The sequence below is a fragment of the Pontibacter chitinilyticus genome (assembly GCF_039748935.1).
GTDB lineage: Bacteria > Bacteroidota > Bacteroidia > Cytophagales > Hymenobacteraceae > Pontibacter > Pontibacter chitinilyticus.
The window spans coordinates 1-57671 of the sequence record NZ_JBDIZJ010000006.1 but is presented as its reverse complement, the minus strand read 5'-3'; the positions used below and the strand labels follow the sequence as shown (position 1 = coordinate 57671).

At 48.7% G+C, this 57671-nt stretch carries 46 protein-coding genes (1 of these 46 running past the window's edge); 27 read left to right on the top strand and 19 right to left on the bottom strand.

Annotated elements, in window-relative coordinates; translation table 11 throughout:
• From menD to ABDW72_RS11080, 6 genes are all read left to right on the top strand, one after another.
• On the top strand, positions 1-355 hold the 3' portion of the coding sequence (gene menD / locus ABDW72_RS11105; RefSeq protein WP_347158633.1) for a 2-succinyl-5-enolpyruvyl-6-hydroxy-3-cyclohexene-1-carboxylic-acid synthase. 1337 nt of this gene lie to the left of the window's left edge; the window shows 355 of its 1692 coding nt (coding positions 1338-1692); its start codon lies beyond the left edge, outside the window; its stop codon occupies positions 353-355.
• 199 nt (positions 356-554) lie between these two features.
• A complete protein-coding gene (locus ABDW72_RS11100) occupies positions 555-1016 on the top strand; it encodes a DoxX family protein (RefSeq protein ID WP_347158632.1) in 462 nt (153 codons plus the stop codon).
• A 206-nt stretch (positions 1017-1222) separates the two neighbouring features.
• On the top strand, positions 1223-1678 hold the full coding sequence (locus ABDW72_RS11095) for a DoxX family protein (protein WP_347158631.1): 456 nt from the start codon (positions 1223-1225) through the stop codon (positions 1676-1678).
• Between the two features lie 492 nt (positions 1679-2170).
• Positions 2171-3283 carry an AMP-binding protein gene (locus ABDW72_RS11090; protein WP_347158630.1) on the top strand — a complete coding sequence of 371 codons (1113 nt, stop codon included), beginning with the start codon at positions 2171-2173 and terminating at the stop codon, positions 3281-3283.
• Between the two features lie 103 nt (positions 3284-3386).
• Entirely contained in the window at positions 3387-4223 is an 837-nt protein-coding gene (locus ABDW72_RS11085; RefSeq protein WP_347158629.1) for an SMP-30/gluconolactonase/LRE family protein, read from the top strand.
• A 122-nt stretch (positions 4224-4345) separates the two neighbouring features.
• Complete coding sequence (locus ABDW72_RS11080) at positions 4346-4765, top strand: T9SS type A sorting domain-containing protein (RefSeq protein WP_347158628.1); 420 nt, start codon at positions 4346-4348, stop codon at positions 4763-4765.
• An 81-nt stretch (positions 4766-4846) separates the two neighbouring features.
• Here ABDW72_RS11080 and hutG read toward each other — a convergent pair whose 3' ends face one another.
• The 3 genes from hutG to hutU form a co-directional block, all read right to left on the bottom strand.
• On the bottom strand, positions 4847-5821 hold the full coding sequence (hutG, locus tag ABDW72_RS11075) for a formimidoylglutamase (RefSeq protein WP_347158627.1): 975 nt from the start codon (positions 5819-5821) through the stop codon (positions 4847-4849).
• Positions 5814-7100, bottom strand: a complete 1287-nt coding sequence (hutI, locus tag ABDW72_RS11070) for an imidazolonepropionase (RefSeq protein ID WP_347158626.1) — start codon at positions 7098-7100, stop codon at positions 5814-5816. The genes hutG and hutI overlap by 8 nt, the downstream gene beginning before the upstream one ends.
• A 118-nt stretch (positions 7101-7218) precedes the next feature.
• The gene (gene hutU, locus ABDW72_RS11065; protein WP_347158625.1) at positions 7219-8931 is read right to left on the bottom strand and encodes a urocanate hydratase; all 1713 of its coding nucleotides are present in this window, start codon (positions 8929-8931) and stop codon (positions 7219-7221) included.
• 107 nt (positions 8932-9038) lie between these two features.
• Here hutU and ABDW72_RS11060 point away from each other — a divergent pair, with 107 nt between their 5' ends.
• The gene (locus ABDW72_RS11060) at positions 9039-9668 is read left to right on the top strand and encodes a class I SAM-dependent methyltransferase (protein WP_347158624.1); all 630 of its coding nucleotides are present in this window, start codon (positions 9039-9041) and stop codon (positions 9666-9668) included.
• 144 nt (positions 9669-9812) lie between these two features.
• Here the strand turns inward: ABDW72_RS11060 and ABDW72_RS11055 are convergent, their stop codons facing one another.
• On the bottom strand, positions 9813-12215 hold the full coding sequence (locus ABDW72_RS11055) for a glycoside hydrolase family 2 TIM barrel-domain containing protein (RefSeq protein ID WP_347158623.1): 2403 nt from the start codon (positions 12213-12215) through the stop codon (positions 9813-9815).
• A 300-nt stretch (positions 12216-12515) separates the two neighbouring features.
• Complete coding sequence (locus ABDW72_RS11050) at positions 12516-13514, bottom strand: zinc-dependent peptidase (protein ID WP_347158622.1); 999 nt, start codon at positions 13512-13514, stop codon at positions 12516-12518.
• Between the two features lie 239 nt (positions 13515-13753).
• Here ABDW72_RS11050 and ABDW72_RS11045 point away from each other — a divergent pair, with 239 nt between their 5' ends.
• Complete coding sequence (locus ABDW72_RS11045) at positions 13754-14308, top strand: hypothetical protein (protein WP_347158621.1); 555 nt, start codon at positions 13754-13756, stop codon at positions 14306-14308.
• Positions 14309-14337: 29 nt separating this feature from the next.
• On the opposite strand, the gene ABDW72_RS11040 is transcribed toward ABDW72_RS11045, so the two are convergent.
• Positions 14338-16746 (bottom strand): alpha-ketoacid dehydrogenase subunit alpha/beta, encoded by a 2409-nt coding sequence (locus ABDW72_RS11040; protein WP_347158620.1) that lies wholly within the window; start codon positions 16744-16746, stop codon positions 14338-14340.
• 196 nt (positions 16747-16942) lie between these two features.
• Between ABDW72_RS11040 and ABDW72_RS11035 the strand changes: the two genes are divergently transcribed.
• The 3 genes from ABDW72_RS11035 to ABDW72_RS11025 all read left to right on the top strand — a co-directional run bounded on the left by ABDW72_RS11035 (position 16943) and on the right by ABDW72_RS11025 (position 21077).
• Complete coding sequence (locus ABDW72_RS11035) at positions 16943-17683, top strand: DUF1573 domain-containing protein (protein ID WP_347158619.1); 741 nt, start codon at positions 16943-16945, stop codon at positions 17681-17683.
• Positions 17684-17945: 262 nt separating this feature from the next.
• On the top strand, positions 17946-19058 hold the full coding sequence (gene ald, locus ABDW72_RS11030; protein WP_347158618.1) for an alanine dehydrogenase: 1113 nt from the start codon (positions 17946-17948) through the stop codon (positions 19056-19058).
• A gap of 144 nt (positions 19059-19202) precedes the next feature.
• The gene (locus tag ABDW72_RS11025; protein ID WP_347158617.1) at positions 19203-21077 is read left to right on the top strand and encodes an LTA synthase family protein; all 1875 of its coding nucleotides are present in this window, start codon (positions 19203-19205) and stop codon (positions 21075-21077) included.
• Between the two features lie 22 nt (positions 21078-21099).
• Here ABDW72_RS11025 and ABDW72_RS11020 read toward each other — a convergent pair whose 3' ends face one another.
• Positions 21100-21552: a type I restriction enzyme HsdR N-terminal domain-containing protein gene (locus ABDW72_RS11020; protein ID WP_347158616.1), complete on the bottom strand. Its 453-nt coding sequence runs from the start codon at positions 21550-21552 to the stop codon at positions 21100-21102.
• Between the two features lie 90 nt (positions 21553-21642).
• Between ABDW72_RS11020 and ABDW72_RS11015 the strand changes: the two genes are divergently transcribed.
• Together ABDW72_RS11015 and ABDW72_RS11010 are read left to right on the top strand one after the other, a co-directional pair.
• On the top strand, positions 21643-22416 hold the full coding sequence (locus ABDW72_RS11015) for an AMP nucleosidase (protein ID WP_347158615.1): 774 nt from the start codon (positions 21643-21645) through the stop codon (positions 22414-22416).
• A 7-nt stretch (positions 22417-22423) separates the two neighbouring features.
• Complete coding sequence (locus ABDW72_RS11010; protein WP_347158614.1) at positions 22424-24073, top strand: amidohydrolase; 1650 nt, start codon at positions 22424-22426, stop codon at positions 24071-24073.
• A 30-nt stretch (positions 24074-24103) separates the two neighbouring features.
• Here the strand turns inward: ABDW72_RS11010 and ABDW72_RS11005 are convergent, their stop codons facing one another.
• The 3 genes from ABDW72_RS11005 to ABDW72_RS10995 all read right to left on the bottom strand — a co-directional run bounded on the left by ABDW72_RS11005 (position 24104) and on the right by ABDW72_RS10995 (position 28891).
• The gene (locus ABDW72_RS11005; protein WP_347158613.1) at positions 24104-25432 is read right to left on the bottom strand and encodes an MFS transporter; all 1329 of its coding nucleotides are present in this window, start codon (positions 25430-25432) and stop codon (positions 24104-24106) included.
• A gap of 67 nt (positions 25433-25499) precedes the next feature.
• Positions 25500-27026: a hypothetical protein gene (locus ABDW72_RS11000; protein ID WP_347158612.1), complete on the bottom strand. Its 1527-nt coding sequence runs from the start codon at positions 27024-27026 to the stop codon at positions 25500-25502.
• A gap of 377 nt (positions 27027-27403) precedes the next feature.
• A complete protein-coding gene (locus ABDW72_RS10995) occupies positions 27404-28891 on the bottom strand; it encodes a hypothetical protein (RefSeq protein ID WP_347158611.1) in 1488 nt (495 codons plus the stop codon).
• Between the two features lie 343 nt (positions 28892-29234).
• Between ABDW72_RS10995 and ABDW72_RS10990 the strand changes: the two genes are divergently transcribed.
• The 12 genes from ABDW72_RS10990 to ABDW72_RS10935 all read left to right on the top strand — a co-directional run bounded on the left by ABDW72_RS10990 (position 29235) and on the right by ABDW72_RS10935 (position 44236).
• Positions 29235-29390, top strand: a complete 156-nt coding sequence (locus ABDW72_RS10990; protein ID WP_347158610.1) for a hypothetical protein — start codon at positions 29235-29237, stop codon at positions 29388-29390.
• Positions 29391-29560: 170 nt separating this feature from the next.
• Entirely contained in the window at positions 29561-31192 is a 1632-nt protein-coding gene (locus ABDW72_RS10985) for an ABC transporter substrate-binding protein (protein WP_347158609.1), read from the top strand.
• Between the two features lie 9 nt (positions 31193-31201).
• Positions 31202-32584 (top strand): ABC transporter permease, encoded by a 1383-nt coding sequence (locus tag ABDW72_RS10980; RefSeq protein WP_347158608.1) that lies wholly within the window; start codon positions 31202-31204, stop codon positions 32582-32584.
• Positions 32581-33666, top strand: a complete 1086-nt coding sequence (locus ABDW72_RS10975; protein ID WP_347158607.1) for an ABC transporter permease — start codon at positions 32581-32583, stop codon at positions 33664-33666. Before ABDW72_RS10980 ends, ABDW72_RS10975 begins: the two co-directional genes overlap by 4 nt.
• Positions 33667-33910: 244 nt before the next feature.
• Positions 33911-34171: a hypothetical protein gene (locus ABDW72_RS10970; RefSeq protein ID WP_347158606.1), complete on the top strand. Its 261-nt coding sequence runs from the start codon at positions 33911-33913 to the stop codon at positions 34169-34171.
• A 444-nt stretch (positions 34172-34615) separates the two neighbouring features.
• Positions 34616-36265 carry an NADP-dependent glyceraldehyde-3-phosphate dehydrogenase gene (locus tag ABDW72_RS10965; RefSeq protein WP_347158605.1) on the top strand — a complete coding sequence of 550 codons (1650 nt, stop codon included), beginning with the start codon at positions 34616-34618 and terminating at the stop codon, positions 36263-36265.
• 447 nt (positions 36266-36712) lie between these two features.
• Positions 36713-38359, top strand: coding sequence for a UxaA family hydrolase (locus ABDW72_RS10960; RefSeq protein ID WP_347158604.1), 1647 nt, complete (start codon positions 36713-36715; stop codon positions 38357-38359).
• 335 nt (positions 38360-38694) lie between these two features.
• Positions 38695-40134 carry a tagaturonate reductase gene (locus tag ABDW72_RS10955; RefSeq protein ID WP_347158603.1) on the top strand — a complete coding sequence of 480 codons (1440 nt, stop codon included), beginning with the start codon at positions 38695-38697 and terminating at the stop codon, positions 40132-40134.
• Positions 40135-40192: 58 nt separating this feature from the next.
• Positions 40193-41599: a glucuronate isomerase gene (gene uxaC / locus ABDW72_RS10950; RefSeq protein WP_347158602.1), complete on the top strand. Its 1407-nt coding sequence runs from the start codon at positions 40193-40195 to the stop codon at positions 41597-41599.
• Between the two features lie 3 nt (positions 41600-41602).
• Positions 41603-42625 carry a PfkB family carbohydrate kinase gene (locus ABDW72_RS10945; RefSeq protein WP_347158601.1) on the top strand — a complete coding sequence of 341 codons (1023 nt, stop codon included), beginning with the start codon at positions 41603-41605 and terminating at the stop codon, positions 42623-42625.
• Complete coding sequence (locus tag ABDW72_RS10940; RefSeq protein ID WP_347158600.1) at positions 42612-43274, top strand: bifunctional 4-hydroxy-2-oxoglutarate aldolase/2-dehydro-3-deoxy-phosphogluconate aldolase; 663 nt, start codon at positions 42612-42614, stop codon at positions 43272-43274. The genes ABDW72_RS10945 and ABDW72_RS10940 overlap by 14 nt, the downstream gene beginning before the upstream one ends.
• A gap of 227 nt (positions 43275-43501) precedes the next feature.
• On the top strand, positions 43502-44236 hold the full coding sequence (locus ABDW72_RS10935) for a hypothetical protein (protein ID WP_347158599.1): 735 nt from the start codon (positions 43502-43504) through the stop codon (positions 44234-44236).
• 192 nt (positions 44237-44428) lie between these two features.
• Here ABDW72_RS10935 and pgl read toward each other — a convergent pair whose 3' ends face one another.
• From pgl to ABDW72_RS10890, 9 genes are all read right to left on the bottom strand, one after another.
• Positions 44429-45154, bottom strand: coding sequence for a 6-phosphogluconolactonase (gene pgl / locus ABDW72_RS10930; protein WP_347158598.1), 726 nt, complete (start codon positions 45152-45154; stop codon positions 44429-44431).
• A 5-nt stretch (positions 45155-45159) separates the two neighbouring features.
• Complete coding sequence (gene zwf, locus ABDW72_RS10925) at positions 45160-46686, bottom strand: glucose-6-phosphate dehydrogenase (protein WP_347158597.1); 1527 nt, start codon at positions 46684-46686, stop codon at positions 45160-45162.
• Positions 46687-46737: 51 nt separating this feature from the next.
• Positions 46738-48186 carry an NADP-dependent phosphogluconate dehydrogenase gene (gndA, locus tag ABDW72_RS10920; RefSeq protein WP_347158596.1) on the bottom strand — a complete coding sequence of 483 codons (1449 nt, stop codon included), beginning with the start codon at positions 48184-48186 and terminating at the stop codon, positions 46738-46740.
• Between the two features lie 54 nt (positions 48187-48240).
• Positions 48241-49356 (bottom strand): transaldolase, encoded by a 1116-nt coding sequence (tal, locus tag ABDW72_RS10915; protein ID WP_347158595.1) that lies wholly within the window; start codon positions 49354-49356, stop codon positions 48241-48243.
• A gap of 11 nt (positions 49357-49367) precedes the next feature.
• Complete coding sequence (locus ABDW72_RS10910) at positions 49368-49817, bottom strand: RpiB/LacA/LacB family sugar-phosphate isomerase (RefSeq protein ID WP_347158594.1); 450 nt, start codon at positions 49815-49817, stop codon at positions 49368-49370.
• Positions 49818-49874: 57 nt separating this feature from the next.
• Complete coding sequence (gene tkt, locus ABDW72_RS10905) at positions 49875-51881, bottom strand: transketolase (RefSeq protein ID WP_347158593.1); 2007 nt, start codon at positions 51879-51881, stop codon at positions 49875-49877.
• 164 nt (positions 51882-52045) lie between these two features.
• Positions 52046-52756 carry an ROK family protein gene (locus tag ABDW72_RS10900; protein ID WP_347158592.1) on the bottom strand — a complete coding sequence of 237 codons (711 nt, stop codon included), beginning with the start codon at positions 52754-52756 and terminating at the stop codon, positions 52046-52048.
• Positions 52757-52860: 104 nt separating this feature from the next.
• Positions 52861-53781: a Gfo/Idh/MocA family protein gene (locus tag ABDW72_RS10895; RefSeq protein ID WP_347158591.1), complete on the bottom strand. Its 921-nt coding sequence runs from the start codon at positions 53779-53781 to the stop codon at positions 52861-52863.
• A 207-nt stretch (positions 53782-53988) separates the two neighbouring features.
• Positions 53989-54594: a hypothetical protein gene (locus tag ABDW72_RS10890; protein WP_347158590.1), complete on the bottom strand. Its 606-nt coding sequence runs from the start codon at positions 54592-54594 to the stop codon at positions 53989-53991.
• 448 nt (positions 54595-55042) lie between these two features.
• Between ABDW72_RS10890 and ABDW72_RS10885 the strand changes: the two genes are divergently transcribed.
• The gene (locus tag ABDW72_RS10885) at positions 55043-56629 is read left to right on the top strand and encodes a hypothetical protein (RefSeq protein WP_347158589.1); all 1587 of its coding nucleotides are present in this window, start codon (positions 55043-55045) and stop codon (positions 56627-56629) included.
• A gap of 275 nt (positions 56630-56904) precedes the next feature.
• Positions 56905-57333, top strand: a complete 429-nt coding sequence (locus ABDW72_RS10880) for a hypothetical protein (RefSeq protein ID WP_347158588.1) — start codon at positions 56905-56907, stop codon at positions 57331-57333.
• Positions 57334-57671 lie beyond the last annotated feature (338 nt).

Genomic DNA, 57671 nt, shown 5'->3' with positions numbered 1-57671 from the left:
AGGCGACCTCGCCTTCTTTTACGATCGCAATGCGCTGTGGCACAATTACGCGCTGCCGAACCTACGCATCGTGCTGCTCAACAACCATGCAGGCGGTATTTTCAGACTTATCGACGGACCTAAACAGCAACAGGAACTGGAACCCTACTTTGAAACCAAGCAGGCGCTGGATGCCCGGAATACGTCCCGTGATTTTGGCTTCAACTACACAGCCGTGCATACGTTAGCCGACCTGGATCAGGCGTTGCCTGCCTTTTTCAGCCCCGAAACCGGCGCTGGTATCCTGGAGGTCTTCACCGACTCGAAGGAGAATGCCGCGGCCTTTGCGAAGTATAAACAAGCCGCAAAACTATAGTTAGGAAAAGTGAATTCGGAGCGTAAACCAACAGCCGGCTTATACTTACATGTACAAGTATAAGCCGGCTGTTGGTTTGATAAGCCCCCCTCTTGCATCTGACATGAAGGACTATAGCAAGTTTTGCCGGTATTCATAGCCCCTTCCGGTTCATACTCGTTTATAACTATATAGCTTGTTTCACTTGAATAAAAATGCTATGACTGTTTCACATCAATTTCATCACACAGAGCGCATCAACAGCGCGAATAATCCTATCTGGATGGATTGCCTTCGTGTGGCGCTTGGATTGTTTCTCTTCATCAAAGGCATTCTCTTTCTGGAACATACCAGCGATGTCTTCTACTATTTCAGCCAGCATCAGGAGCTTATCGGCGCCCATAGAGCATCACTGCTCACCAGTGTCGTGCATATTATTGGCGGCCTGATGATTGCCTTTGGCGCTTTAACACGGCTATCTGTGCTGTGCCAGATCCCAATTGTGCTGGGTGCGATTATGGTTGTCAATATGCGGCATGTTGTTCAGCTCGGCAACACAGAGCTTATTCTTTCAATCGTAGTGCTGGCGCTGCTCGTATTTTTTATGATCGTGGGACCGGGACGTTATTCGGTGGATAACAAGATCTTCCGGCAAAAAACACCTCCCCCATCCCAAGAATAACATTGGAACTACTGTACACAAGAGAGGCCTGCGATGCAGCCTAATCCTGCTGCATCGCAGGCCTCTTCCTTCAGGAAAATCAACGGAAAGGTTAATTTTCCTGCTACAGCTTTTGCTCCTAAAATACTCCTGTTCTTTCATGGCCGGTTTATAGACTTAATCGTTTAATATACTATGTACCAATCGTTTAACTTAATTCAAAAGCCATGAATTTATCACACGACATGCACCGTGCAGAGCGCTGGGCTGATTCACATCACCCCTTGTGGCTCGACTTTATTCGCATTGGCCTTGGCTTATTCATTCTGGGAAAAGGCATCTTGTTCATCAGCCATACCCAGGCGCTGCTTCACATTCTGGATAACAGCCAGTTTCCGTGGGTATCGCTGGGGCTGGTGCATTATGTAGCGATGGTGCACCTGGCGGGTGGTGTGCTGATCGCTTTTGGCTTGCTGACCCGGGTGGCGATCCTGTTCCAGTTGCCGATCCTCCTCGGTGCTGTGATCTTCGTGAATGCAGAGCGGGGCTTTTATGTAGAGAATTCGGAGTTGTGGCTATCGCTACTGGTGTTGGGCCTGCTGGTGTTTTTCCTGCTTTTTGGTTCCGGCCGCTTTTCCGCAGATTATGCGCTCCGCAAGGATTACAAGCCACAGGAGATGTAATCCTGACGCATTAAAAGCACTACTGATGACAAAAAGCAACAGGAGCTACTTAGCGTTAAGTTAGTACCTGCTGCGTATACAAGTATAGCTTGTACTGGTGTTGAGCTTAAAAGCAACAAATGAATTTAGACTATGGCAGCAATGTTGTACTTTTACAGCAGATGCTGCCGTCGCTTTGTTTGAACTACAATTTTAAATCGAAAGCAAGTATAACCGGGCTAGCTCCTGGCTGATAGAAGCGGCATAGCGAAGCTAAGTATAAACTACTCGGTGTGCAGCAACTACTAGCGAGGGCAACCTGCTATACTTCCTGTATAGCAGAATTCCTGAAGCGGAATTATAGTTTATCGTATAGGAGCGGAGCAGGTGAAGAAGTACTTTGCCTGCTTCGTTTTTTTCCGGCTGCTTCTACCTTCGATTCGTAGACTATCCGGTAGCAGCGGCACCAGCTACTGCTGCAGGTACTGGTAAATGCTAAACAACACCTGTTAAATGACAGAAAAATACCTCCTCCTGAACGGCAAAAAATTCTATTACGACGAAATTGCCACCTATTCTTTCCGCAACAGCATTCCGATAAACGGCTATGAGAGCAAAACCCTGGAGTTCTGCCGTAACTGGCTGAACGGCGTGCAGGAATTCCCGGTTCAGACCTCCGGCTCCACCGGCATCCCCAAGTCCATCAGCCTGACACGTGAACAACTTGAAGCCAGCGCCCGTCGTACCATCGGTTTGCTGCACCTGCAGGCTGGCGACCAGGTGCTGGTATGCCTCAACACCGAATACATTGCAGGCATGATGATGCTGGTCCGTAGCTTTGTAGCCGACATGCAGCTGAATATACAGGAGCCATCCGGTAATCCGCTGGCACAGTTGCCCGACAATGTTGCTGTTGATTTTGCCTCTTTTGTGCCGCTGCAGTTGCAAAATATGCTGCACGAAACACCGGATGCGCTTCACCGTCTGAGCCGGATGAAAGGCATACTAGTAGGTGGAGCGCCCGTTAGTCCTGGTCTCCAACAAGCGCTACAGCAGGTGCAGGCGCCTGTATACCTGACCTATGGCATGACGGAGACTGCCTCGCATGTGGCTGTTCGCCGCCTGAACGGCCCAGAAGCTACTGACGAGTACCAGGTGTTTGAAGGCATTGAAATTGGAACAGATAGCCGCAACTGCCTCACCATTAAAGGTGATATTACCAAGCAGGAACTCCTGACTACTAACGACGTGGTAGAGCTGCTCTCGCCCGACCGCTTCCGGTGGATTGGCCGGGCCGATAATACGATTAACAGCGGTGGCGTGAAGGTACAGGTTGAGAAAGTGGAGCTGGCCGTTGCCACTGCGCTGCTGGATTGGGAGCATGCCCCCCGCTTCTTTATCGCGCCGCAACCGGACCAACGGCTCGGCCAGCGAGTGGTACTGGTGCTGGAAGGGGCGCCACTCGATAAAAAGAAAGCGGCAGCATTGCTGCAGCGCATTGCTGAAAACCTGCCAAAGTATGAGCAGCCCCAGGCACTTTACTTCAGCCCTGCTTTTGCAGAAACGGCTACAGGCAAGCTCTTGCGCCAGCAAACGCTGGAAAAGCTTGGCCTATCTGCCCGATAAAGCATTCTGGTAATGGCAGCACACCTTACCCGTTTAAGTATACATCAACACAAACGTAAATGCGCGTTATACTTACGACAGCCTGTAGTCTGGTCTGCTGCTGATGGCACTGCTCTATAGTTGTACCAATGGCCTCTTTGGGTCAAAAGCGCCAGTGAAACTGCAGCAGGCCTGGGCCACAGACAACGTTTTGCGCGCGCCGGAATCGGCCCTGCACGACCCGCAGCGCGATGTAATTTATGTGTCTACTATCAACAAAGCTTCTTCGAAAGACCACAAAGATGAAGATAGCTTCATTACAAAACTCACACCGGATGGCAAAGTAGAAGAACTGTACTGGGTCAGTGGTTTGAACGATCCGCGGGGGCTCGCCCTGTACAATAGTGTACTGTATGTAGCAGATATAAACGAAGTTGTGGCTATTGCTACCCAAACTGGAGCCATATTAAGGCGCTATCAGGCAGATAAAGCTGAAAAGCTGAATGATATAACGGCAGATAACACAGGAAACATCTATGTGACCGATACGGATGGCAAGCGCATTTACCAGCCGCATAATGGCCGCATGACAACCTGGATGACTAGGACGGCAGGAGAAAACCCCAACGGCATTTACTATGATGGCACACGGTTATTACTAGCTTTCAAGAGCAATGGCGAGATCAAGTCGTTAAACGCGGAAAGCAGCAAATTCTCTGACTGGACCAACGGCATAGGTGCAGCAGACGGCATCACAAAAACACCTGACGGCAACTACCTGGTGTCAAATTGGGAGGGCGAAGTGTTTCTTGTAAATCCTGAAGGCAAGAAGTGGCGCGTACTGGACACAAAAGATCAGAAAATAAACGCTGCCGACATCAACTATGCCGACAGGCTCCATGTGCTGCTGGCTCCTACTTTTAATGATAATCGCGCAGTAGCCTATACCGTATCCGACTGAATGCACAGCTTGCCGGTAAAGTTGCTCTCTGTACATTTTTCCGGTAAACCTGTAAAGGAGCAGCTGTTTGGCCCCAAATATGTATTAACAGAGACAACTAACAAAAGCTAGAGGAGAAGATTATGAAGATGAAGAACAAGTATACCACTGCCCTGCTTGCTGTTTTAATGCCTGCTTCCCTGTTGATCTCCCCTGCCCCAGCGCAGGCCTATACCGGCCCGGCACCTGTGCAGGAGAAGCATCCAACTCCGGCGCAGCTTCTGCGCAGCATGGACGAAAGCAACAGAGAAACTTTATCCGGCATCCACCTGCATCCGGCTAAAAAAGGGACATTTCAGTTGGATTTTAGCCAGCCACTAAAGGAAAACGGCCTTCTGAAAATTACAAATAGCACTGGCAAACAGATCTACCAGAAACCGTTAAACATAGCAGAGCGCAAAAATGCCTGGCGCTACAATGTCGGTAAGTTACGGCCTGACATCTATCTTATAGAAGTCTTGACGAGCAATACTACCTATTGGACAAAGTTCAGGGTAAAATAAAGCACTTTACACTTTCTTGTGCAACAGGCTCCTTTCACTATAACGAAGGGAGCCTGTTGTGTATTTGCCTGCCAGCTATACTCAGGCTTTCGTCCAGGCTTGTACTACCTGGTACAGCAGACTAGCTCCCAGCTTGGCAGTGCGGTGATCAATGTCATGTGCCGGGTTGAGTTCGGCAATATCTATACTTAGCAGCTTTCCGCTTTGCGCCATTTGTTTGAGGAGGGGCAGCACGACTTCCGGAGAGAGGCCTAAGGCATTAACGGCACTTACGCCGGGTGCGCAGCTGGCAGTAAATACATCCAGATCGATGGTGACATATACATGATCTACCTCCGCCAGAAAATCCTGTAGTTCCTCTATAAAAAGCGGTAGCTTGTTCTGTTGCATGTCCTCGGCCAGCGCATACTGCACCCCCAGTTGGTCGGCTGTCTGGAAAAGAATGCGCGTGTTGGCATGCTCCTGAATACCCAGGCAATTGTAAATAAAAGGAGTAACATGTGCGTGCTGCCGCGTAGCAATCTGCAGAAAAGGTGTGCCGGAGCTTGCCTGCTTGTCATAGCTCCGCAAGTCAAAGTGAGCATCAAAGTTCAGGATACCGAGGCGCTGCGATGCTGTTGCCTGCTCCAGCCCGAGAAAATGCCCGAAGGCTATCTCATGGCCGCCGCCAAGCACCAGCGGCCGGTATCCTTGCTGCAGCAATAAAGCCACTTTTTTCCCCAACTGCGCCTGCGCCTCCTCCAGGTTTTGGTTGGTGCAAAGCACATCGCCCGCATCTAAAAGCGAAGCATACTCGGGCAGATGGTACGCAAAAGAGGCCATGGCACTACGTAATGCTGCCGGCCCGGCCGCAGCTCCTACCCTGCCTTGGTTGCGCCGCACGCCTTCATCGCAGCAAAAGCCCAGAAAAGCAAACGCCACATGCTCTGCCTTTACCAGGGGCACCTCTTGTGACAGGTCCAGCAACTGCACTACCTGGTGCCACCGCAGCCCCAGAGGACCATCCTGGGCATCTGTTCGTCCTTTCCAGGCTTCTTTGGTTGTAGGCTTATACATAGGCTGGATATGAGGCTGCAGATGTGTTGCCTGCTACACGGGTTCCGTTTTTCCAAATAATGCCGGGTTTCAGTTTACCTTGGAAGTATAAAATATCCTGGTAATTACCTGTTGGGAAAGCGATCATGTCAGCCAGTTTTCCTTTAGCAAGTACGCCACGATCCGTCAGGTTAAGCGCACGAGCCGCCCGTATGGTAATGGCAGCCAGCGTCTCGGCGATCGTGAGCTTTTCAGCAGCACCCATTATTGCTGCCTGCAACAGCAGGTCGCCCATTGGTGCAGAGCCAGGGTTCCAGTCGGTGGCAATGGCCAGGCACAGGCCGCCGTCCAGCAGCTTACGAGCCGGCGCATACGGCATGCCCAGGCCCAGCGAGGCACCCGGCAGCACAGTGGCTACCATGTCCGCCTCCTGCATAAGGACAATCTCCGGGGCACCACTTGCCTCCAGATGATCGGCGCTAAGAGCGCCTGCCTCTACCGCCACGCGGCTGCCCCCAGTGCTGAACTGATCGGCATGGACGGTTGCTTCCAAGCCAAGTCCTCTTGCTGCCAGCAGGTAGTCGATGGCTTCCTCGTCTGAAAAGGCGGTTTCTTCAACAAAAATATCTACCCGTTTGGCCAGGTTCTGCTCCAGTACCTGCGGCAGCAGCTCATTTAACACATAACGCAGGTATACTTTGGTATCGGAGAATTCCGGGGGCAGCATATGCGCGGCGAGGCAGGTCGGTACCAAGTCCAGGGCGTGATGCTTGTTGACTAGTTGTATGCACTCCAGCATTTTAAGCTCTTCCTCCACTGTCAGGCCGTAGCCGCTTTTGACTTCACAGGTGGTTACGCCTTCGGCCAAATGGCGGTCACATCGTTGCTTTAACAAGGTCACCAACTCCACCACAGAGGCATCGCGTGTTTTGCGGACACTGTCTAAAATGCCACCGCCACTGCGGGCAATCTCCAGGTATGATTTCCCGGCCACGCGCAGGGCGTAATCATTAGCGCGGGATCCCGCAAAGCACATATGGGTATGAGCATCAATAAAGCCAGGCAGGAGCACCATCGGCAGCTCTATTTTCTCCAGTTGATATTCCTGCTCTGTTGCCTCCTGCAGCAGCTCGGCGTAGGCGCCGACCTTGGCTATTTTCTCCCCTAGTACCAACACACCAGCCTGTGCCAGCACCTGCAGTTGGGTGTCAGCAAGTGGCCCAGCCACGGGCAAATGAGCCATCGGCAGCACCTGGCTGAAAGGGCCGATCAGGGTATAGGATTTACCTGTTGATTCCATGGCCTTAAACTCTTGCTATGCTTAAATGCTACTGTTATACTTTGCTTTACTCCACCTGTAGGATATACTTGCCGCTGCCACCAGATGCTCAGAGCTCCAGTATACCATACTTTGACCTTTACAGTTCCAGACCAAATTTCCGGGCATTCTCCTGCGCTGTTTCATAACCGGCATCCGCATGGCGGAAAATGCCGGTGGCCGGATCGTTATAGAGTACGCGGCGCAGGCAGCGTTCGGCACGGTCTGTGCCATCAGCCAAGATCACCATACCGGCATGTTGTGAATAACCAATGCCAACGCCCCCCCCGTGGTGAAAGGACACCCAGGTAGCGCCACCGGCTGTGTTTGCCATCAGGTTCAGCAGCGGCCAGTCGGAGATAGCGTCGGAGCCATCTTTCATCCCTTCTGTCTCCCGGTACGGCGAAGCAACAGAGCCGCAGTCGAGGTGATCGCGACCTATAACAATGGGCGCTTTTACTTTGCCCTCGCGCACCAACTGATTAAACAGCAAGCCAGCTTTTTCACGTTCGCCCATACCCAGCCAGCAGATGCGGCAGGGCAATCCCTGAAAGGCCACTTTCTCCTGCGCCTGATTCAGCCAGTTGATCATGTGCGTGTTCTCCGGGAACAGCTTTTTCAGTGCTTCGTCTGTCACCCGGATATCTTCCGGATCACCAGACAGCGCTGCCCAACGGAAAGGTCCTTTGCCTTCGCAGAACAGTGGGCGTATGTACTCGGGCACAAAGCCGGGAATATCGAACGCCTGGTGCTCCCCGCCCTGCTGCCCAAACTCGCGCAGGTTGTTGCCATAGTCAAAGGTTTTACTGCCCCGCTGCTGCAGTTCCAGCATAAAACCTACGTGGCGGGCCATACTTTCTAACGATCGTGCCTTGTAAGCAGCAGGGTCCGTGATTCGGAGTTCCTTTGCTTCTTTCAAGGTCAGGCCATTGGGTACATACCCGTTCAGGGGATCATGGGCAGAGGTCTGGTCGGTGAGGATGTCAGGAGTAATGTTGTCCTGTAACAGGCGCTCCAGCACATCGCCAATATCGCCTACAAGCCCCACGGAAATAGCCGCGCCTTTTTCTTTTGCCTCCAGCACCCACGCTTTCGCCTCTTCATAATCATACGTCATTTTATCAATGTAGCGGGTTTCCAGGCGCTTTTTAATGCGCTCCGGATCTACATCTACTCCCAGAAAAGTAGCCCCAGCCATAGTGGCGGCCAGCGGCTGTGCGCCGCCCATACCACCCAAACCACCTGTTACAAGCAGTTTCTGGCGCAGGTCGCCCTGGAAATATTTCTCCCCACAGGCGATAAAGGTTTCATATGTACCCTGCAGGATACCCTGCGAGCCGATATAGATCCAGCTACCCGCCGTCATTTGCCCATACATGATCAGGCCACGCTTCCGGAGGTCGTTAAAGTACTCCCAGGTAGCCCAGTGTGGCACCAGGTTGCTGTTGGCGATCAGCACACGCGGAGCTTCCGGGTGCGTCCGCACTTTGCCAACCGGCTTGCCCGACTGCACCAGCAGGCTCTCGTCCTCCTCCAACTCCAGCAGCACTTCAATTATTTTACGGGCATCTTCCGGTGTGCGGGCTGCTTGCCCTGTACCGCCATATACCACCAGGTCAGCCGGAGCTTCCGCTACTTCATCGGTCAGGTTATTTAAAAACATGCGCAAGGCTGCTTCTGCCTGCCAGTTTTTGGCATGCAGTTCCGGTCCGCGCGGCGGGGTATAAACAGGATGCAGGGCATACGTGCGGATGAATTCTTCGGCGGTAAGCCGGGCTTTGGAGGCGGGTGCAGATGCAGTGGTCGTATTCATAGTTTATCAGATCAGGATGGTTCTACTCAAGTATCCGAAAATTTATTCAAAAAGTATAGCGAAACAAGTATAAATTGGCGCCAGCAAGACCTGTTAAGCTATAAACTATGTCTGTTCCGCCCCTTTCAGCGCTATCTTCCATCTTTGGCAACATAGATGTCTACCTGTTCGATCAACTTTTGAAAGGACGCATCAGGCCGGGAATGAAAGTGCTGGATGCCGGTTGCGGCGGAGGCCGGAACAGCAACTACCTGATGCAGGCGGGTATAAATGTTTATGGCGTGGATGCCTCCGCTGAAGCGATTGAAGCCATAACGCAGGTGGCACAACAGGTGGCGCCGCAGCTACCCGCCAGCCAGTTTATACTTGCCGATCTGGCCGCTCTTCCGTTTGCAGATGCCTCGTTTGATGCTGTTATCTGCAGCGCCGTGTTGCACTTTGCCCACCACGAAGCTCATTTTAGAAGTATGGCAACAGAGCTCTGGCGGGTGCTGAAGCCGGGAGGTATGCTTTTTTGCCGCCTGAGTACTACTATCGGCATGGCCGATACCCTCCCGCAGGTAAGTGTTGGATTATACCAAATGCCACATGGCGCAGTTTGGTTTCTGGCAGATGAAGCCCTGCTGCTGCAACTGGAATACGAATTTGGCGCGGCACGACTCGACCCGCTGAAGAGTACGCTGGTAGAGCACCAGCGAAGTATGACCACCTGGGTACTGCAGAAAATAAAGCCTTGATTTTTAAATTGCCTTCTGCCACCAACAACAGGTATCAGACAGTTTTCAAGTATGATCAGCCTTTCAGCTCTTAGAAACGGTGAAATAAAAAGTCCCGACAAATACTTTTGCCGGGACTTTTACTTCCTGTGAAATCCTTAAAGCCTACTCTGCTACTAACTGCACCTGTGAGGCAGGTAGTCCCTCGCTCGTTGCTTTCAGTGTGATCGCTCCTGGCTTGCTGCCTGCTTTTACAATCACCAGGCATCTGCCTTTCCAGGCATTTCGCTTCGGCAATTGATGGCTTTCGAGGCTCATCGGATTCGCATTGCCAACTCCTACGATGGTAGCATCTCCTGTTACGTCAAAATGAACCAGGTTTGTAGCATTGGGATCTGTATGCCCGTTGTCATCCTGAAGTTCCACTGTGATGTATGACAGGTCTTGTCCATTCGCTTTCAAGTGGGTGCGGTCTGCTGCTAAATTCATTTTTGCCGGCTTGCCAGCCGTATACAGAGCGGCAGTTTTCACTTTTTTGCGGCCTTTATACCCTACTGCTTTTAACTCACCGGCCTGGTACGGAACAGCCCAGGTAGCCAAATACTTTGTTGACCTATTAGTCGATTTCTTTCCTAGTGATTTCTTGTTCAAAAACAGCTCCACAGCATCGCAGGAGGAGTAGACATTTACCTCCAGCGGCTTATTTTCCTGTCCGCTCCAGTTCCACTCAGGTACCACGTCATACCAGTTCCATTTAGACCAGGAGGCAATCTCCGGATTCTCTTCAAAGGATGGCTGCGGTGGCTTCACAAAAACAGAAAGCTGATCCGGCATCCACAAGGCATTGCGGTAGTAGGACTGCGGGCGCTTCCAGCCGCATACATCAATATCGCCGCAGAAAGCAAGGTTCCAGGGATAAAAATTGCTGCTTTGTGGGTAGCCCAGCCAGCCGATACTCGCCTCTCCTATGTAATCAAAAGCGGTCCAAACAAAATCACCAATCACATAAGGATGATCCACCACATCTGTCCAGGCACTAAACGCCTCCAGCGGATAAGATTCGGTGCCCACCATGATCCGTTCGGGAACACGCTGGTGATCCAACTCATAGATGTTTCTTTTCATATGATCCCCGCCGTTTGCATAGTTATAACCGGCCACATCCAATACTTTAAAAAAAGGATCTTTATCTTCTCGCAGGTCGTTTACGGCGGCCGTCACAGCACGGGTAGGATCTAATTCCTTCACATAATCACGCAGCATCAGGGCTGTTTTAACGCCGGCAGGAGTTGCCCGTTCCGGTATTTCGTTGCCAATGCTCCACAGGATAATGCTCGGATGATTCCGGTCGCGGGTCACCATACTTGCCACATCTCGCTTCCACCAATCCTGGAAGTATAAATGATAGTCGTACGGGTTCTTCCCCACATTCCACATGTCAGCAAATTCATCGATCACCAGGATGCCTAAACGGTCGCAGGCTTCTAAAAAGGCCGGGCTGGGCGGGTTATGCGAGCAACGAAGGGCATTATAGCCGCTGGCTTTCAACAGCTCCACTTTTCTTTCTTCAGCGCGGTCGTAAGCTTTGGCTCCCAACGGGCCATTGTCGTGATGAAAGCAGCCCCCTTTTAGTTTCACCGTTTTGCCATTCAGCTGAAAGCCGCTCTGCGCATCAAACGTTACTTGCCGGATACCGAATGTGCTCGTCTCGCTGTTAAGGAGCTTGCCGTCCTGGTATACTTCTGTCACCGCTTTGTATAGCGCCGGTGTTTCAAGCGACCACAGCTGCGGTTGCTTCACCATACTTTGTTCCGTGAGTTCCTGGCTTCCTTGCGCTGCTAGTGTGATGTTAGAGGAAGTTCTGCCCACTTCCTTTCCAGCGGGGCTAAGAAGTTTGGTTAGCACGTTGATGCTAGCCGGCTGATCTGATTCGTTCACTACATTTGTTTTGATTTGGACAGTAGCAGCACGCGTGCTGATTTCAGGTGTGGAGATAAAAACGCCCCAAGGCGCCACATGCACCGGGTTCACTGTTTTGAGCCACACATGGCGGTAAATACCCGAGCCGGAATACCAGCGGCTGTTCGCTCCCTCATCTTTTACCTGCACCGCTATTACGTTCTTCTCATTAGGCTTCAGCTGTTTTGTAACGTCATAGTAAAAGCTGGTGTAGCCATACGGATGGTTGCCCAGGTGCTGCCCGTTTACCCATACATCGGCATTCATGTAAACGCCATCGAACTGGAGGAGCACGTGCTGGTCCTTAGCCGCTGCCGGAAGGGTAAAGGTTTTACGGTACCAACCTGTGCCCCCAGTAGTAAAACCTCCGCTTACCTGGCTGATCGCATCAGGAGCAAACGGCGAATTAGAACCCGGCAGGTCTTCGATGCTCCAGTCATGTGGCAGGTCCAGTTGCCGCCATTTCCCATCATCATAGCCTGGCTGTTCAGCTCCCTGTGCGCCGCCCCGGTGAAAGCGCCAATTTGCATCAAATAACATCGGTTCGTTTTGAGCCATTACCCGGAAGGAAACCATGAGGAGAAAACTTAGGAGTACCTTTTTATACATGTTGCGCTAAGATTAAGACATGGTTGAATATATTTCCTTTGCTTTAGAAAGAAAGCACAAGCTTATACTTGTCAGAAAGACAATTAAATATAAACAGGAAATCTCTAATGTGAAATTTTATTTTGCATGAAGAACATTGCGCTTTCGTCCACCGGCAGCACAACAGTTAGGTTTGTTGGTGCTTGACTCTTTATCTAAAAGAACCCGAAGTGCCGCTGCTCCCAGCAGCATCGGCAGAATGGCAGCAGTAATGAGTGCAATGCTGAGAAAAGAAGCTTTATACTTGCTGTTTCAATCCAGTTATACTTTGGCAGCCGCGCCTCGTTTCTGATAACAGCAGTTTTTATACTTCTCACCACTTCCGCAGGGACAAGGCTCGTTTCGGCCCACACGCTTGCCGTAAGGGTTCAGCAGTTTCCCGAAGTTTATCCTGAAACGTTTGCGTGGGCTCTGGTGAAAGATCTGCGTCAGCAGTTCATATAATTTAGGGTGCTTTTCAGCCGGTTGGCCCGGCTTTTCGAAGAAGTACTCCGTCACGACGGCAAAGAACTCTGCCTCGGAGGTAGCGCCATAGCTGTTGATGTCAGAATCGCCTTTGTTGATACCTTTAATTTTGCGCAGCATCAGTTCCTGCCAGGGCCGCACCAGGTCTTCCGGTAAATAGGCTTTGGGAATGCCGTCAATCTCGCCATCTGCCTGGTCCAGCATGTGTGCAAACTCATGAATGCCTACATTTTTACGGTCCTGCATGTCGTTGAAGCCACGCTCCAGCGCGGGTTTGGAAAGCGTTACATAATGATCGTTCTGGAAAGGATTCACCCGCCCCAGCACCTCCGAAACCACTTCTTTCTTCTCGTTCTTAAACTTTTTTATACTTCCCGGAAAGACCAGCACTTCGCCCAGGTTCTGATACTCCCAATCGGGGAAGCCGAAGATGGGAATAATAGCACTTGCGCCAACCAGCACCTTTGTAAGATCATCTACCTCTGTCTGGATGCCGGTAATGCGCTTCTCAGCCAGGAACAACTGCAGCATATGCTCAAAGCGCTTTTTACCCGCCTCATCCAGCGTATGGTAAAAGCCCACCCGGTCTGTCAGAATTTTTCGCCACTCCGCCGGAAACGCCTGCCTGCCCACCTGCTGCCGTCGGCGCTCTTTGCGCGTAGCCCATCTGTAAAATGCCAGGCACAGCCCCGCTACCAATCCAATAAAAAAGAGGTATCCCATCGCCACCTTAAACGGCCAAACGTAGGGAAAGATGCTTTCTCCTGCCCATCCGTTGGAGCAAATCTTCTTCACAACCTTGTGTTACCGGAACGCCCTCACTGCTTTGTGAGGTGCTTAACAAGGCTCCATGCCGCCATAAAACGGTAAGGGATAGACGAAAGTATAAGAGCTTCTAGTTATATACTTTAACTGATTATACCTAAAGCTTGCACAACTGCTGTTTCTGTGAAATCCTGTAGCAGAAACTTACAACAAATCCTATATTGTATGCGTTTGTTTAGTAAATTCGGCTTCATTTTCGGATATCCCTCATGAAATATTTGCTAAAGTATAGCCTCGCCCTGCTAGCCCCGGTGTTGCTGTTCAGCGCCTGTCGCAAAGAACCCAACTACCCGGATACGCCTGAGATTGAGTTCAGGCGCGTAGAACAGACTACCGAACTAAATAATGGCATTCAGCACGACGACCTGACACTTGTGATCGGCTACAAAGATGGGGATGGCAACCTGGGTCTTTCCAAAACAGACTCTTCCTCTGGAGATTTTGATCCACCTTTTGACGTAAAGTCGCCTTACTTCAACAACTTCTTTGCTGACCTGCAGGTGAAGCGCGGCAATACCTATGTTCCCTATTTCGAAAATACGGCGCTAAACTTCAATGGCCGTTTCCCTCGGCTCTCCGCTGACGGCCGCACAGAAGCGCTGGAAGGCGAAATCAGGTATACGATCTCCAGCTTTTATTCTGATGTGTTTGATGCCAACGATACTATCCGCTTTGAGATCTATATTTATGATCGGAGCCTGAACAAGAGTAACATCGTTTATACCAATGATATCGTGCTGTTCTCCGGCCCTGCAAAACCTTAGTTTCTTTTATACTTGATGTGGCTCTAAATTTAGTAGATGAGCGGGTAAAGTTCTGGGTTAGCCTCATGCAGAATCTCATAAACAGACTCAAAAACATCCTCCACGTTTGGTTTTGAGAAGTAATCCCCATCAGAAGAATACGCCGGGCGGTGTGGCTGGGCAGACAGGCATTGTGGCTTTGAGTCGAGCCAGCGGTAGGCTCCCTGCACGTCAATAACCTGCTGCATCATAAAGGCGGTGGCACCTCCCGGCACGTCTTCATCAGCAAACAACACGCGGTTGGTTTTACGGATTGAGTCCGTGATCAGGTGCTCCAGGTCAAAAGGCAGCAAGGTTTGCACGTCCATTACCTCTGCCGAAATGCCAAATTCCTCTAGTTGCCGGGCCGCCTCCATCACAATGCGGCACATGGACCCATAGGTCACGATTGTGATATCGGTACCTTCCTTCAGCACGTCCGGCCGCCCAAGGGGCAAGGTATACTCGCCAATATTGCTGGGAAGCTGCTCTTTCAGGCGATAGCCGTTCAGGCACTCGATCACAAGTGCCGGCTCATCGCCTTTCAACAAAGTATTATAAAATCCGGCGGCCCTGGTCATATCCCGGGGTACAAGCACATGCATGCCTCGTAAAGCATTGATGACCATTCCAATAGGAGAACCCGAATGCCAGATGCCTTCGAGGCGGTGCCCACGGGTACGCACGATCAACGGAGCTTTCTGTCCGCCTTTGGTACGGTACTGCAGGCAAGCCAGGTCATCCGATAAAATTTGGATGGCATACAGCAGATAATCCAGGTACTGTATCTCGGCAATAGGGCGCAGACCGCGCAAAGCGGCTCCTATACCCTGGCCGATAATCGTACACTCGCGTATGCCTGTGTCTGTTACCCTTAGCTCGCCATACTTCTCCTGCAGCCCGGCAAAGGCCTGGTTCACGTCGCCGATGCGGCCCACGTCTTCTCCGATGGCAAAAACGCGCGGGTCGCGGGACAGCATGGCATCAAAGCAGGCCTGCAGCACCTCACGTCCATCTATAAGCGGCGCATTTTCATCAAATTCAGGCTTTACTTCCTCCACTTGCAACACAGAATCCTCCGACTGGCTGTACAAATAAGAGTTAAACCGTTCGGCATTCTCTCCTTGCGTCTGCTCCAGCCAGCCAATCAGTTCGCGCTTGGCTTCACTTCGTTCCTCCCGCACATAGCGTAGGGCCTTCCGCACAGTTCTGACAGCATCGCTGCGGATTGGGTTTACCGTTTTCCGCAGTTCCTCGGTGATAGTGGCTAGTTTGGTAATCTGGTCGCTGCTATTTGCCAGTTTGTCCAGAAGCCGCAATGCTTCTTCCTGGTCCGTTTTAATTTCAGTGGTGAACTCGTTCCAGGCAGCACTGCGGGCTAAACGTACGGTTTCGCGGGCTTCCGCCTCCATCACATCCAGTTGTACGGCAGTAGCCAGGCCACTCTCCAGTAGCCATTCTCGCATCTTTTTAAGGCAGTCATATTCGCCCTCCCACTCCAGGCGTTCTTTCGATTTATAGCGTTCATGCGAGCCAGACGTGGAGTGCCCCTGTGGCTGTGTCAGCTCTTCTACATGCACCAGCACCGGCACATGCTGCTCCCGGCAAACGCGTGCGGCAGCTTCATATGTCTCGCAGAGGGCAATGTAGTCCCAGCCTTTTACTTTGAAAATTTCATAGCCTTGTTCTTCCTCCCCATTCCGCTGAAAGCCTGCCAGTATCTCCGAAATGCTGCCTTTTGTCGTCTGGTATTCCGCAGGTACTGAAATGCCATAGCCATCATCCCACACAGAAACCAACATTGGGATCTGCAGTACGCCGGCCGCGTTAATCGCTTCAAAAAACACACCTTCTGAGGTAGAAGCATTGCCGATGGTGCCAAAAGCAACCTCATTGCCATTCACAGAAAAGTTTGTCATACTTTGCAGGCCTGGGTTCTGGCGGTAAAGCTTGGAAGCATAAGCCAGTCCCACAAGGCGTGGCATCTGCCCGGCTGTCGGCGAAATATCGGCACTGGAGTTTTTCTGCCGGGCAAGGTCTTTCCATTGGCCTTCCTCATCGAGCAGGCGGGTACCAAAGTGGCCGTTCATCGAGCGACCGGCAGTAGAAGGATCGGCTGTGACAGCTGGATGCGCATAAAGTTGTGCAAAATACTGTTGCAGGGTCAATTCCCCAATGGCAAACATAAAGGTCTGGTCGCGGTAGTAGCCGGAACGGAAGTCGCCGGGCTGGAAGAACTTGGCCATGGCTAGCTGTGCTACCTCTTTGCCATCGCCGAAAATACCGAATTTTGCCTTGCCCATAAACACCTCTTTCCGGCCTGCCAAACTTGCCTGCCGGCTCTCCCACCCGATTCTGTAATCATTCAGGATGTCTTCGGTCGTTATTTTTTGAGTGATAGATGCTTCAGCAGTTTGCATGTTTTCTCAGTATAGTCGAAAGGAATGTTTTACAGCCAAAAGTAGGCATAATTACCCTTAATTCAAATTCAGTGCCCTTTCAAGCCTCTCTTAGTATTCAGCAGTAAGTGTCATTTTGACGAAAGATTGTCTATCTTTGTTGTCACTGGTGCTTGCAAACAGTTCTTAAATTAACTTATTTGCTTTTTTCTTGTTTATGAAAACAAAGCTTTGCCTTTTGGCGTTTTTGTGCCTGATTTTTGCTGATTATACGGTTAAGGCACAAGGTGTGCTGGAGTATGAGTATGATATGCACGATTTCGGAACTGTTGCCGAAGGAACGCAGGCTACCTTTGTTTTCAGAATACGAAATAATGGCGATAAGCCCGTGGTAATATCCAATGTGCAGGCATCCTGTGGTTGCACCACACCTGATTGGACCAAAACTCCCCTGCAACCGGGTAAGATCGGCTTTATCAGGACTATCTATAACAGCACAGGCCGACCGGGCCCGTTTAATAAATCTGTTACTGTAACCTCGAATGCTGCCACGCCTACACATGTTTTGTACATAAAAGGCACTGTAGAACCCGTTGATAAAAAAACAAATTATACTCCGGAACAAAAAAGTTTGTCGCCGCGTTTGGCAGTTGGAAGTACAAGTTATAGCTTTGGAGAACTTGAAAAAGGACAAAAAGCAGTAGCTACGTTCCGCATCATGAATGCAGGTCGGCAGGACCTGATTGTACGTGGAATCCAATCAGCCTGCAACTGCGTAAGTTACCGTGTTTCTGAGCCGGCAATAAAAGCAGGACAAACAGCAACTTTGGAACTAACCTACATTCCTGCCGTGTTAAAGGAGCAAAACGAACAGGTAAAGGTTTTTTCAAATGATATAGTGATGCCTAACCTCCGGCTAACGTTAAAAGCGAATGTGGTGGAGGCAAAAGCACCTTAAAATATAGAAAGGAAGGCCCACAGGCCGTTTCTTTCAGACAGTTTTTTTCATAGTTTTATTTTGTACTAATGGCAGTGATTTTATCGCTGCCTTTTTTCATTTTATACCTTCTGCTTTAGCGGCTGCAACGGTTGATTGTTGCACTACTTTAACGGCCTTCCGCCCGTGGGGTTTACTTTAAATTTGCCTTCTGGCTTTCAGCTTTTATTTCAGGTTAGTTATAGTATCTTTGCGCAGCTTTCAAAACAAAACGCATAATAACATGATAATTGGTGTTCCTAAGGAGATCAAGAATAACGAAAACCGGGTGGGTGTCACCCCGTCCGGCGTAATTGAGCTGGTGCGCAACGGCCATAAGGTGTACGTGCAGACTACTGCCGGCGACGGCAGCGGCTTTGCTGACGAAGAGTATACCAAAGCAGGAGCCACCGTGCTTCCGAGCATTGAAGAAGTATATGCCATTGCCGAAATGATCATCAAGGTGAAGGAGCCGATCGAGTCCGAGTACCGGCTGATCAAGGAAGACCAATTATTATTTACTTACTTCCACTTTGCTTCTTACGAGCCGCTTACAAACGCTATGATCGAACGCAAAGCGGTTTGCCTGGCCTACGAAACAGTAGAAAAAGCGGATCGTAGCCTGCCGCTGCTTGTGCCAATGTCAGAAGTTGCCGGCCGTATGGCGGTGCAGGAAGGTGCCAAGTACCTGGAGAAGCCGCTGAAAGGCCGTGGTATCCTGCTGGGTGGCGTACCGGGCGTGCGTCCGGCCAAAGTGCTGATCCTGGGCGGTGGCGTGGTTGGTACCAATGCAGCTAAAATTGCTTCGGGTATGGGTGCCGACGTAACCATTATGGATAACAACCTGCAGCGCCTGCGCTACCTGGATGACATCATGCCGGCCAACGTGAACACCTTCATGTCGAACGAGTACAACATCCGCGAACTGCTGCCAACGCACGACCTGATCATTGGTGCTGTGCTGATCCCTGGCGCTAAAGCACCACACCTGATCACGCGCGACATGCTGCAGGAAATGCGCCCCGGCACCGTAGTGGTGGACGTAGCAGTAGACCAGGGCGGCTGTATTGAGACTTGTACACCTACTACACACGAAAACCCAACCTACATCATTGACAACGTGGTGCATTACTGCGTAGCCAACATGCCGGGTGCCGTACCATATACTTCTACTCTCGCCCTGAACAATGCCACCCTTCCGTACGCCATTCAACTGGCCAACAAAGGCTGGCAGAAAGCCTGTGCAGAGAATGAAGAATTGAAAAAAGGCCTGAACGTGGTCAAAGGCAAAGTAGTATACAAAGGTGTTGCTGAAGCCTTTAATTTAGAATATACACCGGTAGCGGACGTATTATAGTATACGCAACAAGTATAGGATCATACCTGAAAGCGCCTTTCTGACAGCTGTTGGAAAGGCGCTTTTATGTTGGTTGCTTTTTAGCCGTATCTTTGCCTTGAGACAACTTTATACTTGCCTTTTGATCCAAAAGCATTTTTCTTCATGATTGATATTTCTGTTAAGTTGCTGCTGAAAAGACTTGGCCTGCTGATGGGGCTGTATACACTGCTGCGGCTGCTGTTCTATGGCTTTAACTACAGCACCTTTGCGGACGCCGGGGCCGGGCCTACACTGCAGGCTTTTCTGCACGGCCTTCGCTTCGACCTGTCGGCGCTTACCATCATCAACGCTCCTTTTATCCTGCTGTCGGTGCTGCCGCTTGGCAATACACTGCATCCCGGCTACCAACGGCTGCTGAAAGTACTCTACCTGTTCACAAACGCTCCGTTCATTGCTCTGAATCTGATGGATGTGGAGTACTTTAAGTTCATTGGCAAACGCTCTTCAAACGAGATCTTCACCATTACCAATGACATCGCGGATCAGTTCGGTCAGCTCATCGGGCACTACTGGTACCTGGTGCTCGCTCTTGTGGTGCTGCTGGTACTGCTAGCCCTACTATACCCTACAGCGCCGGCCTTGGCGCCTAAACAGCCCCGGGTGCTATGGCGGTCACTGCGCCTGTTGCTCATAGGCGGCATGGCCGTGGTCGCCATTCGGGGAGGAATGCAGCTCAAACCGCTCCGGGTAAGCCACGCCTTTGTCATTCAACCCGCCGAACTTGGCCACCTGACGCTAAACAGCCCTTTCACTTTTATCAAAAGCATCGGGCAGCCCAAGCTGGAGCCCAAGCATTATTTTGCCTCCGATACCGCTGCCCTGGCAGCGCTGCCCTTTGACCTGAACAAGTATAAAACGCCAGTCGGGCCACCCCGAAAAGATAACGTGGTCATCATCATACTGGAAAGCTTTGCCGCCGAATACATTGGCGCCCTGAACAACGGCAAAGGCTATACGCCCTTCCTGGACTCGCTGGCGACACAGGGCCTGCTGTTTCAGAATGCCTTTGCCAACGGGCGCAAGTCTATTGAGGCAGTGCCATCGGTGCTGGCGGGCATTCCGTCGTTGATGCAGCAGCCATACATCACGTCGGCCTATCAGTCGAATACCCTTTATGGCCTGGGCACCATCCTACAGAAGGCAGGCTACCAAACGGCCTTTTTCCATGGGGGAGCCAACGGCACGATGGGCTTTAACAATTTTGCGAAGCTGGCCGGCATGCAGGCTTACTATGGGCTAGATGAATACCCCTCCGATTTGCGGGAAAATGACTATGACGGCCAGTGGGGCATTTTCGACGAGCCCTACCTGCAGTATGTGGCGCATCAGCTCAGTGGTTTTAAACAGCCGTTCCTGGCCACTTTGTTTACATTGAGCTCCCACCAGCCTTATACTATTCCAGACAATTTTAAAGGCAAATTTCCGAAAGGCGAGATCGAGATTGAGGAATCCATCGGGTATGCGGATTATGCGCTGCGCAGGTTCTTCCAAACAGCTTCAAAGCAGCCCTGGTACCCGCACACGCTCTTTATACTTACGGCCGATCATACGCAAATGAGTACGGCTCCGGCTTATCAGAACGAGCTGGGTCACTATCGGGTGCCCCTGCTGCTGTTTCACCCGGGCCAACAGTTTGAAAATATAGACCGAAGTCGCGTGGTGCAGCAGGCGGACATCCCTCCTACGGTGCTGGACTATCTGCGCCTCCCGACAGATAAGGTCTTGCCCTTTGGTCAGTCGGTACTTGATACAGCGGGTACCGGCCGCGCGCTGTTTTACAACGGCAATTCCTATTTTATGGTAGAGCAACAGGGCGTAACAGAACTGACAGCAATGGATGAACTGCACTTTTATACTTTCCCGGAATTAGCCCCCGCTCCCGCGGCTGCCCGGCAAGGAGAGCGGCTGAAAGCATACGTGCAGTATTTCAGAAATGGGCTGATCAAAAACAAGCTATACCCGAGCAGGCAACCATAAAGTATAAGTGGTAAATCAGCAACTACGCCAGCGCTTCAAAGGAAGGGATCTCCTGCAGTGGCGTGTAACTTCTTGTAGCATGATCAACCTGCCAGCAGTAATGCTGTTTGCCATTGGTTATGGCCACATACTTGGCCTTGAGCGTCTGGTTGTAAACAGATACCTGCTTGAGCACTTCCTGCGTAACAGGTACATAGGCTGCTTTGCACTCTATTAATAAATGAGGTTTGCCTTCGCTGTTGTAAACGCAGAGGTCGGTGCGCTTCTGCAACTTATTATAGCTGGTGCCCCGCTCAATGCTGATGAGACTTTTGGGGTAATGAAGGTGGCTAATCAGGTAATGTACGACGTGCTGGCGCACCCATTCTTCGGGGGTTAAAACGACATATTTTTTCCGAAGCACATCAAAAATCAGGGAATTGGTGCCGGAATTACTAATTTTGTAGTCGTAAGGTGGCAGATTGAGCCTTTCCATCCTGCAAATGTATGCTTTTTTGCTGCACCGCCTAGCCGTTTTTGGCTGCCAGGGCGGCTTTTTTATAGCTTATTACCTATATTTATTCCCATGAAGACGAAAGAAGAGATTGTTAACGATTGGTTGCCCCGCTACACGGGTGTTGCCCTGGATGAATTTGGAGAGTATATCCTGCTAACCAACTTTATAAATTACGTACGCATGTTTGCCGACCGCTTCGGAGTGGAGATCAGAGGTCTGGACAAACCGATGCAGTCGGCGACGGCAAACAATATTACCATTATCAACTTTGGTATGGGCAGCGCCATGGCGGCTACTGTCATGGATCTGCTCTCGGCTATCAAGCCAAAAGCAGCCCTCTTTTTGGGCAAATGTGGTGGCTTGAAAAAGAAAACACAGATCGGCGACCTGATCCTGCCGATTGCAGCCATCCGGGGCGAAGGTACTTCCGACGATTACATGCCCTCTGAAATCCCGGCGCTTCCCTCCTTCCGCCTGCAACGGGCCGTGTCTTCCATGATCAAGAAGCATGAGATGGACTACTGGACGGGCACGGTGTATACCACCAACCGCCGCGTGTGGGAGCACGACGAGGACTTTAAAGAATACCTGCGCCAGATCCGGGCGATGGGCGTTGACATGGAGACAGCCACGATCTTTACCGTTGGCTTTATCAATGAGATTCCGCATGGCGCCCTCCTGCTGGTATCCGACAACCCCATGATCCCGGAAGGGGTGAAAACTTCTGAGAGTGATAAACTGGTAACTACCTCGTATGTGGAGAAGCACCTGAGCATCGGCATTGATTCTTTGCTCGAGCTGATCAACTCCGGCGAATCAGTAAAGCACATGCGCTTTGAATAACGTATACATGAAGAAATTCAGTGAAACCTTTGCCGCCGCCATACTATTTGGCGGCGTCTTTTTTAGCAGCTGTACCAGCACGCAACCAGCCGACCTGCTGGTATACAATGGCAACGTGTACACGGTAAATGATGCTTTCGATAAGGCCGAGGCTTTTGCCGTGAAGGATGGAAAGATCATTGAAGTGGGCACCAGCGCTGCCATCCGGCAGAAGTATAAAGCCTCTGAGGAGCTGGACGCTGAAGGGAAGACGATTTATCCCGGTCTGATTGATGCCCACACCCATTTCTACCGCTATGGCTTGGGCCTGCAGTCAGCCGATCTGGAAGGCACCCTTTCCTTTAAAGACGTAGTGCAGCAAGTGGTGGCGCAGCGGGAAAAATACCCGAACACCGCATGGATTACGGGTCGCGGCTGGGATCAGAACGACTGGATGGTAAAGGAATTCCCAACCAACGACACCCTCGACCAGCTGTTTCCGGAAACACCGGTTATACTCACGCGGATCGATGGCCATGCTGCCCTGGTAAACCAGAAAGCACTGGAATTGGCAGGTATCACGCCCCAAACAACCATGGTGGGCGGCGTTGTGGAGGTGGCCCATGGCCGGATGACAGGAATCCTGATAGATAATGCTGTTGATCTGGTGGCAGAGAAGATTCCGGCGCCATCGGAGGCGGAGCAACGCGCGGCCCTTCAAAGTGCAGAAAAAAACTGCTTCGCCGTTGGCCTGACCACCGTAGACGAAGCCGGGCTGGACAAAGCCACGGTGGCACTCATAGATGCCATGCAGCAACAGGGTGACCTGCAGATGCGGGTATACGCCATGCTGAACCCAAGCCAGGCGAACAAAGCCTACTACTTTAAGAATGGCCCTTACAAAACAGACCGCCTGAATGTCCGCTCCTTTAAAATTTATGCGGATGGTGCGCTGGGCTCCCGGGGAGCTGATCTTTTGAAACCGTATGCAGACAAAGCAGGTCATTATGGCTTTCTGCTTTCTTCTAAACAGGAATTCAGAGACATCGCGCAGCAGCTAAACGAGCATGGTTTTCAGATGAACACCCACGCTATCGGCGACTCTGCTAACCGGCTGTTGCTGGACATCTACGGGGAGGTACTGCACGGCAAAAACGACAAGCGCTGGCGCATTGAGCATGCGCAGATCGTTGATCCGGCAGACATGGACAAGTTCGGGAAATTCAGTATCATTCCTTCTGTTCAGCCAACGCATGCCACCTCCGATATGTACTGGGCCGGCGACAGGCTGGGCAGCCAACGCCTCAAGCATGCTTACCCCTATGAAGAACTGCTGAAGCAGAATGGCTACCTGGCACTGGGCACCGACTTTCCGGTCGAAAGCATTAACCCCTTCTATACCTTTCATGCGGCAGTGGCCCGCCAAGACGCGAAGAACTATCCGGCAGGCGGTTTTCAGATGGAGAATGCGCTCAGCCGCGAACAGACTTTGCGCGGTATGACGATCTGGGCTGCCAGGTCTAACTTTGAGGAAAAAGAGAAAGGAAGCATCGAGAAAGGCAAATTTGCTGATTTTATACTTGTAGACCGGGACCTGATGACAATAGCACCGGAACAGATGCGCGGCACCCAAGTATTACGCACCTATATCGATGGCAAACTCGTGTACAAAAAATAGATTCGGCTTATACTTACAAAGAACTTATACTTAGAGCGAAGCTTTTGCTTTACTGATACTGCCGGGCATCATGGTTTTGCTCCACCGCACCATCGACAGAAATATCAGCCCGACCACAAAAAACATGACCAGGGCCAGCACGCTGTTGCGCATGGAGCCGGTAAACTGGGCAATAGCCCCGTAAGCCAATGTGCCGAGTACAATCGAAATTTTTTCTGTTACGTCATAAAAGCTGAAGTATGCGGCATGATCTATTGCCGTGGCGGGAATTAGTTTGGAATAAGTAGACCGCGACAGCGACTGGACGCCTCCCATGACGGAGCCCACGACAGCGGCCAGTACGTAAAAGTCGAACTGCCCCCGGATAAAGTAAGCGCCGACACAGACGCCAATCCAGATCACCACCGCTACAATCAGGGCCCGTATGTTTCCGAACTTCTTAGAAAGTGCAGCAAAAGCGTAGGCCCCACCAATAGCGACCAATTGTATAATCAGGATGGTGAGGATGAGTGCGTCATCAGGCAGCCTCAGCTCCTCTATTCCGAATATAGTAGCGACATACATCACTGTCTGAACGCCCATGTTGTAGAAGAAATAAGCCAGCAGGAAACGCTTTAGCAACGGCAACTGCTTCACCTGGGCCATCACCTTCTGCAGTTCTTTAAAGCCATTCAGTATCCAGCTGCCCTGGGGTTTCCGGTGGTATACATTGCCCGGTAGGTGATAGAACGTATACTGCGCAAAGCCAAACCACCACAAGCCGGTGCTCAGGAAAGCAATGCGCGGCGGCAAACTGGTGTTGGTAGGCGCAATGCCAAACCACTCCGGCTGCAGTATCATGGCAAGGTTAAAGATCAGCAGCAGCACACTACCAATATACCCCATGGCAAAGCCCCGCGCGCTTAACTTGTCAAACTGATCCTCAGTGGCAATTTCCGGCAGGTAAGCATTATAAAACACGATGCTGCCACTATAGCCGATCGAAGCCAGTACAAAAAGTATAACCGACAAGGTGAATGTCTCTCTGGTAAAGAAGTATAAGCCAACGCATGACAGGGATCCCAGGTAACAGAACAGCTGCATAAACAGTTTTTTTTGCCCGCTAAAGTCAGCTATAGAGGTCAAAACAGGGCTAAGAGATGCAATGATGAGAAACGAAGCAGAAACTGCGTATGAGAAAAGCACCGAACTCTCCAGCCGCATTCCTAGAAAATCAACGATGGAAGTACCATCGGTATTTCTGGCCACGGCACTATAGTAAATAGGGAAAATGGTTGACGTGATAACCAGTGAATAGACGGAGTTGGCCCAATCGTAAAAGCACCAGGCTCTGGTAGTGGCGGGATTGTTCTTTTGCATACCGAAATATAGCAAAATCTCTCTTCCCTACTATCGGCAGCTGCTTATACTTTATACCTGCTATTGCTCACCCCTTCTGCCGCTGCAGCAGGTGTAGTACTAATTCCCATAGGTGCTCATAAGGCACTAACTCATATTCGGCAAAAGCGTTTTCAGTTTTTTTGGCCGCAACAAGCTTTTCTAACAAAGGTTTACATTTTTGTGCTACATATTTATAGTTTCCGCTACCTTTTAAAACCAAAAGCAAGAGCCTTAGAAATGTTCTTGGCCGCTCGGCTTTATCTCCTCTGAGATATTTGGTAATGTACTTCCCAACTCGTTCATATTGTACTTCAAGCAATTCATACTTGTCTGCAGCAATTGATTCGAGGAACTGGATAATGATTATAGCTAGATTAGCTCCTTCTTTATCCGTACTCAGCTCTTTTAATTCTGCAATCTTCTGCTTCAAAAAGCCATATTCATGCTCTTTGCATGCTTGAGAGAAAACGAACTGCATGTACCTCCTGTGCAACTCCCAAAGTTCTTTTCTGCTACTGGTTAAAGCACTGAAATAGCTATTATTCAGGACCTTCTTTAGTAGCTCCGCAGCCAAAGTATACTGCTTAGTGTACAAAGCTAATTGGATATAATTTTCAATAAAGGAAAACCAGTTTATTCCATATGGCTCATAATCCCTTAAATGTTCTTCCGCAAATGATAATCCTTGTTCAAACTGGGAAGTTCTTAAACAGGCATAAACTTTCATGAAGTTATTGAACTTTACATTTACCCATATAATGTTCAGTTTGCCTTCATGCACAAGCTTTTCTGTTTGTTCTAACTGCTGGTATAACCCTTCATAATCTCCATTTAGCTCATACCAGCTTATATTTAGCTGATGATAGTACCCATAAACTTTAGATAACAACGATTGCTCCCATAATGCCTTGACCTCTTCTATTATTTTGGGGAATTTGGTAAGAAAACTTCTTCGGGCACTAACACTACCTTTAAGCTCAAACCTAGCATCACAAAATAAAGCATCCGCCTTCCGCTCCAGGTCCTCTAACTGATAATATTTTCGTAACTTTTCATTGATCAGGGGGAAATTACGTTTATCATTCAATACCAGGTACAACATCCGTTGTACTTCTAAAGCTTTGATAATCTGCGGCACTAATTCGGCTGAATTAGCGATGACCAAGGCCTGTTCTACTAATTTGGCAGCAGTTTTAAAGGCCCCAAAATCTGTAAGTCTTTGAGCTAAATAAAGCAGGTGCTGACAATCATGGGTTTCTTTAAAGCAGACTTTAAGTTTATCTTGTTCTAGGTACTCTAAAAAGAATACAGAATTAAGCACTTTCTTCCGCAGGCGAGACTTTAGCATGCGGTAATTTGGCGTAATAGCACTATCTCCATAAAGCAAGGAACTTGCCTCTGCATCTGAAGATACAGTTCCGTTGCTGATAGCTTGAAAAAGCTTCCCCTCTAAGCTAACATCATCCTGCTGATTTATGACAGGGGAGCCTTTGCCTAATCTGGATGAAACAAGCTTAACAAGTTGTTTAAGATCATCCATAGCTAAAATCGAACGCCCTTTCTTTCCTGACATTTAGGCAAAACACACTCCCACATGTGCATACAAGTATAAATTGCCAGTTCTGCACCTGTGCTCCCAGGATCACACCCTTTTGATTGCTTCATTAGTAAATTTTTACTCTTCTGTCCAACTGCTTTAATGTTTACTTCTTCTTTTAGCTCGAGAAGTAGCAACCTTGTATAAGGGCGGTCTCGGTCAGCACTTTCACCTCTCAAATACCTCAAAATAGTCCTTCTATATTGTTACTAATGTTTCACATGCATCTATTTTTCGCCTCTAATTTATACTTAAAGCCTGCTGCCTTACTAATAGATAAAATAACATATAAATCGAAACCACCACCTTAATACCATATCTTAGTTGATCATCTTAGAAATAAATCTGTTCTTCTACTTTTCCTTAATAATGTTCAGTATCAGCTCCCACAAATGCTCATAGGGTACAATTTCAATTTCGGCAAAAGCATCACCTGGAGCAGGTGTGTCTATCAGTTTTTGATACAACTTTTCTCCTTTGGTTTTACAAGCCTCTACATCAAAGTCCTCTGTTACTGTTAAGATCAAAAGTTTGAGGAATGTTTTGCTCCGAAGGCTAAAAGTATCTTTTAAATGGGTATTTATATATTTTTTTAAACTTTCAATTCTATATAGCAGGGCTTCCACATCATGCTTCCTTAGGAAGTGTATAAACTGAAGTATAAGTATAGCAACATTAAACCCTTGTTTATCTTTACTATACTCAGGCAATGATAGCAGATATGGGTTTGTATTTACATTAATAGTGGATTGAAATGAATTCCCTGGGTAAACAACCCCAAAATAGGCACTATATAGTTTCCATCTTTCTTTCGATGCCTGATTGAGTTTTTCAAAGCCAGAATCATTCAATATTTTTGAAAGGATGCTTTCAGCTAAAAGATAATTTTTAGAATGAATTGTAAGTAAAAAGTAGTTTTCATTGTAAGCAAACCTGTTAAAAGTATTTGACATAAATACCTCTAAGTATTGCTGTGCATAGTAGAGCCCTTCTGCATACTTCTTAGCTCGAAGGTGCGCATAAACTAGTATAAATTTATTGTAATTTGCTTCAAATCTTAACCGGTTTATTTTATTTTCTTCTAGCCACTTTTCTGATAAAACTGTTAGCTTAATGATGCCGTTGAAATCACCTATCATTTCATAATACATCATATACGCTTTGTAGTAGGAGTTAAAAGTCTCGAACGTGTGTGCAGTGTTCCAGAGTTTTTCAAGTTTATGCAAGGAATCAGTTAATATATCCATGTAGTTCTTGCGCATCTTAACTGATTTTTTGAATTGAAGCCTTAGCAACCCATATAATGAAACTGCCTGCGCTTCATAAGATTTTATTTCTATCAGCCTTCTTAACTTCTTATCGATACTTTGATACAATTTAAGGTTGCCACTGTCAAAGTAACATCTAAGTAGTATTTCTAATGCTGAAATGCTTATATTAGTAAATTCATATTGTTGAGAAACATTTAAAATCTTCTTTGCTAATGAAGTAGCTAAACTAAGTTCGTCTTGTCTAAACAACAGGTTAGCATGATGAAGTAGTTGAATGCACTCCTGTTCTTTTTGATAAATTATTTTAAATTTAATTTTATTATAATCGATAAAGAATAGATTATTATACAGTTTGTTCTTTAACCTATACTTAAGCATTTTGTACTTAGGATCATTTGGGTTTGATCCATAAAGCTTCAATGATACATCAGAATCATTGAAATTATTATTACTTAATAGGGCTTTAACAAATAGTCCCTCCTTTGTTGATTGTTCGCCTTCTTGCAGTAACACAACTTTATTACTCAGGCGATGTATTACTAATCCAGCAAGAACTTTTAATTCCTCCATTCTTTAATACAGTTGTAATAAATTCACAAACAGAAACCCAAAATAAGTTAAATAATTTTACAAAAAAACACATGTTACTTTTTCGTAACTTTTTCTTTATTATTTTAATAAATCATACCTAATTTTGTTTAGTGAGAATCATGAATACGATGTTACTTAAACAAATATTCTAGTAAATAATATAGTAATTTAGTTATGTTTAACAGCTATTTACAATTAGAATATTAGGATTAGCAAGCAAAAAATTATAACATTTATAGTTACTTTTTATATTACTTCTTCCTTTATAAATCATGGCTTGACTACGACCTTTGTTTCATATTCAACCTAAACAAAAACAATCATGACAACAGCTATTGTTTCTATTATCGTAGCCCTTACTACTTTGTTAAACCCTGGCACTTCTAAGGACACAAAAAAATCGTCTAAGGACAGCGAAACAACACAAACAGTAACAACTTTAGGAGGAACAACTACCTGGAACGAAAACAATAATTAAATTTCGAAGGGTGCCGCTTAATTAATCTTGCTGCCTTTTCCCTAACTTGCCCCTTAAAAGCTATTTGCTAAAGGGTCCAATAAATGAGGAAAATTCGTTTACTAGGTTATTGTTTACTGCTAGCGCTTTCTTTTTGCAGCCAGCCTCAACAGGTTCCCGAAGAAGTACGGGTGCGACTGACGGCAGAACCAGAAACGCTGAATCCGGTAAGTTATACTTCTGCTCCGTCTTTGCAGATCATCAACTTACTGTTTCAAAGTTTGATGACGGTTGATCTGGCTGATGATAAGCTCAAGCCTACATTAGTAGAAACCCGGCCTGAAGTGGTACAACAGGATTCACTGACCTATTTTACTTATAAGCTAAGGAAAGAAGCACAGTGGACAAATGGCAGTCCGGTAACGGCACAAGATGTTGCCTTTACGCTTAAGGTGCTAAAAGCACCCTTGCTTAACAATGAACGAATGAAGCCGCAGGTTGAATTTATACGAGACATTCGCATAGATTCAACTGATAATCGGAAGTTCACATTGGTTTGCGACGGCTTTACGCCTGAGATGGAGTTGCTGACTGGTGACTTTTTTATATTACCTGCTTACCTTTTTGATCCGGAAGGCGCTTTGCGCACCTTTCAGGTATCAGACTTTACTGGTGACCTCTCCAGGCTGGAAAACAATGAAACGCTTAAGAATTACGCAGCGCATTATAATAGCGCCAGGTATGCCCATGACAAAGATGTATTACAGGGTAGCGGTGGCTATGTACTGGATAAATGGGTTACAGAGCAATACCTGCTGCTAAAACGTAAGACTAATTGGTGGGGAAATACGTTAGGGCCTAACACACCTTCATTAACCGCCAACCCGCTGCAAATCAACTTCCAGGTTATTCCAGATAATACAACAGCTCTGTTAGCGCTCAAGAACCGGCAACTGGATGTGTTGGAGAACATACCGGCCGCTGAGTTTAACCAGTTAAAAGCAGACAGTTCTTTTACCAAAATTTATGCATTGTATACGCCTGACTCCTACGAGTTTGCTTACATTGGTATAAACAGCAGGTTGCCTAAGTTTTCAGACAAGCGCACGCGCCAGGCCATTGCGAACTTATTAAATATTAACAGCTTTATTAAGGTATCGCAGCAATCGTACGCAACACCTACGGTAGGCCCTATACCACCAACGATTACCCCCTATTATAATAAGAAATTAAAGCCTTATACCTACAACCTTCAAAAAGCTACGGCATTGTTGCAGGCAGCAGGTTGGCAGCGTAAGGCTAATGGCTGGTACAAGATGAGCAATGGGCAGCCACAACAACTCACCATTGATTTAAGTTACCGGGCCGGAAACACAGCATTCGAGAATTCAGCCTTAATTTTTCAGCAAGACGCAGCCAAAGCAGGCATTCCCGTTACATTACAGGCGCAGGAAAGCTCTTTGTTCGGCCAGAAAGCTAAAGCACATGAGTTTGAAATGTTCTTCCGCGTTTTATCAGGTAATCCCTTCGTATTCGACTTCAAGCCGCTCTTCTACACAGCATATGCTGATGAGGGAGGTAACTACACGGGTTTTGGCACGCCAGAAAGTGATGCTTTGCTGGACAAGTATAACGAAGCAAAAGATGAACAGACGAAAGCCCGCCTGCTGAAAAGATTGCAGGAGATCTTACAGGATGAGGCAACCTTTATTGCCCTTTATTATCAAAAGGATAGACTGGCCGTGCATCGGCGTTTCGGTAATCTTAAAATATCGGGTCTGGCGCCAAATTATGATGTAAGCGCTTTTACATTAAAAAAATAAAAGCAGCTGATGCTCTATTACCTGCTTAAGCGACTTCTTTTTGCTTTACCAGTTCTGTGGCTGCTCGCTACGCTGGTATTTATATTGAGCAAGCTGTTGCCCGGTTTTTACGGCGCAGAAAGTATTCTGCAGGAAGGGAGCAGTAGTTATTACGCCAAAAGTTCGTCGCAGCACAGGGCCAGGGTTTATCAGGAGTACCTGCACCGGACAGGACAGGATTTGCCACTCTTCTATTTCAGTGTCACATCCAGCGTAGACCTTCCCGATTCGGTCATTAAGTCAATTCCGGAAAGAGAGCGGCAATGGGTGCAGCGGCTTGCTTGGGAAACAGGGAGTTGGAAAGATGCTGTTGCTTACCAGCGCACGTGGTCGCTACTACGGCAAAGTGCTGATTCTAATCAATCTAAATCTGTAGTCGCATACTTTCTGCAAGAGGGGTTAACTACAGATGCCTCCAACAGAATAGCCCTAGCAACAAAGCTACAGAAACAAATGCCTACCTCAACGTTAGCCTTGGATTTGCTCCGGCAAACACGAGAATTACAGCCGAGATCTATTTCGCTCCAGTACCTCCTCCCCTCTTTTCATTGGCATGGCCTGGCTAACCAGTACCAGCATTGGCTCACCGGAATTTTAAAAGGAGATTTTGGAAGTTCGTTGCGTGATAATGCAGCCGTCACTTCTATCCTGCTGGAAGCTTGCTCCACTACCTTTTTCATCCTTCTGGTAAGTATGCTGTTAACAGTATTGCTTGCTTTGGAGCTAAGTATAAAACTGGTGCAGCCTAGTGGTATGAAATGGCGCAAGGTGCTATTGCCGGTTCTGTTCGTGCTCGATAGTATTCCTGCTTTTGTGCTGGCATTACTTTTACTGGTCCTTTTCGCCAGCCCTGCTTTTCTCCAGCTTTTTCCGGTGTATGGCTTAGGGTTTGTAGCTACTGACCAAAATTGGCTGGCCCATATGGCTGATGTGATCCCGTATATGATACTGCCCATTTGCTGCTTGTCGCTCGCGCACCTGCCTTACCTGGTTACGCAGTTCTATTCTGCTTTAGCAGATGCAGCGGGGATGGAGTATACGCGCACTGCCCGGGCGAAAGGATTGCCAGATGCCCGAGTTATTCGCAAGCACGTACTCCGGAACGCACTGCTCCCTATGATCACCTTGCTATCAGATTTTTTACCTGGACTTGTAGCAGGAGCCGTTGTTGTGGAGTTAATATTTGCCATACCGGGGATGGGGCGCCTGCTGATCACATCCGTTCAGGCACGGGATTACCCTGTAATTGTAGCGATCGTACTAGTGGTGGCAATGCTAAAAGTACTTTCACACGTATTAGCGGATCTGTGCTATGCCTACGCCGATCCACGTATCAGGTATCAGACTTCATGAGGCGCCTTTTATACGATGTGCAAGCCCTTTGGCGGGAAAAGTTAGCCTTTAGAATCGCTACTTTATACCTGCTGCTTTTTATTGTACTAGCATTTACGGTTCCCTGGCTGCCGCTGCCGTATGCCCCCGGATACCTGGACTTGTTCCACCTCTTTCAGCCACCATTTGTGCAGGCAACTGACCAAGCTATACCGCACTGGTTGGGCACAGATGCTCTTGGGCGCGATGTACTCACAGAAGTTTTATATGGCGCCCGTACAGGCCTGTTAATGAGTGTGCCTGTCGTGTTGATCGCCAACTTGGCAGGTATAGCCCTAGGGAGCGCAGCTGGTTACTTTGGCGACAACCGCTTACACTATAAAAGGAGCAGCCTGCTGCTCTGGCTCCTTCTACTGTTCGCTTTCATTTACCTGGTGCTCTATGTGCCCTTACACCTCCAAAAGCTTGCCTTACACGCCGGTCGTATTTGGATTAGTTTGCTGGCGTTTACGCTTGTTGGCATTGCAACATGGCTCTTTCTGCGGCCGCTCCTGTTAAAACTGCCTTGGGCCAAACATAGCAGAAATTTCCCCTTAGATGCCTGCGTGATCCGGGTCATTGAAATTGTATCCAGTGTTCCCTGGCTTATACTTATATTGCTGCTCGCTTCTTTTATGCCGCCTTCGGTGATGTTACTTTCGGTTGTTTTAACACTTAGCAGTTGGACGCATACTGCCCGTTTAGTCAGGGCCGAGATGTTGGGAGTGAAAGCGATGCCTTACATGGAAGCAGGTTATAGTTTAGGCTTTTCGGATGCGCAGTTACTTATCCGGCAGGCTTTACCCAACATCTTAGGGCCCGCACTTGTAGCCTTCAGCTTTACACTGGCAGGTCTTCTTACGCTGGAATCAACATTATCTTTTCTGGGAATAGGGCTTCCGCCCACTATTATTAGTTGGGGAAGGACAATCGCAGGTATACGTTCCAATACATCTGCGTGGTGGTTGGTGGTCTTTCCTGGCGGGTTTTTAGCGTTAACGGTGCTTGCATTGCAAACTTTTAGCTACTATATGCTCAAAAGCATGCGAAAAGAGCGAAGCTGAATATGTTACTTTATAGCTTTTTACATACTTTAAAATTACTTTCTATAAGCTCATGTGAGCTAAATGTATCTTTATAAGTAAAAAAGGTATAAGTTTAGTAACTTTTATTTATCGCCAATAAGCTACAAACAGTTTGATTTGGCTAATCAGGAGCATGTTACTTTTGCCGATTAATATTCCTGTTTGTTCCCCTAAGGAATAACTAAAATTGTCATGTGTTAGAACCTAAAACCCCCATCGTCACATGAACAATGTCTTACTTCAATTGCCACAGCAGTTAGCCGATGCTTGCTTTGCCGGCAAGCACATGGCTTCAAGCGCTTCTAAGAAAACCCTCCAGGAAGAAGAATTAACAGCTTTCTCGACCATTGATGGTAGTGTCATTACGTACAATGCAGGCACACATGCAGTAAGTAACGGAGCAGGCATTTTTATTGGCGATTACTTTGTTGGCGTAACAGAGCAGTTTCTTTCGATCTGCAACACGCCATTTATAAGATATTGATTTACTTTAATTCCTGCAAAGCAGATATTAGTTAATTAAACTAGATTGTTGGTTGTTTGTGTTTAGTGGGCAACAAGCCCTGTAGTACTAACTGCAGGGCTTTTGCTATTTAAGTAGCAGTGTAAGGTCGACCTTCAAGCAGCCACAGTATACATTTATACTGCACGTGTTTGAGACCAAAGAAATTTTTGTTACTTAAAATACACCTCTGAATTTGGGAATAAATTCTCAATAGAATGTAAGCTCTTCTGAAAAGTTTAAGGCTAACTAAAATCAAAAAGAGTAGCGATAATGTACTTCCTAGCAATAAGTTCCGGTTTGAAACCAATAGTTAATTTTTACGCCACTTTATTAAAATATTATCAAAGAATACGTCTTTTTGTTTTTAAACCATTAAATTAGTGTTTAAAATTCAGTTATGTTAGAAATATAATTAGTTGGTTCATGCAAACAAAAGACCTGGAAAGTACAGTGACCGAGGAGCAACTCCGGTCCATTTTTGTAGAAGAAGAACAAATTCCGGAGGAATACCAGCTTGGGAAAGAAATTCACCAGCGGGAATACCTGTCTAACGGAGAAATGAAGCAATGGGACGGAGCTACTCATACTGTGCTCTCTCCTGTAGAAATAAAAACTGCCGAAGGCTATAAACGAAAAGTGATCGGCACATACCCTGTTTGCACTGAAAAAGAGGCAATGGAAGCCCTTGACGCTGCTGTAGAAGCCTACAACCATGGCCGTGGACAATGGCCGACGATGAGTGTGCAGGAGCGGATTAAATGTGTGGAGCAGTTCACGCAACGCATGCTGGAGAAGAAGGATATTGTCGTGAAGCTGATCATGTGGGAAATCGGAAAGCCTTATGCCGATTCAATAAAAGAATTTGACCGAACAGTAGAATATATTTATGCCACCATTGATGCACTAAAAGATTTGGACAGGGATTCATCCCGCTTCCAGATTGAGCAGGGAATTGTGGCACAGATCCGGCGCTCACCGCTAGGAGTAGTTTTATGTATGGGGCCATTCAATTACCCACTTAATGAAACTTTTACAACGCTTATTCCCGCGCTTATTATGGGGAATACGTTACTTTTTAAGCCGCCAAAACATGGAACGCTCTTGCATTACCCGCTGCTGGAGGCCTTTAAAGAGTGCTTCCCAAAAGGAGTTGTCAATACCATCTATGGCCGGGGCCATACCATTGTTCCTGCGCTGATGCAATCGGGCAAAATAAATGTGCTGACATTGATTGGATCTAGCAAAGTAGCCGATGAACTTAAAAAGTTGCACCCCAAAGTAAACAGACTTCGGGCTATATTAGGGCTCGATGCTAAAAATGCTGCTATCGTTACTGCCAATGCTGATATAAACCTGGCGGTAGCCGAAACGGTATTAGGCGCACTTTCCTTTAACGGTCAGCGATGTACCGCTATCAAAATCGTTTTTGTACACCGGTCACTGGTTAATGAGTTTCTGGAGCAGCTTAGTGAGGCAGTGGCTAAGTTGAAGTATGGCATGCCCTGGGAGAAAGGTGTTTCGCTTACGCCCCTTCCGGAGCCGCATAAACCAGCTTACCTAAAAGAGTGCATCGATGATGCATTAGCAAACGGTGCTGAAGTGATTAACGAAGGAGGCGGAAAATCCTTCGAGTCCTTTGTTTACCCAGCTGTTGTTTATCCGGTAAACAAAGACATGAAGTTATATCGAGAGGAACAGTTTGGCCCTATTGTTCCTGTTGTGCCATTCGATGACCTGGAGGAACCGATCGAATACCTGATCGAATCGACGCATGGGCAGCAGGTAAGTATCTTCAGCAATGACGCAGATGAAACAGCTTCGCTCATTGACCCACTGGTTAACCAGGTGAGCCGCGTGAACATCAACTGCCAGTGCCAGCGCGGGCCCGATACTTTCCCATTCACAGGCCGTAAAGATAGCGCAGAAGGTACTTTGTCAGTCGTAGATGCCCTTCGTGCCTTCTCCATCCGGTCGCTGGTGGCAACAAAGCTGAATGAAAAGAACAAGCACCTGCTCAACGAGATTGTCAGCGACGGCAGCTCAAACTTCCTAAGCACGAAGTTCATCTTTTAACAAAAGCTTTTCTTACTTAAAGCGGGCGCAGCAGGTAGTTGCACCCGCTTTAAGTATGTATAGCCTATACTTGGTAAAAGCGGGTGCAACTACCTCCAGCTACTATTATACTATATATTTATGGCTCTTGGTTGAGGTGATTGCCTTCTATCTTAAGAAGAACAGCAGAACTCATACAGGTAAATAAGTGTTGAGAACTACAAGTATGAAGGCCTATCCATAGACTAATTGATCCTGGTTTTTGCCTATACATGTCACCCAGCTCAAGCTATTCCATTTGGAAATACAATTTGTTAGTAGGTCCAGCTTGGGAAGCTAAATTCACTTGGCACAGCTTTTCAGGTAGCAAATTAATAGCATATTTTTGCTTTAACACTGCTTTGCAAGTATACTGTGTATCATCTTGCAAGATGCAACTGCTTACTAATGATTTGATAAAGCATATCTATGGCACATAAATTCTTAAAAATACACCCTGCCGATAACGTGCTAGTGGCACTTGCAGATCTCCCTGCTGGTGAAGAGGTAAGGCACGAAGGATCAATCATTACTTTGATTAATCCTATACCCGCTAAGCATAAATTCACAGTGCAACAGATAGCTCCGGAGCAGGAGATCATTATGTATGGAGGACTTGTTGGCAAGGCACTCCAGTTTATACCGGCAGGAGGCATCATCAGTACTGAAAATGTGACACACCAAGCATCTGCTTTCAGCGACAAAACGGAAACGATCAACTGGGAGGCCCCCGATGTTTCAAAATGGGAAAACAGAAACTTTATGGGCTATCATCGTGAAGATGGCCAGGTAGGAACTGCTAATTTCTGGCTCGTCATCCCCATGGTTTTCTGTGAGAACCGCAATGTGGATACGATCAAACAGGCTTTTACCGAAGAACTCGGCTTTGGCCATCACGACGCCTACAAAGCTTATGTGCATGAGATGGTAGCCTTATTCCGAGAAGGCAAAACAGATGAAATCGCACAACTTTCTTTTCAGGAAAATACTAAGAAAGCGAAGAAGCGTGTGTTCGATAACATCGATGGCATCAAGTTTCTGACGCATGAAGGAGGCTGTGGGGGCACCCGCCACGATGCCAATATGCTCTGCGCCCTGCTGGCAGACTATATTCATCATCCGAATGTAGCCGGGGCAACTGTGTTAAGTCTTGGCTGCCAACATGCGCAGGTGAGTATCCTGGAGCAGAAGATAAAAGATTTGAACCCGAACTTCTCCAAACCACTGATTGTACTGGAACAGCAAAAAGAAGGTACGGAAACCGAGCTGCTCTCGCAAGCCATTCGTCGCACGTTTTTGGCGATGGTGGAAGCCAACAAGCAGATGCGCCAGCCAGCACCACTGAGCAAACTGGTGGTGGGCCTGGAGTGTGGCGGCTCTGATGGTTTCTCCGGCATTTCAGCCAACCCAACCTTAGGGCAAGTATCGGATCTGCTTGTAGCACTGGGGGGTAAGTCCGTCTTATCAGAATTTCCGGAGCTTTGCGGCGTAGAGCAGGAACTGATCAACCGCTGCACTACCAACGAAGTCGCCGATCGTTTTATGCACCTGATGCGCTCTTATGCACGTGCCGCTGAGGCGGTTGGCTCTGGCTTTGACATGAACCCGAGCCCCGGCAACATCAAAGACGGCCTGATCACGGATGCCATCAAATCTGCAGGAGCAGCTAAAAAAGGAGGCACATCACCTGTAGTTGACGTGTTGGATTACCCAGGCTATGTATCAAAACCCGGCCTGAACCTGTTGTGCACTCCCGGTAACGACGTGGAATGTACAACAGCGCTGGCTGCTTCCGGTGCCAACATCATCCTGTTCACCACCGGCTTGGGCACCCCTACCGGCAATCCGATTTCACCAGTTATTAAAGTTTCCTCCAATACTAAGCTGGCGCAGCGCATGCCCGACATCATCGACATCGACACTGGCCCGGTGATTTCCGGCGAGAAGACGATTGCAGAGATGGGCGAGGATTTGCTCAACTTCATCATCGAAGTAGCGAGCGGCAACATCACTACCAAAGCCATGCAGCTCGGCCAGGATGACTTTATTCCCTGGAAAAGAGATGTTTCGCTTTAATCAGGAATTTATCCTTAACATAAAATCTTGCGCCATTAGCAGGTTAGGCCTTTTGATGCCGGCACAAGTATAAGCGCCTTTCGCAGCCCATCCGACATACTTGTTTCAGTAACTCAACCTATTTGTTCTATAGATACAGTCACAGAAACCAGCTATTCTTTTTAAAGCATCAACATAAAAAGTAGGAAATCAGCTAATGGTGTTGCCGCATACATTGTTTGGTGCGGAAAACCGGCTCCAGAATGAAGCATAAAGCCATTAAAATTAATATATTACGCTGCCTATATCGCTTTCGTAGCTGTTTGCTACCCAGAAGCGCCTGCTAAATAAGTGCCATGCAGCCATTAAACAGAAATACCGCGCACGTAACGGCAACCCGCCCTGTAAAAATTCTGCAGTTTGGCGAGGGCAACTTCCTGCGCGGGTTTGTGGACTGGCTCATTGATGTGCTTAATGAGCGAACTAACTTTAACGGAGCAGCGGAGGTGGTGCAGCCGCGCGACAAAAGCCGCCGGATCATCCAAACGCTAAAGCAGCAGGATGGCTTATACCATGTGCTGCTGCAGGGCATACAAAATGGCAAGCCTATACGGCAGATGCGGCTGATTACGTGCGTAGCCAGCGCACTGAATCCTTACGACGACTATGCAGCTTACCTGCAGCGTGGCGAGAACCCGGACCTCCGGTTTATTTTCTCCAATACCACAGAAGCTGGCATCGCTTATGATGAAAACGACACCAGTATTGATGCGATACCTGCCAGCTTCCCAGGCAAGCTAACGGCTTTGCTATACCACCGTTTCCGGCACTTTAAAGGTGCTGCTGATAAAGGCCTCTTCATCATTCCGACTGAACTGATCGAACATAACGGCCATACGTTGTGCCGCATCATTTTGCAGTATGCGCGAACCTGGGACCTGCCGCAGAACTTTGCTGATTGGTTAAAAGAACATGTGGTCTTCTGCAACACACTGGTAGACCGCATTGTGCCCGGTTTCCCGCAGGAAACCATTCAGGAGGTGCAGCAACAGCTTGGCTATGCGGATAACCTGGTAGTAATGGCAGAGCCCTACCACCTACTAGTAATGGAGGCGCCGGAGAGAGTGCGGCAGGCGTTTCCTGCTGAAGCAGCTGGCCTGCAGGTAAAGTTTGTACAAGATCTTACCCCTTACCGCACTCGCAAAGTGCGTATTCTGAATGGTGCCCATACTTGTTTGGTGCCGGTAGCGTATTTGCAGGGGCTGCGCACTATGCGCGAGACAGTGGAAAATCCGCAGGTGAGCGACTTTATAAAACAGGCACTTTATGCGGAAATCATCCCTACCTTAGACCTTCCGGCAGCGGAACTGGAGCAGTTTGCCGAAGATGTGCTGGAGCGCTTTCACAACCCTTTCATTCGGCATGAGCTTATTTCCATCGCCCTGAACTCCGTTTCAAAGTATAAAGTGCGGGTGCTGCCGTCGGTACTGGAATACCATCAACGAAAAGGTAAACCTCCTGAAAGGCTCCTGCAGGCGCTCGCGGCCTTAATCCTTTTTTGCAGAGGTATATGGAAAGGCGAGACCATCCCGCTGAACGATTCGCCGGAAGTGCTGCAATTCTTCCGCAATGCTTGGGAAAAACCTGATGCCGCAGCCATAGTAGAGGCAGTGCTGTCCAACAAAGATTTCTGGGGCGTCGATCTGACAACTTTAAGCGGAGTGTCAGAAATAGTTACAATGTATGTAACACAACTACAGAGGCAAGAAGTGAAGGAACGGGAACAAACGCCCTGAAATTCTTTTCTTACCTGCGCAAGTACAATCCTTTTACTGACATAGAAACTTACACCACATGTCTTTTATAGATGAAGATTTTTTACTAAGTACCAAAACAGCCCGGCAGTTGTACCACGAGCATGCCAAAAATATGCCCATCCTGGATTATCACTGCCACTTGTCGCCGGCCGACATTGCCAACGACCGGAAGTTTGATAACCTTACGCAGATCTGGCTGGAAGGCGACCATTACAAGTGGCGGGCCATGCGTACGAATGGTGTTCCGGAGCAGTACTGCACCGGCGATGCTGCCGATTATGCAAAATTTGAAAAGTGGGCGGAGACGGTACCCTATACAATGCGCAACCCTTTGTATCACTGGGCTCACCTGGAACTGAAGCGCTACTTCGGAATAGACAAGATACTCAAGCCGGAAACGGCCCGGGAGATATATGATACCAGCACTGCCCTGCTGCAGACCGATGCCTACAGTGTCCGGAGCATTTTGCGCAAAATGAACGTGGCGGTAGTATGCACTACGGACGACCCGATTGATAGTCTTGAATACCACCAGCAGATCCGGAAAGCTGATTTTGGGGTGCAGGTGCTCCCGGCTTTCCGGGCTGACAAAGCTATGGCTGTAGAAGACACGACCGCCTTCCTGCCTTACTTGCAAAAGCTGGAGCAGGCATCCGGTATTGCGATCAGCAACTTTCAGCAACTGCTGGACGCGTTGAAGCAGCGCCACGACTTTTTCCATGCGCAGGGTTGCCGCCTGTCAGATCACGGCCTTGAGACCATGTATGCGGAAGACTATACAGACCAGCAGATCGCCGCCATCTTTGAAAAAGCCTTGCAGAAGAAGACGCTTACCCAAGCAGAGGTACTGAAGTATAAATCGGCGATGCTGATATACCTGGCGCTACTGGACCATGCCCAGGGCTGGACACAGCAGTTCCACCTGGGAGCTTTGCGTAACAACAGCTCCCGCGCGATGCGCGAACTGGGTCCTGACACGGGCTATGATTCCATTGGTGATATGACCGTGGCGCGTCCGCTGTCTCGTTTCCTGGACCGGCTGGACAACTCCAACCAATTAACTAAAACGATCCTCTACAATCTCAACCCAAGTCATAATGAAGTTTATGCCGCCATGATCGGCAACTTTAACGATGGCAGCACGCCTGGCAAGATACAGTATGGCGCAGCCTGGTGGTTTCTGGATCAGAAGGATGGTATGGAAAAGCAACTGAATACGCTTTCAAACATGGGTCTGCTGAGCCGCTTTGTCGGGATGCTCACAGATTCCAGAAGCTTTATGTCTTTCCCAAGGCACGAGTATTTTAGGCGGATACTTTGCAACATGCTGGGCACTGATGTAGAGAATGGAGAACTACCTGCCAGCGAACTAGACTGGATCGGGCAGATGGTGGAGAATATCTGTTCCAACAATGCCAAGTCATACTTCAATTTCCAAGTATAAATAATGGGGAAAATACTGTCTTTTGGTGAGCTTTTACTTCGCATTTGCCCGGATTCGGATGGCCATTGGCTGGAGAAGAATCACCTGCCCTTTTATGTGGGTGGTGCAGAGGCTAATGTGGCCACGGCGCTGGCACTTTGGGGCGTGCCTTCAGCGTACTTCACTGCCCTACCTAATAATCCGCTGGCCGGGCAATTGGTTTCTTATTTGCAAAGTCGCGGTATAGAGACCGATAAGATCCACTTCGGCGGTGAGCGCGTGGGCTTATACTACCTCACCAAAGGCCACGACCTGAAACACACTGCCGTGATCTACGACCGTGCCGGCTCCGCCTTCGCTGGCCTCACGCCCGGCACTATCGACTGGGAAAAAGTTTTTGAGGGCATCAGCTGGTTTCATTTCAGTGCCATCTGCCCTGCCCTGACGGAAGAAGTGGCAGTAGTGTGCGAAGAAGCACTCCGGGAAGCTACCCGTAGAGGGATCACCATTTCTTTGGATCTGAACTACCGCGCGAAGCTGTGGAAGTATGGCAAAGATCCTGTAGAAGTAATGCCAAGTCTGGCCAAGTACTGCCACCTTATCATGGGTAATATCTGGGCAGCGCATACCATGCTGGGCACTGCACTAAATGAGGAACTGATTGCTGAACGGGAGAAAGAAGCCCTGCTGGCGCATGCCCGGCAAACATCTGAGGAAATTATCCACCGGTTTCCGGCCTGCCATACGGTAGCCAATACCTTCCGGTTCGATCACAAAGAAGGTATCCGCTATTATACTACATTGTATACTGATGGGCAGTTGTTTGTGTCGCAGGAATACCAGGTAGATGCGATAGTGGATAAGGTAGGCAGCGGCGACTGCTTTATGGCCGGCCTGATCTATGGAACTTACCAGCAATTGGCGCCGCAGCAAACCCTTGCGTTTGCTACGGCCGCTGCCTTTAATAAATTATTCATCGAGAGCGATGCGACCACCAGCACGGTCGCTGCTATTCAAAAAACAATCATTGCTTATGCCGCATCATGAAAAAGCCTTAGCGGCTATACTCCACCAGGGTCTGCTCCCACTGTTCTTCCACAAAAGTCCCGAAGTAAGCCTTCAGGTCGTGAAAACACTTTACCAGGCAGGCATTCGTACCTTGGAGTACACTAACAGAGGCCCGGCCGCGCTTGAAAATTTCACCTTCCTGAAAGCGGAGCTCTCCAGCGATTTTCCGGACCTGCAACTGGGGATTGGCACTATCAAAACAGTGCAGGAGGCGCAGGCCTTTATAGCTGCCGGCGCAGATTATATCGTTTGCCCTGTGGTAAATCCGCAAGTAGGCCGTCTGGCGCATAAAGCCGGCCTGCTCTGGATTCCCGGCTGCCTGACTCCTACCGAAATTCATGTGGCACAACAAGAGTCCGCAGCCCTGATTAAGATCTTTCCGGCCAATATTATGGGACCTGCTTACATCTCGTCCATCAGTGAGCTTTTTCCCGGGCAGTTATTTATACCTACTGGCGGCGTAGAGATGGACCAAGACAATATCACTGGTTGGTTTAAGGCTGGTGTGTGCGCCGTAGGAATGGGCAGTAAGCTGATCAGCAAAGACATCCTGGAACAACAGCAGTATGAAAAGCTTCGCGAACGAACCGAAGAGGCGCTGCAAATGGTACAAAACAGCCGGAGTTAAGATCAAGTCATGTTTAAAGCACTACATTTTCTCTTTCCAAAATAAAGTGAGGAAGTATAAAAATAACCGGCTGTCTCCAGCAATAGCATTTATATTTCCACCATTTAAAGGCTTGAAGAGAGATATTTCTTCAAGCCTTTTTGGCTTTTGTGAGATATTGCAAAAGGGTAAATTGATAACCCACTACTCCAACTGATAGTATTATAGGTGTACATGTTTCTCTGCTTATGAATCTACACGTATCAGTTTTGCCTGTGCTCGTACTGGCGCTTATTCATTTTTTTGGTGGTCGGTTGAAGTTTTTAGGAGGCACTCCCCGCAGCATCTGGTTATCCATGGCAGGCGGTGTTTCAGTAGCCTACATCTTTTTACACTTGTTTCCGGAGCTTAGTGAGGGCCAGGAGCAGGTAGCGAAAGTAATTGAAGCGATTGGCTTTCTCGATAACCATGTATACCTGATGGCTTTGGTTGGGCTAGCCCTTTTTTATGGGCTAGAAAGGGCGGCGCTTACTTCGCGGCACAGCCAGGCAGAGAAAGGAAAAGGGAAAGAACCAAGTACCGGGATATTTTGGCTGCACATTAGCTCTTTCGCCATTTATAATGCATTAATTGGCTATCTGCTTTTTCAGCGGGAGGAGGGTACGTTGCAACAACTGATCCTGTTCTCTGTGGCAATGGCACTGCACTTTATCATCAACGACTTTGGCCTGCAGGAACACTACCATCAGGATTATCGGCATAAAGGCCGCTGGGTACTGGTAATAGCCCTTTTAGTTGGCTGGAGCATTGGCCTTGGGCTGGAACTCCAGGAGGCAACGTTAGCTTTAGTGATGGCATTTATAGGCGGTGGCGTGATTCTGAACGTGCTGAAAGAGGAACTGCCAGAAGAGCGCCAAAGCCGTTACTGGGCATTTATACTAGGAGCGGGAGCCTATGCTCTCCTGCTGTTAGCGCTGCAATAGGGAGTATACCTCAGTTATACCTAGTCACAAAGTGAGCTACTCCCAAACCTTGTCGGCTGCACAAAACCTGCTCAATATAGAAGTATGAGCAGCTGCCGCGCACAAGAACGGTTGTACCTTGCAGCATAGCATATCCTGCACTTCAGTAGCTGAACATCAAAAACCATCATAGCCAGCAGCTGCCTTTTATACTTATTTCTGGTTTAAGAGCGAGGCAGCAGTTTTGTCCAAAAACCAATGTAGGTGCCCTTTGTCGGGTTGAATGAGTTGGGCCGGATGCAAACTTGTATCCTGTTTGCCCTCCAACACCCGGTGTACCGCATCTGCCTTTGCGGCGCCATACACTAAAAAAGCTACTTCACGCGCCTGGTTGATCAACGGAGCAGTCAAGGTGATGCGAAATACCTGCTGATCAGGCAGAAAAACAGCTTTTACGGTGGCCTTCTGCTCCCGCAGCACTGTAGTTTTTGGAAACAAAGAAGCCGTATGTGCATCGTTGCCCAGCCCCAGCAAGATTAAATCGAAACGTGCCTGCTCCTGTTGAAAGTGTGCCTGAATAGTTTGGGCATAGGCCTCAGCAGATAAGGAGGGAGACAAAGCAGTATTGATGGCAAATACCTGGCTATCCGGAATATTCAAAGGATCAAATAAGGCTTTGCGGGCCATCAAGGCATTGTTTTCAGGATCGTCGGCGGGTACATAGCGCTCATCTCCGAAGAAGAAGTATACCTTGCTCCAGTCTACCTGCTGGTTGTAAGCCGGCGAGGCCAGCTTGTCGAATAGCCTTTTAGGCGAACTCCCACCTGAGAGCGCCACAATAAAGCGCCCCCGCGCCGTGATGGCATCGCGGCAGGTGCTTACAAAAAAGGTGGCCATGGCAGACAGTAGGCTATCCGTATCCTCAAAAATATGCTTCATGTGCGCTAGCTATGTTTTTTATTTAACGGAAGGGTAAACCAATGAAAACCTTCGCGTGCAATGAGTGCTTCCGCGATCTCCGGCCCCCAGGAATCGGCAGAGTAATTCGGAAAATTCAGGCTTTTCTTTGCTTGCCAGGCATTCAGGATCGGCATCAGCAGATCCCAGGCAGCCTCTACCTGATCGGCGCGCATAAACAGGGTCTGGTCCCCTACCATTGTATCCAGTAGCAGGGTTTCGTATGCTTCCGGCGCCTCAAACGCATAGGTTCCTTTGTAGTCGAACACCATGTCTACGGTGTTTAGCACCATTTCCAGGCCCGGTCGTTTGGCCTGCAGTTGTAACCGTATACTCATTTCCGGTTGTATGCTGATGATCAGCCGGTTTTGCTGCCAGGTCTCTGTTGTTTCTGGTGGGAAAATAAAATGTGGGACATCCTTGAACTGGACACTGATGGTAGACGCCGTCTGATGCATGCGTTTGCCGGTGCGCAGGTAGAACGGTACTCCCTGCCAGCGCCAGTTATCTATAAAGAACTTAACTGCGGCAAAGGTCTCCGTGTTGGATTCCGGATTCACACCTGGTTCTTCGCGGTAGCCCGGTACCTCTTTCCCTTCCATCCATCCCTGGCTATACTGGCCTCTTACCGCATTCATGCGTACTTCATCGGCTGTGAACCGGCGCATAGCGTGCAGCACATCCACTTTGCGGTTGCGTATTTCTTCCGCACTAAAGTTAGTGGGTGTTTCCATGGCAACCAGGCAAAGCAGCTGCAGCAGATGGTTTTGCACCATATCGCGCAGCGCTCCCGCACCTTCATAGTAGCCACCCCGGTCGCCCACTCCCAACTGCTCCGTTACCGAAATCTGCACGTGCTCGATGTAGTTGCGGTTCCACAATGGCTCAAACAGTGAGTTGGCAAACCGGAAAGCCATAATATTCTGCACGGTTTCTTTGCCCAGGTAATGATCGATTCGGTAAATCTGCCGCTCTTCAAAGAGTTCACCCAGCAGTTGGTTTAGCTCTCTGGCAGATTCCAGGTCATGGCCAAATGGCTTTTCGATCACAATGCGGGTGTGGTCCGGATTATCGGCCAGGTGGTGCTGTGCTACGCCTTTGGCAATGATTGGGAAAAAATTTGGAGCCACGGCCAGGTAAAAAATCACCTGCGCCTCCTGCCCCCAGGCCGTCTGGTGGTCCTGTATGCGTTTGCCAAGTTCTTTGTAAGTATCTTCTTTCAGCAAGTCTGATATCTGGTAAAAGATATGCTGGCAGAACTTATCCCAATCTGCTTTCTCTACCTTACCCCGCCGCGAGAATTTGTTAATACCTTCCAGCAGATTATCGCGGAAGTCATCGTCTGATAATTTGGTGCGGCCGGTACCGATGATTGAAAAGTCAGCTGGCAGGCAGTTTTCCAGAAAAAGGTTGTACAAGGCAGGTGCCAGTTTGCGCCAGCTCAAATCGCCGGTGCCGCCAAAAATGATAAAGATGGTGGGCTGCCCTTTTATTGTCGATTTTATCGATTGCATAGTTTAAGTGATGGAGGCTGTAACAATAGAATATCAGGTTGCTGCGAGGCGCTAATCAATGGCATCCGGAAGCCATTTGGCATGCAGGAACTCTCCTTCTTTGCCAATCAGCTCATAAGTATGTGCTCCGAAGAAATCCCGCTGCGCCTGTATAAGGTTGGATGGCATGGTCGCATTCCGGAAATTATCAAAGTAACCTAGGCAAGCAGCATAGGCCGGTGTAGCTAGGCCTGCCGAAATCGTGTTGGTTATCAGCTGGCGCATACCGGGTACTACTCCCTGCACTAATTTCCCGATCTGCTGGTCTAGCAACAGGTGCGGCAACTCCGGCTTTTGCTGGTAAGCATTGTAAATATCCTCCAGAAAAGCAGCGCGAATGATGCAGCCCCCCCGCCAGATCTTTGCAATCTGATCTAACTGCAGGTTGTAGGAATACGCCACAGAAGCCCTGCTGAGCAGATGCATACCTTGTGCATAGGTAATGATCATGCTGAAGTAGAATGCTTGCTCCAGTTGTTGCACCAGTTCTTCGTTACTTCCCTGTAGCTGCCCATTTGGCTGCGCATCGCTGTAAAGTGCAGCTGCCTGCACACGCAAGTCCTTATACTTGGACAGGTCCCGCATCGAAACGGCCGTATCGATGGTAGGTACCGGCAGTTCCAGGTCCATGGCTACCTGCGAGGTCCATTTACCTGTTCCTTTGGCCCTGGCCACATCCAGAATGGCATCTACCAGGAAGAAGTCTGCACCCGGCTCTTTAAAAGTAAAGATATCCCGCGTAATCTCCAGCAGAAAAGACTGCAGCCGTCCCTCATTCCATTGCTTGAATACCTGATGTATGGCTTCGTTCTCCATGCCAAGCCCCTTGCGCATGATTTCATACGTTTCGGCAATCAGTTGCATCAGGCCATACTCTATACCGTTGTGCACCATCTTCACAAAGTGCCCCGCCGCGCCGGGACCAATATAGGTTACACAGGGCACGCCGTTTACCTTAGCAGCTACTGCCTCAAATATCGGCTGCACTACTTTATAAGCTTCGATGTCCCCGCCAGGCATCATACTGGGGCCTCTCCTCGCTCCTTCTTCTCCCCCCGAAATACCCATTCCGAAAAAATGGAACCCCTGTGCCTCCAGCAGTTCCACACGCCGGGTAGTATCCGTAAAATGAGAGTTACCTCCATCGATCAGGATATCACCTTTATCCAGCAGCGGCAGCAGCTCTTTAACTACGCTATCTACAATAGGTCCTGCAGGCACCAACATCATAATGGCCCGCGGGCTTTTAAGGCTGCTGACAAAATCCTGCAGGGAAGTATAGCCGGTTACTGGTGCCTCCATCCCTTCTGTCTCCAGCAGGGATACCTTGGAAGTGTCTTTATCATAACCGGATACCTGGAAACCATGATCGGCCATGTTGAGCAATAAACTGCGGCCCATTGTACCCAGGCCAATCATTCCGAAAACGCTGTTGTTATTGTTATTTTGTTGGGGAGTCATTTTTAAGAATTTCTTGGAAGATAAATGAAGTATGGAGTTCGGTTGCTGACAACTTCAAGATTTGGAAGATGCTTCGGCTTTATTTTTCTGCTCTTCAATAGCCTTTAGCAACTTGTCGTAAGGCTGGTTAAACTTGGCAATCCCTTCTTCCTCCAGTTTGTTGGTCACATCATCTAGGCTGACACCAGCTTTCCGGAGTTCCTCCAGCGTATGGGTAGCTTGGTCCATGTCCTTTTCCAGGGTGTTTTCCGCCTGCCCATGATCGCGGAAAGCCTCCAGCGTATCCATAGGAATTGTATTAACAGTATTAGGGCCGATTAGTGCTTCTACATACTTGGTATCGCGGAAATCAGGGTTTTTGCTGCTGGTGCTGGCCCACAGCAATCGCTGGGGCTTGGCGCCTTTGGCTTCGAGCTTTTTGAAGCGTTCACTGCTGAAAACTTTTTTGTAGATCTCATATGCTTTTTTAGCTGAAGCAATGGCTACCTGCCCTTGCAACTGCTGGAGGCCTTTTTCCTTTAAGATCGGATCGATCATTACATCTATTCTACTCAGGAAAAAGCTGGCCACGGAAGCGATCTGATCAATTGGCTGCCCGGCGTTCAGGCGGTCTTCCAATCCTGCAATGTAGGCTTCGGCTACGGCTTCGTAACGGTCCAAGCTGAACAGCAGGGTTACGTTGATGTTGATTCCTTCACTTATGCATTGGCGTATAGCCGGGAGACCTTCTGCCGTGCCGGGTATCTTGATCATCACGTTCTCGCGGTCTACGGCTTTCCATAGTTGCTGCGCTTGTTTGATGGTTCCTTGCGTATCTCGGGCCAGGTGCGGCGATACTTCGAGGCTGATGTAGCCGTCTGCTCCTTTTACTTCTTCTTCATACACAGGCTTGAACAGATCTGCTGCCCGTTTGATGTCGCTAACGGCCAGGCGATAAAACAGGTCCTCGTTGCTCAGGTCCTGCTGGCTTAGCTCTTTGATGTCCTCATCGTAGTCAGAACTGCTGCTGATGGCTTTCTCAAAGATCGCCGGATTCGAGGTTACGCCCCGAACGCCATCTTCGTCTATCAACTTTTGCAGGTCACCGGATTCCATGATCTGGCGGTCTATAAAATCCAGCCAGATGCTTTGGCCGAAATCATGTATCTGTTTAACGTTATTCTTTTCCATGCTTAAAACTTTTATGAGTTATGCTCCAGGTCTTCTACTTTTTTTAATCGCCTCAGGTGCCTTTCGGCGCCAGAGAAAGTAGATTCCAGAAAGGCTTTAATTAATTCTTCTGCGGTCCTAATGCCGATCACGCGGCCGCCGAGGCATAGCAGGTTCATGTCATCATCTTCTACGCCCTGGTGAGCTGAGAAATGATCGTGAATAAGCGCAGCCCGCACACCCGGTACTTTATTGGCCGCAATGGAGGCACCCACGCCGCTCCCACAAAATGCAATGCCGCGGTCTACCTGCTGTCCGGCTACGGCCTTTGCCAATGGTGCGATATAGTCGGGGTAATCGTCCTGATCATCGAGGTGGTTAGCGCCGAAATCCACGACCTCATGCCCTAATTCTGTTAAAAAGGGATGCATGGCTTCTTTAAGAGAAAAGCCCCCATGATCAGCTGCTATGCCTATTTTCATCTTACTTTATGTATAGTATACGTTTAAAAACGTGCTCTATTTATACTTGCCTGGTGCTCAGGAGAGCAAAGCTTTCGCCTGCTTCACTACATTTTCAACCGTAAAGCCAAAATGCTTGTACAGGTCTTCGGCCGGTGCTGATTCTCCAAAAGAAGATAACCCGAGAACGCTTCCTTCATCGGTCACATACTTGTGCCAGCCCAGGGTTGATCCGGCTTCCACGGCAAGCCGCTTCCGTATTTTTTTCGGGAGAATGGTTTCTTTATAGCTGTCGTCCTGCTTTTCAAACAGCTCCCACGATGGCATACTGATCACGCGAGCGGCAATCCCCTCCTGCTTCAGCTGCTCCTGCGCCTGCAAGATCAGCGGTACCTCAGAGCCTGTTGCCAGCAGCAGTAGCTGCGGATCAGCTGCGTCAGACAGGATATAAGCCCCACGCTCCAACTCTGTGGCTTTGGTGTACTTGTCCTGGTCTATGACCGGGAGTTCCTGCCGTGTAAGGATCAGCGCGACAGGTCCTTTTGCATGCTCCAGTGCCACGCGCCATGCCTGCACCGTTTCATTGGCGTCGGCGGGGCGCAGCACAATCAGGTTTGGAATAGACCGCAGGGAGATGAGCTGCTCAATGGGCTGGTGCGTGGTGCCATCTTCTCCCAGCCCTATACTATCATGGGTAAAAATAAAGATGGGTTTGATCTTCATGATGGCAGCCAGGCGGATGGGAGGCCGCATGTATTCCGAGAAGATCAGGAACGTGGCGCCATATGGTATCAGGCCTTCTGTTACGGCGATGCCATTCAGGGCCGCTCCCATGGCATGTTCCCGTATTCCGAAATGGAAGTTACGGCCTTCCGGATGTTCCGCAGAAAAATACTCATAGCCTTTCAGTTCTGTTCCTGTGGAAGGCGACAGGTCAGCCGAGCCGCCCAGCAGGTTTGGCAACTTGCCGGCCAGCGCATTTAACACTTTGCCCGAGGCTTTGCGGGTAGCTACTTCTCCATCAGCTGCTTTAAATACCGGCAGGTCGTCTTTCCAGCCATCCGGTAATTTTCCGCTGCGCAGCATTTCATACTCCCGGGCCAGGTCGGGGTACTCGTTCTTATACTTTTGATAGAGCGCATTCCATTCCTGTTCTTTTGCTGCTCCCTCCTCTCCTTTCTTGCGGTAATACTGCAGCACCTCTTCCGGCACTTCAAACGATTTGTCCGGATCAAAACCCAGGTTTTCCTTCACCAGGCGTACTTCTTCTGCTCCAAGCGGCGAGCCATGCGAACCGGCGGTATCTACTTTGTTGGGACTGCCATAAGCAATGTGGGTGCGCACTTTGATGAGCGACGGCCGGTCTTTCTCTGCTTTCGCCTTCTGCACGGCTTCTGCTATTGCTTCAATGTCATTTCCGTCTTCTACTACCTGCACATGCCATTGATACGCTTCAAAACGCTTCGCCACATCTTCGTCAAAGGCTATGCTGGTGTTGCCTTCAATAGAAATGTGGTTGTCGTCGTACAGGTAGATGAGGTTGCCCAGCCGCAAGTGGCCTGCCATGGAAGCAGCTTCGGCAGTTACGCCTTCCATAATATCACCATCACTACAGATGGCATAGATCGAGTAATCAAATAAAGTATAGCCAGGCTTGTTGTAACGGGCAGCCAGGTGCCGCTGCGCTATCGCAAAGCCTACGCCATTTGCAAACCCCTGCCCCAACGGACCGGTTGTTATTTCTATGCCCGCCAGCAGGCCATACTCCGGGTGTCCGGGTGTTTTGCTGTTCAACTGCCGGAACTGCTTCAGATCATCCAGGCTGATGTCATACCCAGTCAGGTATAAATAGCAGTACTGCAGCAGGCAGCCATGACCGGCAGAAAGGATGAACCTATCCCTATTGGCCCAGTTCGGGTCCCTGGGGTTATAGTTCATGGCTTCGGCCCAGAGAACGTGGCCCATCGGTGCGGCCCCCATGGGCATGCCCGGGTGGCCGGAATTTGCTTTCTGCACAGCATCGGCGGCGAGTACCCGCACTGTATTGATTCCAAGCTGTTCCAGTGATTGGTTTGTGACGTTCATAGTTTCGTTTAGTTAGTACACGTACCCGGTGTTTGCCGGCAGGCGCTGGCGGGCCGTAATCATGTGTCTGTAAAAAGGCAGTTTGTGCCCGGGCTACCGCAAAGCCGCCAAGTGCTGTGCTAAAGTATGACTATTCCTGTTAACGGTATGGCGGGGACAAAGATTTAGATTTTGAACTGATCCTGCCATAAACGGGCACCCCCTTTGATGCCGTCTTTGTTTGATACGATGGTGATGTTCTCATCCAGCGGAAAGCTGAGCAGATCTGCATTGCCGCCGCTGATGTATAAATAGTCGTAATTGAAGACTGTTTTTAGGATTTGCAGCACCCGTTTCATGCGGTCGTTCCACTTGTCTTCGCCAATGCTTTCCAAGGCTCTGTCTCCGATATACAGGTCGTAGGTTTTGCTTTTGGTTACCGGATGATGCGCCAACTCAATATGAGGCAACAAAATGCCGTTTTGCAGCAGGGCTGTGCCGAAGCCTGTTCCCAGTGTCACCACCATTTCGAAGCCCTCTCCTCGTACAACGCCCAGCCCCTGCAGGTCAGCATCGTTTACAATCCGGACCGGTTTATCAAAGGCTTCCGCCAGCTTAGTGCATAGGTCCAATCCATGCCACAGCGACGTGTTCAGGTTCGGTGCCGTCATCACATGGCCATTTCTGATAAAGCCAGGAAAGCCAACAGATATGAAATTAAAATTCGGAAAGTCGCTCACCAGGTCTATGATCGCGGCAATAACAGCTGCAGGTGTGGCGGGAGATGGCGTAGTTACTTTTCTGTAGTCGACCTGCAACTCTCCGGCCTGGTTTAAAATAGTTGCTTTAATGTGTGATCCACCGATGTCGATGGTGAGTATCTGGTTTTCGGGCATAGTATGATTTTGTTTCTCCTTATTTTATACTTCATTGCGTGCGGATAGTTCGCGGGGCAAGGAGTTGCCGCTCTGCCAGCTTCCATCCGCAAGGACTCGTTTAATCAGGACTTATCAGGCAAGGCCTGTAGTTTTTCAACAATCCGCTCGCAGAGCTCGTGGGTTTTTAAGGCATCGCGGGCCGAGATGAAAGGCGCTTTATCGCCGGAAAGGGCTTCCAGAAAATCGGTGATCACCTGCTCAAACCCGCGCTTGTGCAGGGTTGGCTCCCAATCGCTGCTGCCCACATGGGTAGAGTCCCTGTCCTGCTGTATCACCAGGTCCGACACGTTATATGCCACGCGTTTTTCACCGGCACTCATCACCTCCACTTTCTCCTCGGTGGTACCGCTGTCGCGGTTCATAATGCCTATAGCAATCTCACCGGTAGCCGCTATCAACTGAAAAACGGCTTGGTAAAGCAGGCCATCTTTCTTAAGTCCGTTCACTTGCAGGTCTGCCACCGGGTACGGAAACAGAAAACGCAAGGTATCCACCACATGTATAAAATCTTCTACCACAAAGCGCCGCAGCTCATCGGGGAGCGATTTGCGGTTTTTTTGCATCAGGATCATACTTGGCGCAGCTACTTCCTTTAGCTGGCGATAAACAGGTGCAAAGCGCCGGTTGAAGCCAACCTGCAGCAGCAGTCCCTTTTCTTCAGCCAGCTCCACAAGCCGCTCCGACTGCTTGTAGTACATGGTAATGGGCTTATCAACATATACATGAATGCCATGCTGCAGCAGTGTTTCTACTATGTCGAAATGGGCGTCAGTCGCGGTATGCACCAGCGCGCCTTTAATGCCACTTTGCAACAGCGAATCTAAACTGCTGTGAAGATTGCTGATGCGGTATTGTGCGCCCAGTGCTTCTAATGTTTGCTGATTACGGGTATACAGGTGCCACTCATACCCGCTTTTGCTGCCGAGAACGGGCATGTAAGCTTTTCTGGCGATGTCGCCCAGGCCTATTACGCCTACTTTCATACATTCAAATCTTAGGTTAAAGAAATAGTATAGGAACGGGCTTCCCTGATTAACGTTGGCCGCCCCCACACTTCCATAGCCTATGGGTAATACAAAGAGCACCTATTGGCAGGCCATAGGTTATACAGGGATGCAGCAGCCTAGTTATTTGAGAGCGCTTAGCTTAGGGCAGGATAGCACCAAAACCGTCGCAAGGTTTGAGTCTACCTATTGAGCATCATCTTGCGGAAGCGCTGGGCTGATCATAATATGCGCGCCATGCGTGCCGGGATGCATGAGCCAGGGCATGCCGGGAGCATCAGGTTTAAGTGACAAACCAGTGCTGGCGGCGGTGGCATAAGGCACGTATACTACGTAGCGTAAATATCCGTCCTGCACTTCGCCCGTAGATTTATCGTACTTTTCTTCCGGCGCCGAAAACACATAGAGGGCAGTTGGCTGCTTGGGCATGTGTAGCTTGCCACTCTTTACCTCCTGCTCCCGTATTTTAAAGATAGCTTCAGAGTCTTTGCCCTCTTTGCGCAGGGCCCTGCCGCGCGCCATAAAAGGATTCAGATCCTTGTGGTAGCAGGCCACTGAGAAACCGTCTTTCATAGGGTCATCTGCCAGGCAGATCATTTCGTTTGTTCCCTGCTTAAGCACAACTAACTGCCCCTGCTGGTTGTAACCCAACACAGTTGCCTGCTCCCTATCTGCAGTTGGAGCCGCCAGAAGCGCCGCCTTTATCTGCACCTCGGCAGGAGGAATAGTCGTTTGCGCCCATGCGGCGAAGCTCAATAAAACAAGAAATGTGGTAGCTACAAGTGTTCTCATACAGGTATGTATTTGATGTCTGATCTTGAAAAAGAAAGTAAATACTTTCTTAAGTTATTTAAACAACCGTTAAAATCAAATTTATAGCGTGTAAACTGCCTGAAGCGAATTCGCGCCTAGGCCTTAAATTACCAGGAGCAGCTTGCTTTTAAAATAGATTTCCGTCGCTTCTTTCCTTTACGGTAATGCGCATAATATGTCGCTACAACACAGTTCATCTTGTACCTAAGGCATTTGCCACTACAACATTCAGGGCATATTTGTTGACTAAGTCAAACCGGCGAGTTCCTTTGAGGCTGCAAATGGATTATTTCCGCAAAAAGCAATACAACTTTAACAAGTAGTTGCTTTATAGTTTATAATTAGCTACAACGTTTTTGCAGTACCTCAACCTTTCTTAACTTTAGAGCACTGTTAGTGCCTGAACGTTACGCCAAGCTATACCTTGATGACAAAGAGTATATTCTTTTTTGCCCCCCTTTGCCTCCTTCTTACAAAAGCCCATGCCCAGGATGCCCCTGCTACACCTCCGGCTCCGGTAATTGCCGCCACTCCGCTCAAGCTTTCTTTCCCCAGCCAGCCTGGCTGGAACGTGCTGAAAGAGGGCCAGAAGTTAGAGTTTAACGTGAAAGCAACCGGTGGCACTGGTGACCGCATCTCTTATTATATCAACCAAGGAAGAATTGAAGGCATCAACTTTGATTCGCTGGGCCATTTTTCCTGGACACCCAGCTACGACTTTGTAGACCGCCTGAGCACGGGCCGTACCATGCAGCTCTTGTTTGAAGCTAAAAACGAGAAAGACGAAAGTGTCAGCCAAGTGGTAGAGTTCAAAGTAGAGCATGTGAACCGTCCGCCGGTAGTGGGTGAGCTAAAGCCGTTCTATGTGCGCTACAACACCCAGAATACCTATACTATAGAGTCTGCTGCCGTAAACGATGCCGATAATGACCCGGTGGTTTTTGTGCCCATTCCGGATGGGATGCCGGAAGGCTCTAAGTTGTCGGAGCAGGGAGAATTTACCTGGAAGCCGTCGCTCACGCAGTTCAACCGCTTGCGTAATAATCCCATTGTGCTGGAGTTTTATGTAGAAGATCAGCCCACGAAGGCCCGTACAAAAGGTACTTTCAGAATAGAAGTAACTCAGCAGGACCTGCCGCCCAGCATACAGATGATTCCATCGCAAAAGAACTTTAAGCTAAAAGAAGACGCGACAGCTAACCTCAAGTTCCAGCTGTATGACCCGAATGGCGAAAGCGACATTTCTTCGTTTAGCTTTATTTCCGGAAACACAAATGTGCCGCCGGCTGCCCTGGTCATGAATACGCCTTCGCAGTATGAGTTCATCTGGAAACCAACCTACGATTTTGTGCAGGACCCGCAGGATTCTATTTCGTTCGATATCACCTTTTTTGTAATCGATAAATCCAACAAGCGGGAAGAACGCACAGTTACCTTTACCGTGCAGAACGCCATCAACCAGGCAGAAATAGATCAGAAGTTCTATGCTGAATATCATTCGTCGCTGGTGCGGGCCTGGGACCTGATGGAACAATTGAAGGATGCTGAAAAAGACCTGAAGCGCAAGTATAAACGTGCTAAGAAAGGCAAGAAAGCCCGGTCGCTCACCAATGCTTCGCTAGGCGCAATCACGGGCATCTCGCCTGTTGTAGTAGAGGAGCCCGGCACATCGAAGAAGATCACCACAATTGGAGGCACTACCGTGATGACCATTGGTACACTGGAGGCAACAGAAGTTATCGGACGTTCAACCAAAGACATGATCGAGCGGCTGAACTATATTATGGAGAAGCGAAATGAGCTGCAAACCAAGGGTGATGTTTTCGCCCGAAAGTATGCGCTGAAATCCTCACGCCGCAAGCCCGAATTTATGAAGGATGTAGATGAGTTTGTTGCCATCATGAACCTGAAAGGATTGGTAGCGCTGGAGCTGGACGCCGGCTGGCAAAACAAAGCCAAACCGACAAATGATAACGTAGCCAAAACTTTCAAGGATTTCAGTCCCGAAAAATAAATCGGGAGGACTACAAAAACAGCTGCTGGAAGCGCTATGAAAAGCTTTCGGCAGCTGTTTTTGTTTGTGTTAAATTCTAGGATAATAAGTTTTTAGATCGCTTTATTTTGCCCTTTACAAATTATACATAAAGAGCGAAAGTACTGTTTTTCATACTATAAACTTGCTCCCCAGACTCCAGTTTTCTGCGCTCCGGCTAGTAGTATTTTCACGTCACAAGAACCATTTCGACAAACAAAAGTGTTGATGCAAGGAACCTAAAGGATGTATGAACTATGGACAATGCTGAAGAAACTGTAGAAGAGCAGAACATTTTACTGCCTGATCCGATGGTAGTAGTGCCAGACGCTTTACAGGAAGGCAATGCGCTTTTTCTAGGCCCTGTAGCAGATGGTTTTTTTCAGCCTACCCAGGACCGCTTGCACACGCCCCCTCGTTGGGAACTGGGTAACTATAGCCTCACGGCTGGCATTTGGCCTCCTGTTACCGGCACACCCCTGCCCTCCTTTATGGACCTGACCTCCTACAATGGCTACATGCTTTTGGTCATTGCTTCTGCCTGGGATAAAGAAGTAATCAGCCAGGCCCGAATTATTGGTGTGCTGAGTACGATGGCCGGCGATGTGATGAGTAAATTCGGCTACCAACACCTGCAAGAGAAAGAAGAGGAGATCGCCGCGTATACATCGGGCCTGAGCAATTAAGTCTTGTAACGCTTTCCCTTATTTTTATACTTCTACTAATTGTAAAGTTACCCTGAAGTATTCTGATGGTGCTATAAAAAGTAAGGCCGCAGAAAAAACATATTTATTTTTAGCTTCAGCAACCATAAAGAAGATGCTGCCGTATATACAAACGGCTAAAAGTTGAGAAGTTTTCTTACAAACTGATCATAAGCAAGGGCTCCTCATTGTAGGAGCCCTTGCTATTTTATAACCTTCCACTTTAGGTGTCCTACCGAGGTGTTGCTTCTACAGCCTGTGGAGCAGGTGCACAGCCAACTTGTTTCTTCTGGATTTTACTTTCTACCCCTGTTTTTTAT

Coding starts and splice junctions, on each gene's coding strand:
- hutI (WP_347158626.1), bottom strand. CDS start 7,100: ATGGAATCAACAGGTAAATCCTATACCCTGATCGGCCCTTTCAGCCAG.
- ABDW72_RS10890 (WP_347158590.1), bottom strand. CDS start 54,594: ATGAGAACACTTGTAGCTACCACATTTCTTGTTTTATTGAGCTTCGCC.
- pgl (WP_347158598.1), bottom strand. CDS start 45,154: ATGAAGCATATTTTTGAGGATACGGATAGCCTACTGTCTGCCATGGCC.
- ABDW72_RS10910 (WP_347158594.1), bottom strand. CDS start 49,817: ATGAAAATAGGCATAGCAGCTGATCATGGGGGCTTTTCTCTTAAAGAA.
- ABDW72_RS10895 (WP_347158591.1), bottom strand. CDS start 53,781: ATGAAAGTAGGCGTAATAGGCCTGGGCGACATCGCCAGAAAAGCTTAC.
- ABDW72_RS11060 (WP_347158624.1), top strand. CDS start 9,039: ATGTCTGTTCCGCCCCTTTCAGCGCTATCTTCCATCTTTGGCAACATA.
- ABDW72_RS11005 (WP_347158613.1), bottom strand. CDS start 25,432: ATGCAAAAGAACAATCCCGCCACTACCAGAGCCTGGTGCTTTTACGAT.
- ABDW72_RS11015 (WP_347158615.1), top strand. CDS start 21,643: ATGAAGACGAAAGAAGAGATTGTTAACGATTGGTTGCCCCGCTACACG.
- ABDW72_RS11000 (WP_347158612.1), bottom strand. CDS start 27,026: ATGTCAGGAAAGAAAGGGCGTTCGATTTTAGCTATGGATGATCTTAAA.
- ABDW72_RS11040 (WP_347158620.1), bottom strand. CDS start 16,746: ATGCAAACTGCTGAAGCATCTATCACTCAAAAAATAACGACCGAAGAC.
- ABDW72_RS10995 (WP_347158611.1), bottom strand. CDS start 28,891: ATGGAGGAATTAAAAGTTCTTGCTGGATTAGTAATACATCGCCTGAGT.
- ABDW72_RS10955 (WP_347158603.1), top strand. CDS start 38,695: ATGCAGCCATTAAACAGAAATACCGCGCACGTAACGGCAACCCGCCCT.
- ABDW72_RS11100 (WP_347158632.1), top strand. CDS start 555: ATGACTGTTTCACATCAATTTCATCACACAGAGCGCATCAACAGCGCG.
- ABDW72_RS10940 (WP_347158600.1), top strand. CDS start 42,612: ATGCCGCATCATGAAAAAGCCTTAGCGGCTATACTCCACCAGGGTCTG.
- tal (WP_347158595.1), bottom strand. CDS start 49,356: ATGGAAAAGAATAACGTTAAACAGATACATGATTTCGGCCAAAGCATC.
- tkt (WP_347158593.1), bottom strand. CDS start 51,881: ATGAACGTCACAAACCAATCACTGGAACAGCTTGGAATCAATACAGTG.
- ABDW72_RS10945 (WP_347158601.1), top strand. CDS start 41,603: ATGGGGAAAATACTGTCTTTTGGTGAGCTTTTACTTCGCATTTGCCCG.
- ABDW72_RS10990 (WP_347158610.1), top strand. CDS start 29,235: ATGACAACAGCTATTGTTTCTATTATCGTAGCCCTTACTACTTTGTTA.
- ABDW72_RS10965 (WP_347158605.1), top strand. CDS start 34,616: ATGCAAACAAAAGACCTGGAAAGTACAGTGACCGAGGAGCAACTCCGG.
- uxaC (WP_347158602.1), top strand. CDS start 40,193: ATGTCTTTTATAGATGAAGATTTTTTACTAAGTACCAAAACAGCCCGG.
- ABDW72_RS11025 (WP_347158617.1), top strand. CDS start 19,203: ATGATTGATATTTCTGTTAAGTTGCTGCTGAAAAGACTTGGCCTGCTG.
- ABDW72_RS10885 (WP_347158589.1), top strand. CDS start 55,043: ATGACAAAGAGTATATTCTTTTTTGCCCCCCTTTGCCTCCTTCTTACA.
- ABDW72_RS11095 (WP_347158631.1), top strand. CDS start 1,223: ATGAATTTATCACACGACATGCACCGTGCAGAGCGCTGGGCTGATTCA.
- ABDW72_RS11010 (WP_347158614.1), top strand. CDS start 22,424: ATGAAGAAATTCAGTGAAACCTTTGCCGCCGCCATACTATTTGGCGGC.
- ABDW72_RS11020 (WP_347158616.1), bottom strand. CDS start 21,552: ATGGAAAGGCTCAATCTGCCACCTTACGACTACAAAATTAGTAATTCC.
- ABDW72_RS10935 (WP_347158599.1), top strand. CDS start 43,502: ATGAATCTACACGTATCAGTTTTGCCTGTGCTCGTACTGGCGCTTATT.
- ABDW72_RS11035 (WP_347158619.1), top strand. CDS start 16,943: ATGAAAACAAAGCTTTGCCTTTTGGCGTTTTTGTGCCTGATTTTTGCT.
- ABDW72_RS11055 (WP_347158623.1), bottom strand. CDS start 12,215: ATGTATAAAAAGGTACTCCTAAGTTTTCTCCTCATGGTTTCCTTCCGG.
- zwf (WP_347158597.1), bottom strand. CDS start 46,686: ATGCAATCGATAAAATCGACAATAAAAGGGCAGCCCACCATCTTTATC.
- ABDW72_RS11045 (WP_347158621.1), top strand. CDS start 13,754: ATGAAATATTTGCTAAAGTATAGCCTCGCCCTGCTAGCCCCGGTGTTG.
- ABDW72_RS10980 (WP_347158608.1), top strand. CDS start 31,202: ATGCTCTATTACCTGCTTAAGCGACTTCTTTTTGCTTTACCAGTTCTG.
- hutU (WP_347158625.1), bottom strand. CDS start 8,931: ATGAATACGACCACTGCATCTGCACCCGCCTCCAAAGCCCGGCTTACC.
- gndA (WP_347158596.1), bottom strand. CDS start 48,186: ATGACTCCCCAACAAAATAACAATAACAACAGCGTTTTCGGAATGATT.
- ABDW72_RS10975 (WP_347158607.1), top strand. CDS start 32,581: ATGAGGCGCCTTTTATACGATGTGCAAGCCCTTTGGCGGGAAAAGTTA.
- ABDW72_RS11090 (WP_347158630.1), top strand. CDS start 2,171: ATGACAGAAAAATACCTCCTCCTGAACGGCAAAAAATTCTATTACGAC.
- ald (WP_347158618.1), top strand. CDS start 17,946: ATGATAATTGGTGTTCCTAAGGAGATCAAGAATAACGAAAACCGGGTG.
- ABDW72_RS11080 (WP_347158628.1), top strand. CDS start 4,346: ATGAAGATGAAGAACAAGTATACCACTGCCCTGCTTGCTGTTTTAATG.
- ABDW72_RS10970 (WP_347158606.1), top strand. CDS start 33,911: ATGAACAATGTCTTACTTCAATTGCCACAGCAGTTAGCCGATGCTTGC.
- ABDW72_RS11085 (WP_347158629.1), top strand. CDS start 3,387: ATGGCACTGCTCTATAGTTGTACCAATGGCCTCTTTGGGTCAAAAGCG.
- ABDW72_RS10900 (WP_347158592.1), bottom strand. CDS start 52,756: ATGCCCGAAAACCAGATACTCACCATCGACATCGGTGGATCACACATT.
- hutG (WP_347158627.1), bottom strand. CDS start 5,821: ATGTATAAGCCTACAACCAAAGAAGCCTGGAAAGGACGAACAGATGCC.
- ABDW72_RS10960 (WP_347158604.1), top strand. CDS start 36,713: ATGGCACATAAATTCTTAAAAATACACCCTGCCGATAACGTGCTAGTG.
- ABDW72_RS10880 (WP_347158588.1), top strand. CDS start 56,905: ATGGACAATGCTGAAGAAACTGTAGAAGAGCAGAACATTTTACTGCCT.